We start from the raw sequence: 56685 nt of genomic DNA, 5'->3' as shown, positions 1-56685 counted from the left end.
TGTCGGGGCGCCCCACCTGCCCGCGATACTTGCCTTGGGGAGGGGTGTGTGTTTTCTTCAATCGTCAGCCGCGCCCCGGCCTGATGTCCCATGGGCCTTGCGCCCGGAAAGGTTTCCACCCGGCCATGCGCCTCTCCCGCCTCCTCGACCCCCGCCTTCTCGTCATGGCCGCCCTGGCAGTGGGCCTCAGCGCCTGCGCCACCCGCCCCCCGGCCAACGAGCCTGAGGCGGTGGCCGAGTTCCAGGCGGCCAATGACCCGCTCGAGCCGCTGAACCGGACCATGTACCAGGTGAATGAGGGCCTGGACACGCTGGTGCTGCGGCCCGCGGCCGAGATCTACCGCTTCTTCCTGCCCTACGAGGTGCGGCTCGGCGTTCGCAACGTGCTGACCAACCTGCGCGCGCCCACCGTCCTGGCCAATGACCTGCTGCAGGGCCAGACCCAGCGCGCGGGCCGCACCGCCTCGCGCTTCGTCATCAATTCCACGCTGGGCCTCGGCGGCATCATCGACGTGGCGGACCGTGGCTTCGGCATCCGCGGCCACAACGAGGATTTCGGCCAGACCCTGGCCGCCTGGGGCGTGCAGGGCGGCCCCTACCTCTTCGTCCCCGGCCTCGGCCCCAGCAACCCGCGCGACCTTTTCGGGTTTGGGGTGGATGCGGTGGCCAGCCCCTGGTTCTGGGTGGGGCAGGGCGCCGCCGTGGAGGCGCTGCGGTACTCGCGCACCGGCGCCACCATCGTGGACACGCGCGAAGGGGTGATCGATACCTTGGACGACATCAACCGCACCTCCCTCGACCCCTACACGACCATTCGCAGCGGCTATCGCCAGCGGCGTGAGGCCGAGATCCGCAACGAACTCGTGCCGGCCGGCCGCCGCACCGGGCTGACGCCGTGAGTGCCGTGACGCGCCGCCTGGCGCTCGGCCTGCTGGCGCTGCCGGCCCTGGCCCCGCTCACCTTCCCCGCCCAGGGCCAGACCATGGACCCCGGCCGCGCCGCGGGCTTCATCACCACCACCGGCGAGGAGCTGGTGGCCGTGCTGAACAGCGACGCCCCCGTGGAGCAGCGCCGCGAGCGCGTGGCCACCATCCTGCGCCGCGCGGTGGACATCGAGGGCACGGGCCGCTTCATCCTGGGCCGCTGGTGGCGCGTGGCGACGCCCGAGGAGCAGCGTGAATACCTGCGCCTCTTCGAGGAGACGCTGATCCGCAACCTGGCCTCCCGCTTTGGCGAGTTCCAGGGCGTGCGCTTCAACGTGGGCCGCAGCCAGACCCGCAGCGAGGAGGACGTGCTGGTCACGACCGTGGTCGAGCGCCCCAATGCCCCGGGCGTGACGCTGGACTGGCGCGTGGGCGAAGTGGGCGGGCAACCGCGCATCGTGGACCTGGTGGCCGAGGGTGCCTCCCTGCGCCTGACGCAGCGCAGCGAATACAGCGCGGTCATCACCCGCAGCGGCAACCGCGTCGCCGCCCTGCTGGACGCCATGCGCGGCCAGATCGAACGGATGGGCTGACCGCCCACCCGGCCGCGCCGCGCCCATGGAGGTCGTGCAGCTCGTCCTGGCCCTGATGGGGGCTTGCGTGCTGCTCGCCCTGCTGGCGCGGCGGCTGCAACTTCCCTACGCGGTGGTGCTGATCCTGGCCGGCATGGTGCTGGCCTTCATCCCCGGCGTGCCGGTCGTGACGCTGGACCCCGCCCTGGCGCTGGCCTTCTTCCTGCCGCCGCTGCTGCAAGGCAGCGCCTATCGCACCGACTGGAAGGCCTTCCGCCGCGACCTGCGGCCCATCCTGCTGCTGGCGGTGGGCGCGGTGATCTTCACGGCCTTCCTGATGGGCGCGCTGGCCCGGGTGCTGGTGCCCGAGATGCCCTGGGCGGCCGCCCTCGCCCTGGGGGCCATCCTGGCCCCGCCCGATGCCGTGGCCGCGGCCGCCGTGCTGCAACGCCTCAACCTGCCCCGCCGCCTCGTCACCCTGCTGGAGGGCGAGAGCCTGATGAACGACGCCACGGCGCTGGTGCTCTACCGCTTCGCCATCGCGGCCGCGGCGGTGGGCACCCTGGCGCCACACATGGCCGCGGCCAGCTTCCTGGCGGTGGCGGCGGGCGGCGTGGTGGTGGGTTGGCTGGTGGCTCGCGCCACGCTCTGGGCGCTGGCGCGGCTGAACGACACGCTGCTGGAGACGGCGCTGTCCTTCCTGGCCTGCTATGGTGCCTTCCTGGCGGCGGAGGCGCTCAGCGTCTCGGGCGTGCTGGCGGTGGTGACCACGGGCATCATGCTCTCCCGCGCGCAGTATCGGGTGCTGTCGGCGCGCACACGCATCGAGACGCGGGTGGTGTGGCAATTCGTCGAATTCGTCCTCACCTCGCTGGTGTTCATCCTGATCGGGCTGCAGTTGCGCGCCGTGCTGGAGGGGCTGGCCGGGCGCGGTGTGGGCGAGTTGGCCTGGCTTGCCTTCGCGGTCTCGGCCGGCCTCATCGCCTCGCGCTTCCTCTGGGTCTTCGTGGCGGGGGGCGCGCAGGCGCTGCTGGGCGACCGGATGCCCGTGGCACAACTCACCGTTCTGTCCTGGGCGGGGATGCGCGGCGTGGTGTCGCTGGCCGCCGCCATTGCCCTGCCGCTCGACTTTCCGGAGCGGGAGCTGATCGTCTTCCTCGCCTTCTGCGCCATCCTCGCCACGCTGGTGGTGCAGGGCACGACGCTGGGCTGGCTGATCCGCCGCCTGGGCCTGGTGCAGCCGCCGCACCGGGACGGCATCAACCTCCAGGAGGCCGCGCTGCGCCACCAGGCGGCCCGCGCCATGCTGGGCGCCATCGAGACGCGCGCCACGGACGTGCTCTATGGCCCCATGGCGCAGGACCTGCTGGCCGAGCACCGGGACCGCGCGGCCCATCTGGAGCGCGTCTCGCGCGGTGGCGGCGCCGCGTCGGCCGAGCGCGCGGCCCGCCGCGCGCTGCGCCTGGAGGGGCTGGAGGCGGCCCGCGCCGTGCTGCGCGAACACCATGCCCGCGGCGACGTGCCGGAGGACATCCTGACCAAGCTCGCCGAGGAGCTGGACTATGAGGAGAATCGGCTGCGGCGCGCCCTGGGCTGACCCTATATCGGCGGCATGACCCTTGCCGCCACGCTCCAGGATGCCCGCCGCGCCCTGCTCGACCTCTCCACCCGCAACCGCCTGCTGGCCTTGCCCGCCACATCCCGCGCGCGCGGGGTGCTGCGCATCGAGGGCGAGCGCGCCGCCTTCGTGGTGGAGCGGCTGGCCGCCGGCCGCGCCTTCGGCTTCGAGGCCACCGAGGCGAGCCAAGCCCGCGGCCGCCGCAAGTCGGAGGGCGTGCGCGCCGCCAGCGCCAGCGCGACCGAGGCCGAATGGCAGGCCGATGACCACCTGCGCGTGGCGGCCCCCCCGGAGGACCTGGCCCGCCGCCTGCGCGACATCCTGACCGATGCCCGCACCACGCGGGAGGAAAGCGGCGTGCCGAGCCTGTTCCTGGCGGTGGGCGGGCTGCATTGGCGCGACCCGGGCACGCCGGCCACGCCGCGCCTGGCCCCTTTGGCGCTGATTCCGGCCACGCTGGAGCGGGAAGGGGCCACCAGCCGCTTCCGCCTGCGCGCGAACCCGGAGGAGGTGGTGGAGAACCTCTCCCTGCGCGAGAAGCTCGCCGCCGAGTTCCAGATCACCCTGCCGGAATTTTCCGAATATGACCCGGAAGCCTGGGCCGCCGCCGTCGCCACCGCCGCCACCGGGCGCGAGGGCTGGTCGGTGGAGGCGGATGCCATGGCGCTTGGCCTCTTCGCCTTCACGAAGTTCCTGATGTGGCGGGACCTGGACCCGGAGATCCATCCCGGCCTGCTGACCCACCCGCTGATGCGCCGCCTGCTGGACCCCGTCCCGCCGCCGCCCGAGCCCGTGCCCTTCGCGGACGACGCGGATGTGGACGCGGAAATCCCCGTCGAGAAGCTGGACCATGTGCAGGAGATGGATGGCAGCCAGGCGCTGGCGGCCGAGGCGGTGCGGCGCGGCCATTCCCTGGTGGTCCAGGGCCCGCCCGGCACGGGCAAGAGCCAGACCATCGTGAACATCCTGGCCCAGGCGGTGCTGGACGGGCGCAGCGTGCTCTTCGTGGCGGAGAAGGCGGCGGCGCTGGAGGTGGTGAAGCGCCGCATGGACAGCATGGGGCTGGGTGCCGCGGTGCTGGAGCTGCACAGCGGCAAGCCCAGCAAGCGCGCCGTGCTGGACGAGTTGCGCGCGACCCTGGCCCTGCCCCCCGTGCCGCCCTGCGCGCGCGAGGAGGCGATCCAGCGCCTGGGCGAGCTGCGCGGAAGGCTGAACCGCCACGCGGCGTCCATGCGCGCCCCGGTGGGGCAGAGCGGGCTGACGGTTCAGGAGGTGATCGCGCGGCTGGCCGCCCTGCGCGCGCGCGGCGCCACCCCGCCTGGCTTCACGCTGGACGCCTCGGGCTGGCAGGCCGCGCGCATCACCGCCCTGCGCGGCGTGGTGGCGGAGCTGGCGGCACGGCTGTCCGGGGCCCGCAGCCCCTGGCGCGGGGTGCGGCCCGAATTCGACAGCCTGGCCGCCGAACGCCTGCTGGGTGACCTGCCGCGCCTGCTGCGCGCCTTCGCCGCCTGCCCGGGCGGCGTGGCCGAGGCGCGGGCGGCCGTGGAGGCCGAGGCGCTGCGTGCCCAGGCCCCCATGCCACTGGAGACACTCCCCGCCGCCCGCGCGCGTCTCGCGGACCTGCAATTGCTGGACGCGGCGGGGCGCGACCCGCGCTTCCTCTCGGGCGCGCTGGGGGCCACGGGGCTGGAGGCGGCGCGCGCCCTCCTGGCCCAGCCCGCGGGGCTGTTGGGCTTCCTGAACAGCGCACGGCGCGAGGCCAGGGCGCTTCTCGCCGCGGCCCTGCGCGACCCGGAAGATGGCGTCGCACTTGAGGCGCTGCTGGCCGCGCAGGCAGCGGCCCTGCGGCTGCGCCATGGCCCCGAATCCGCCGGCCTCGCCGCCGCCGCGCTGGCGCGCGAGATCGGGTGGGTGGAGGGCCACGCCCAGCGCCTGCGCCTGCCCGGCCCCACGCCGGCCCAGCGCGCGGCGCTGGAGGAATGGGAGGGGCTGCACGCCGCCACAGGCCTGGACGCGCCGCCCAGCTTCGCGGCCCTGGCCGAGACGCTCGCCCTCTGGGCCGCCGAGCCCGAGGGGCTGGCCGCCTGGCAGGGCTGGGCGCGGGCGGTGGCGGCGGCGCCGGAACTGGCGGCGCTGGCGGCCGCGCTGGAGGGCGGCTCCCTCGCCCCCGAGGCGGCGGGCGACGCCTTCGAATTCGCCCTGCTGGAATCCCTGCGCGGGGTGGCCTTGCGCCAGCACCCGGCGCTGGCCGGTTTCGACGGCGAGGGCGCGGATCGGCTGGTGGAAGGTTTCCGCCATGCCGACGCGGCGCGCGTGCGCCTGGCGCGCCACGAGGCCGCCTCCGTCCATGCCGCCCGCGTGGCCGAGCTGCGGCAGGGCGCGCACCCCGCCGCACTCGCCTTCCTGCGCGGCGAGTTCGAGCGCAAGCGCGGCCATGCGCCGGTGCGCGTGCTGCTGGCCCGCGCGGCACCGCTGATCCGCCAGGCCAAGCCCATTTTGATGATGAGCCCGCTCTCGGTCGCGCAATTCCTGGGCAACCCGCACCACGCGACGCTGCCGGGCTTCCCCGAATTCGACCTGCTGGTGATGGACGAGGCCAGCCAGATCGAGCCCGTGGACGCGCTGGGCGCCATCGCCCGCGCGCGCCAGGTGGTGGTGGTGGGCGATGACCGGCAGATGCCGCCCACCCGCTTCTTCCAGCGCATGACCGAGGACGACGCCGAGGCGCCGCTTGACGAGGACGCCGCGCTGGCGGCGCGCGATGTCGAGAGCATCCTGGGCCTCGCCAATGCCCGCGGCGTCCCGCGCATGATGCTGCGCTGGCACTACCGCAGCCGGCACGAGAGCCTGATCGCCACCTCCAACGCGGAGTTCTACGAGAACCGGCTGCTGGTGCTGCCCTCGCCGCGGCCGCGCAGCGCCGCACTTGGCCTGTCGCTGGTGCGGGTGGAGGGGCGCTTCGTGGCCAGCGGCAATGCCGCCGAGGCGGAGGCCGTGGCGCAAGCCGTGATGCGCCACGCGCGCGAGACGCCAGGCGACACGCTGGGCGTCGCCGCCTTCTCGGTCACCCAGCGCGACGCGATCATGGACGCGGTGGAGAAGCTGCGGCGCGAGAGCCCCGAGACCGAGGCCTTCTTCAACGCCCACCCCGACGAGCCCTTCTTCATCAAGAACCTGGAGAACGTGCAGGGCGATGAGCGCGACGCCATCCTGATCAGTGTCGGCTATGGCCGCGACGCCAATGGCAGGCTCGCCATGCGCTTCGGGCCTTTGTCCAATGACGGCGGCGAGCGGCGGCTGAACGTGCTCATCACGCGGGCCAAGAAGCGCTGCATCGTCTTCTCCGGCATCGGCGCGGAAGAGGTGGACACGGAGCGCGCCAAGGGCCGTGGCGTGGCCGCACTCAAGACCTTCCTGGGCTTCGCGGCCAATGGCGGGGTGCGCGAGGTGGTGTCGGGCGAGGCCTCGCCCATCGCGGCCCTTATCGGCCAGGTGATGGCGGAGGCCGGGCAGGAGGCGGTGCCGCGCGTGGGGCTGTCCGGCCTGTTCCTGGATGTGGCGGGGCGCGGGCCGGAGGGGTTCGAGCTGGGCGTGGAACTGGATGCCGCCGATTGGGCCGGGCTGCGCTGCGCGCGTGACCGTGATCGCGGCCGGCAGATGGCGCTGGGGATGATGGGCTGGCGGCTGGCGCGCGCGTGGTCGCTCGACTGGCTGAACCAGCCCGAGGCGGCGCGGGCGCGGATGCGCGCGGCGCTGGGGCTGGAGGCGCCGGCCGCGGCCGCCCCTGTCGCGCCCGTGGGGGCCGCCCCCGCGGACGTGGTCTTGGCCGAACCCTATCGCGAGGCGGTGCTGGAGCGCGCGCCCGCCAACCGCGCGGAACTGACCGACCTGGTGGTGGCCATCCTCCGGATCGAGGCGCCGCTGCACCGCGACGCGCTGCTGGAACGCGCCCGCCTGCTGCTGGGCGATGGCTTCGACGCGCGAGAGACGGCCGCCGCGCTGCGCGAGGCCGAATTGCTGCACGGCGCCCGCGAATCGGGCGGCTTCTACGTGCTGGAGGACACGCCGCCCGCCACCCCGCGCGACCGCCGCGCCGCCGGCGCCCATCTGCGCCGCGCGGCCATGATCCCGCCCGCCGAGATCGAGGCCGCTTCCCGCCTGCTGCTGGAACTGCAGCCCCGCGCGACCGAGGCGGAACTGGCCGCAGGCGTGGCGCGGATGCTGGGGCTGGAGGCGGCGGCCAGCACCGCCTTGCTCGCGCGCATCGCCCTGCTTTCCGCCTCGGGCAAGCTCGTGGCAGGATCGGGGGCATGACACGCCCCGATCTCGCCCAGCAGGTGACCTTCCTCTATGCCGAGGACACCGAAGCCTCCTGGCGCTTCTACGAAAAGACCCTGGAACTGCCCTTGGTGCAGGACCAGGGCACCTGCCGCATCTATGCCGCCGCCCCGGGCGATCGTGCCTTCCTGGGCGTGTGCCGCGCCCGCGCGCCCCGCGCCTCGGACAATCCGCGGGTGGTGGGGGGCGTGGTCTTCACCTTCGTGACCCCGGATGTGGAGGGTTGGCACGAATTCCTGAAGGCGCGCGGCGTCGCCTTGCCGCCCAAGCCGGAATATTCAGAGACCTATCGCGTCACGCATTTCTTCGTGACCGATCCGGCCGGCTACACCATCGAATTCCAGCGTTTCGAGCGCGAGGACTGGCCGGAGGTCTGAGGCTGTCTGGCGCCGTGATTCACGCCTTCGGGTTGCCCTCCGGCGATCACGGATGCTGGCGCCTGATCGGGTTCGGATGCGCCGACGCCGTGAACCGGCCGCTCAACCATCTCGAAAGCATGATCGGCGAAACTTGATCATGCGGTAGCGCCCGCGCGCGGTTTGCGGCACACCCATGCCGCACCGCAACATGACGGTGTTGAGGAAGAGGTAAAGCATGGCGGAACCGCAGATCTGGGTCGTGTGGGGCGGCGTCTTCACCGACATGACCTTCACCACGCTGGAAGCAGGCAAGGAGGAATTCTACGGCCCCTTCCATGACGAGGAATCGGCCATCCGCCGCTGGCGCGAGGGCATGGCCCGCTTCGTGGACATCGCGAGCCACCGGCTGTTCGTGCTCCGCGCGCGGCAGGGCTAATCCCCAGCCGAGCGGCTGATTCACGCCTTCGGTGATTCCCCCGAAGACGATCAGGCGCTAATCCGCGAAGTCCGGCTGTTCCTTCAGCAGGATGCGCTTGACGCTCTCCAGGTGCAGGCGGGCGCTTTCGCGGTCGCCCTCGCGCATCTGGGCATAGGTGGCCTGGGCCAGCTCGGGCGAGACGGGCTTCAGCGTGCGGCCGGTCGCCATGGCCAGGCGCTGCACCTCGGCCGCGCGTTCGAGGTAGTAGAGGTCGTCCCACGCCTCGGCGATGCTGGGGCCCACCACCATCACGCCGTGGTTCTTCATGAAGACGATGTCGGCGTCACCCAGCGACGCCGCGATGCGGTCGCCCTCGGCCTCGTCGAGCGCGAGGCCATTGTAGTCCTCGTCCACCAGGGTGCGGCCGTAGAATTTCAGCGCGGTCTGCCCGGCCCAGACCAGGGGTGGGCCTTCCAGCATGGAGAGTGCCGTGGCGTTGGGCATGTGGGTGTGGAAGGCGGCCTTGGCGCGCGGGTGCTTCATGTGCAGGCGGGCGTGGATGTAGAAGGCCGTCGCCTCCGGCACGCCCTGGCCCGCCACCACGCGGCCCTGGAAGTCGCAGATGACGAGGTTGGAGGCGGTGACCTCCGCAAACGCGTAGCCATACGGGTTCACCAGCATCAGGTCGTCGCGGCCGGGCACGACGAAGCTGAAGTGATTGCAGATGCCCTCGCTGAGACCCAGCTTCGCCGCCATCCGGAAGCAGGCGGCGAGATCAAGGCGCGCCTGGCGCACCTCCGGGCGGTCGAGGTCGCTGTTGCGGAGCAGGGCGGGGGCGGTGTTCAGCGCATGGGCCATGGGCGCAGCATGGCGCCTCGCGCCGCCCCTGCCAATCATCGCCCAACCCCTTATGTTGCCGCGCAGGAACAGCAAGGGGACCGCGGCCCATGACCACCAACCAGCGCATTGACGGCAAGCGGCTGTGGGACAGCCTGATGGCCATGGCCGAGATCGGCGCCACGCCCAAGGGCGGCGTGAAGCGCCTGACGCTGACCGAGGTGGACCGCCAGGGCCGCGCCCGCTTCACCGAATGGTGCGAGGCGCAGGGCCTCGCCGTCCGCGTGGACGCCATCGGCAACATGTTCGCCCGGCGCGAGGGGCGCGACCCGTCCCGCCCACCCGTGCTGCTGGGCAGCCACCTCGACAGCCAGCCCACGGGCGGCAAGTTCGACGGGGCGCTGGGCGTCATCGCCGGCCTGGAGGTGATCCGCACGCTGAACGACCTCGGCATCGAGACCGAGGCCCCCATCGAGCTGGTCAACTGGACCGATGAGGAAGGCAGCCGCTTCGGCCATTCGCTGATGGGCAGCGGCGTGTGGTCGGGCGTCTATGAGCTGGAGAAGGCCGAGGCCCTGCGCGACCTGGACGGCGTGACCGTGGGCGAGGCGCTGGACGCCATCGGCGCCCGTGGCCCGCACCCCGCCAGGCCCTTCCCCGCCGATGCCTATTTCGAGCTGCACATCGAGCAGGGCCCCATCCTGGAGGCCGAGGGGAAGATGATCGGCGTCGTCACCGGCGCCCAGGCCCAGGTGTGGTATGACGCCGTCATCACCGGCCAGGACAGCCATGCCGGCACCACGCCGCCCGCCAACCGGCGCGATGCGCTGGTGGCGGCCGCCCGCGTCATCACCCATGTGGACGCCACCATGCGCGCGCGCGGCGCCGATGGCCGCGGCACGGTGGGTCAGCTCACCGTGCTGCCGAACAGCCGCAACGTGGTGCCGGGCGAGGTGCGATTCTCGGTCGAGTTCCGCCACCCGCGCACGGAGGAGATGGAGGCCATCGCCGCCCGCTTTCCGGCCGAAGCCGCCGCGCTGGTCGCCGAAACCGGCTGTCGTCTCGAACTGAGCGAACTCTTCCGCATCCCGCACCAGCCCTTCGACCCGGACTGCGTGGCGCTGGTGCGCGAGGCCGCCCAACGCCTCGGCTACAGCGCACGCGACATGGTCTCGGGCGCGGGGCATGACGCCGTCTATGCCGCCCGACGCATCCCGGCCGCCATGATCTTCACCCCCTGCAAGGATGGCCTGAGCCACAACGAAGCGGAAAGCATCCTCCCCGAAGAGGCCGAAGCCGGCTGCCAGGTGCTGTTCGAGGCGGTGCTGGCCCGGGCCAACCGGCGGCCCTGAGGCCGCGATGGGGCAGGGGGTGCGTCCCGCGGAGGGCGCTGCCCTCCCCGAACCCCTCCCGCCGAGGGCCTTGGCCCTCGGAACCCGTGACTCAATGGGGATTCAGAGGGAGGGGCGTCGCAGGCGCGCCTGTCATCACGGGCGGGCCATGCCCCTCCCTCTGAATCCCCACCTGAATCTCAAGGGGTCAGGGGCCCATGGCCCCTGGCGGGGGTGGTCTGGCGGGGGCGGCAGCCCCTGCCAGGGCGCACCCTCGCCCTATTGCGGCGCCAGGGCCACTTCGGTCAGGCCGCGGGCCAGGCGGGCGCGCTGACGGTTCAGGTCGGTGCGGGCGGTCTGGTATTGCAGCAGGGCGCGACCGGCCAGGGCGGGCGGGGCGGGCAGGCGGCTGGTGGCGGGGTTCACCGCCTGGCCGTTCACGTGCAGTTCGTAGTGCAGATGGGGGCCGGTGGACATGCCGGTAGAGCCCACGCGGCCGATGGTCTGTCCCTGGCGGACGCGGGTGCCGGCCGCCATGCCCGGCGCGAAGCGCGAGAGGTGGGCGTAAAGGGTCATGGTGTTGCCCGCGTGGCGGACGCGGATGACGTTGCCATAGCCGCGCTCGCGCCGCACCGACAGCACCACGCCGTCGGACGCCGCGTAGATGGGCGTGCCGGTGGGGGCCGCGAAGTCCACGCCGCGGTGCATGCGGTTGTAGCCCAGGATGGGGTGCCGCCGCGGGCCGAAGCCCGAGGACATGCGCGCGCCGTTCAGCGGCGTGCGCAGGAAGCCGCCGGCGAGCGGCCGCCCGGCCGCGTCATACCAGCCCACCTCGCCATCCGGGCCTTCGTGGCGCCAGATTTCCTGGGTCTGGCCCGACAGGGTGAGGGCGGCGTAGAGCACGCGCCCATGGCGCAGCAGCGTGCCATCCTCGCTGCGCATGCGCTCGAAGGCCACGGCCACGCGGTCGCCCGCGCGCAGGTCGCGCTGGAAGTCCACCCGGTGCGAATAGGCGCGCACGATGGAATAGGCGAGGTTGGCCGGAAGGCCCGCATTCACCAGCGCCGGGAAGACGCCGCCCGTCACCACAGCCTCCACCTGGGCGAGGTGCGGGTGCTCGGGCAGGCGTGCCTCGTCGGCCTGCCAGCCTTCGCCTTGCCGTTCCACCGCAACCGTGTGGCCGGGTCCGGGGTTGATCTCCAGCGCCATGAGGCGCGTCTCGTCCTCGGCGTCGAAGCGCAGCAGCAATTCCTGTCCGGGGCGGAGGCGGTTGGCCGGGAAGAGAGGCAGCAGCTCGGCCAGTGCCGCATGGGCGTCGGCGCCCGGCACGCCGGCCTCGGTGAGCAGGCCGAGCAGCGTGTCGCCGGAAGCGACCGTCACGGTCTGCTCCGTGAAGGCGGGCTCGGGCTCCGGGTCCGGGGTGCCGGGGGGCGCATAGGGCACGGCCTCGACCAGCGCGGCTTCGGGCGCGTCGAGGGTGAGGGGGGCTTCGGCCCGCTCCTCGATGGCCGGTTCCTCCAGGAAGGCGGAGGGGGCCACCGGGGCGGGGGCCAGAGCCGCGTCGGGTAAGGCCGCGGCTTCCACGTTCACCTGCTCCGCTGTCGGCCATGCGAAATGCACGGCGGGCAGCAACAGGAGGGCGGGCAGCAGCAAGTGTGTCGCGCGGCGCAACTTCATCATGCGGTGTGTATTTTCCCCACGGCCTTCCGACGGGCCATGGGCCCCTTGCCTAACCATCACGGCCCGGCGCCGCAAGGCGAAATTGCAACCTATGTCATGGAACAACCAAGGATTTCCGGTTACATTCCGGCGCCCACGCGCGTCGTTTGCGCTGGGGCCGGCAGCAGCAGGGGCGGCGGCAGCGAAGCCAGGAAGGCCTCCACCGGCATCGGTCGCGCAATCAGCCAACCCTGGATGACATGGCAACCGGCCTCGTGCAGGGACGTGGCCTGGGCCTCGGTCTCCACCCCTTCTCCCACCACCTCGATTCCCATCCCGCGCGCCAGCGCCATGGTCGCGCGCAGCACGGCCATGGCCTTCGCGTCCTCGGGCAGTTGCGCGACGATGGAGCGGTCGAGCTTGAGGCGCTGCACCGGCAGCCGCACCACATGGGGCAGGCCCGAGTGTCCGCTGCCGAAATCATCGAGGGCGAGCGTCACTCCCACCTCGCGCAGGGCCGTCAGTGTCTGATGGACGGCGGGCAGGTCGCGCACCGCCAGGTCTTCGGGGATTTCGATCTCGAGCCGTCCCGGCGCCACCCTGGCGGCGTGCAGCGCGTCCCGGACTTCCTCCGCGAAGCGCTGGTCGTGCAGGGTGCTGACGGAGATGTTGATGGCGAGGCAGGGCGGCGGGCCGGGCCAGCCGGCCAGCAGCTGGACGGCACGGCGCAGCACCTGGCGGTCCAGCCGGCCCACCAGCCCCAGCTCGGCCGCCGCGGAGAGGATTTCGGCGGGCGCGACCCAGCGGCCCAGGCGCGGGCTGTTCCAGCGCAGCAACGCCTCCACCCCGGCGAGGCTGCCGTTCTCCAGGTTCCGCTGCGGCTGGAGGTGCAGTTCCAGCTCCTCCGCCTCCAGCGCGGCCGCCAGCGCCTCGCGCAGTCGCGCGCGCTGCTCGTCCCTTTCGCGCAGGGCGTGGGTGAAGAGGCTGACGGTGTCGCCGCCCATCTCCTTGGCCTCGATGACGGCGAGGCCCGCGGCGCGCAGCAGCGTGGCCGGGTCGCCGCCATGCTGGGGCGCCACCGCGAGGCCGATGGAGGCGGTGACCGGCACCTCCCTTCCCTCGGCCCGCAGCGGCGTGCGCAGCGCGGCTCGCACCCGCCCAGCGAGCGCCGGCGCCGCATGGGCCCCGGCCTCGAAGGCCAGCACCGCGAATTCGTCGCCGCGCGTCCGGCACACCAGGTCCGAGGGGCAGAGGGCGCCGCGCAGCCGGTGCGCCGCCTCGCGCAGCAGCGCATCGCCCACCGCATGGCCGTGGCGGTCATTGTGCTGGGCGAAGGCGTCGAGATCCACCAGCATCACCACCCCACCTTTCGGGTCCTCGGCCATGGCGGCGAGGGCGGCCTGGAAGGTCGCGCGGTTGGCGAGGCCCGTCAGCGGGTCATGTTCCGAAAGATGGGCAAGGCGCGCCTGGGCATGGCGCAGCGCGCCGAGGTCGAGCACGGAGAGCAGCCGCCCCTGTGGCGCCCCGCCGGGCGGGTCCCAGGGGACGACGCCCAGCAGCACCGGGCGTTCGGTGCCGTCAGGCAGGGGCAGCACGGTCTCGATGCCCTCGGTGGGGGTCGGCTGGGGCAGGGTGTCGCGGGGGAAGCGGGACGGCACCTCGCCCTGGAAGAGGCGACGCAGCCTGGCGTTGGCGAAGAGCGTGCGGCCGTGGGCGTCCAGCTTCCACAGCCCGACCGGGGCGTGTTCCAGCAGGGCGAGCAGCCGCGCCTCCGAACCGGCGAGGGATTGCTCGCGCTGCCGCGTCTCCGTGATCTCGGCCGAGAAGCACACGGTGCCCCCGCCGGGCAGGCGGAATTGCCGCCGCTCGAACCAGCGCCCCTGGGCGTCCTGCACGCACTGCGGCGTGCCGTCGGCGCGCAGATGGGCGTCGAGGCCGGCATTGACCATGGCCTCCCGCGCATGGGGCGGCAGGTGGCCATGGGCGGTCCTGAGGCGATCCTCCTCGCGTCCGGCGGCCTCCGCCGCGGTGAAGCTCGGGCCGCTGCCCGCCTGCCAGAGCGGCCGGCGGTCCGGCCGCATCACCAAGGCATGGCAGGGCATGACGCGCAGCACGGCCAGGGCGTCGCGCAGGGCGATCTCGCGCAGGGCGACCCAGGTGAGGAGGCTGCCCAGCAGCCCCGACGCCACCGCCCCCCGCCAGGGCCAGCCCATCAGCGCACCGAGCAGCAGCCCCGCCAGGAATCCCGCCGGCAGGAGAGGCGCCAGCCGGCCGCGCGGCGCGGGCCGCGCCGGGAGAGGGGCCGAAATGACATCAGGGAAAGGCCAGGGCAGCGTGACAGGGCGGCGGCGGCGAGGGCGCATGAGGGTCTCCACCCCTCATGATGGGCGGCCGAAGCTTAACGAAGCCTGACCACGCTCAGGCCAGCATGCTGGCCAGCAGCGCGGCGAGCGCGCCCGCGACACCCAGCGCCAGCGCGCGCGCCGCACCCCCCGCGCGCACCTGGCCCTTCGCCGCGGCCAGGCCCCAGCCCGCGCCCAGCATGACCACGGCACCCAGCGCCACGGGTCCCGGCCAGCCCAGTTCGGGTGCGAGCCAGAGCGGCAGCAGCGTCAGCAGCCCGCCGCCCACGAAGCCCAGCACCAGCAGCAGCGCCTCGCGCGCCGCATGGGCGGGCTGGGGCTCGATGAGGTCCAGTTCGAAGCGCATCATGAAGTCCACCCAGCGGCGGCGGTCGGCGGCGATGCCCTCCACCGCGCGGGCCAGGGTGTCGCCGCGCAGCCCGTAGCGGTGGAGGATGGCCGCCACTTCCCAGCGTTCGCGCTCTGGGTAGAGGTGGGTTTCCTCCTCCTCGCGGCGGCGTTCGGCGGCGTAGCGTTCGGCCGCGCCCAGCACCGCGAAATAGCGGCCGAGCCCGGCCAGGATGGCGCCGGCGGCGAGGGCCGCGAACCCGCCCGCCAGCGCCGCCGTGGCGGTGGTCCCGGCCGCCAGCAGCGCCACCACCAGCGCCACCGGCAGCAGCGGGCCCTGGGCCAGGCCCGCCAGCAGCGGCACCTGGGCGGCGCGCAGCAGGGCGTGCTGCTCGCCCTCGGGCGGGCCGGGCGGGGCGGGCGGCAATCCGTCGCGATACGGGTGGGGGGCGGGCTGGTCCATGGCGCGCAGCATAGCGAATTCGCGCCGATTGCGCGCTATGCGCCTGGCGGTTCATCCTCACGCCGCGCCTGGTCGAGCAGGGTGCGGCGGCGGGCTTCCTCCGCGGCATCGCGCGCCTTCTGCCCCTTGGTGCGGCCGAAGGCGACACGGTTGGCGGCGGCCTGGACCTCGGCCTCCGTCTTCGCCTTGGCGGCGCGCCACTTTCGCAGGTTCACGACCTCGGCCATGCTGCGAAGCTACAGGAAACGCCCGCGACCCGTCCAGGAAAGGCCCTGCCCATGAACATCGCGCTCACCGCCGCCGACGGCCACCGCCTCGCCGCCTACAAGGCCGGCCCCGAGGATGCGACCCGCGCTCTGGTCATCGTGCAGGAGATTTTCGGCGTGAACCGCCACATGCGCCGCGTGGCCGACAGCTTCGCGGCCGAGGGCTATGCGGTGGTGGTGCCCGCCCTGTTCGACCGCACCGAGCGCGGCGTGGAGCTGGGCTACACCGGCGACGACGTGACGCGCGGGCGTGCCCTGCGCGGCGAGATCAACGAGCACAAGACGCTGCTGGACATCCTGGCCGCGGCCGGCGCCCTGCCCGCCGGCGCCGCGCGCGGCATCGTGGGCTATTGCTGGGGCGGCACGGTCGCCTGGCATGGTGCCACGCGCAGCAGCGCCTTCCAGGCTTCGGTGGGCTGGTATGGCGGCGGCATCGCGGCCGCCAAGGACGAGGCCCCGCGCTGCCCGGTGCAGCTGCATTTCGGGGAGGTGGACGCCTCCATTCCGCTCACCGATGTCCATGCCATCGAGCAGGCGCGGCCGGAGGTGGAGGTCTTCATCTACAAGGGCGCCGGTCACGGCTTCGGCTGCGAGGAACGCGGCAGCTATGTGGAGGGCGATGCCGAGGTGGCGCAGCGCCGCACCCTGGAATTCTTCGCGCGGCATCTGGGGGGGTGAGGTCCCCCCCAGGGGAATGTTCAGAGACCTTTCAGCTTCCGCTCCACCACCGCGGCCAGCACGCCCGCGCCATAGGGGATGGCTTCGTCGTTGAAGTCGAAGCGGGGGTTGTGGACCTCCGCGCTGTCGCCATTGCCGCAGACGATATAGGCGCCGGGGCAGGCCTCCAGCATGTAGGCGAAATCCTCGCCGCCCATCACGGCGGGGAATTCGCGCTTCAGCCGGCCCTCGCCCACCAGTTCGGCGGCGGCGTCGCCCAGCGCCTCGGCCTCGGCCGCGTCGTTCACCAGCGGCGTGGTGATGACACGGAAATCCAGCACGGCCGAACCGCCCAGGCCCGCCGCCACGCCTTCGCCGATGGCGCGCATGCGGCTTTCCACCAGCGCCATGATCTCGTTGGAGAAGGCGCGGACGGTGCCGCCCAGGCGCACCTCGTTCGGGATCACGTTGTAGGCCTGGCCGGCGTCGAAGCGGGTGACGGAGAGGACGGCGCGCTCGGCCGCCGGCACGTTGCGCGCGACGACGGATTGCAGCGCCTGCACCACGGCCGCGCCCATCACCACGGGGTCGTGCGTGGTCTCGGGGCGCGCGCCATGGCCGCCCTTGCCGGTGATGACCATGTCGTAGAAGGCCACACCCGCCATCATCGGCCCCGCGCGCAGGCCGAATTCGCCGAGCGGCATGCCGGGCCTGTTGTGGATGCCGTAGACGGCATCGCAGGGGAAGCGGGTGAAGAGGCCGTCCTCCAGCATGGCCAGCGCGCCGCCGGCGCCCTCCTCGCCGGGCTGGAAGATCAGGTTCACGGTGCCGTTGAAGTTCTTCGTCGCGGCCAGGTATTTGGCGGCGGCCAGCAGCATGGTCGTGTGGCCGTCATGGCCGCAGGCATGCATGCGGCCCGGGATGGTGCTGGCGTGCGGGAAGTCATTGGCCTCGGTCATGGCCAGCGCGTCCATATCCGCGCGCAGGCCGACGGCGAGGCCGTTGCCGTTGCGGATCACGCCGACCACGCCGGTCTGGCCCACCCCCTCATGCACCTCGATGCCCCATTCGCGCAGCTTGGCGGCGACCAGGGCGGCGGTGCGGTGTTCCTCCAGCCCGAGTTCCGGGTGGGCGTGGATGTCGCGGCGGATGGCGGTGAACTCATCCTGCCAGGTGGCGATCTGTTCGACTGGGGTGCTCATGCCCCAGATTTGCGCCCCTGCGTGGCGAGCGCAACACCCCCGCCCGCCAGCGCGACACCCCCGCGCGCCAGCGCAACACCCCCGCGCGCCAGCGCGACACGTCCGCGCGCTAGCGCGACCGCCTCCCGCAGCACTTCCGCATCGCCGATGTGGTTGGCCAGGATCAGCACCAGCTTCGCGTCCAGCCGGCGCGAGGCGGCGTCGTCCAGCCCGCGATGCGCCTCCATCAACAGGGCGTAGAGCGCGTCGGGGTCGGCCACGCGCGGTTCGGTGCGCAGATGCGTCATCGGCCGAGCGCCCTGTCATGCGCGGCGAGGATGGGCGCGGCCACTGTCGCCGGCAGGCGGGCGGCGAGCACCTGGTCGGGCCGGAACAGCGCGGCCTCGCCGGGCGCCAGGCCCAGGCGCGCGGCGGCCAGGCCGGAATGGTCCAGCAGCGCGTCCGACCGCGGCGCATCGGCCAGCAGGATGGTCGTGATGCCGGGGAGGGCGGGCGGCACGGCGTCGCGCGCCACGAGCGTGAAGCGGCCATCGGTGCCGATATGGCGCAGCAGCCAGTCGGGGGTGTTGTCGCGCAGCACCGGCGCATCCGCCGCCACCTCCTGCCCGGACCAGGGGCGGGAGAGGCGGCCGGAATTCACGAAGGGACGGGCAAAGGCTTGGTCCTCGGCCAGTTCCAGCACGGCATCCCTGTAGGCCGCCGCGGCGGCGTTCTTGGGCGTGATGAAGTCGGTGGCGCGGGTGGAGTGGAGGATGTTCTCCTCCGCCGCCGGGATGCGCTCGGCGTCATAGCCATCGAGCAGCGCCTCGGGCGCCTCGCCCGCCAGCACGGCGGCCAGGCGCCAGCAGAGGTTGTCCGCATCCTGCACCCCGCCATTGCCGCCGCGCGCGCCGAAGGGCGAGACCTGGTGCGCCGCATCGCCCAGGAAGATCGTGCGGCCATGGCGGAAGCGTTCCAGGCGCCGGCAGCGGAAGGTGTAGATGCTGATCCAGGCGATCTCGAACGCCACCTCCGGCCCCAGCATGGCGGCGACGCGGGCGCGCACGCGTTCGGGGTCGCGCTCCGCCTCCGGGTCCGCGTCCCAGCCGAGCTGGAAATCGATCCGCCACACATCATCCGGCTGGCGGTGCAGCAGCACGGATTGCCCGGGGTGGAAGGGTGGGTCGAACCAGAACCAGCGTTCGGTGGGAAATTCCGCTTTCGTGGTGACGTCGGCGATGAGGAAGCGGTCGCGGAAGACCTGCCCCTCGAAGGGCAGGCCCAGCGCGCGGCGGATGAAGCTGCGGGCGCCGTCGCAGGCCAGCAGCCATCGGGCATGCAGCGTGTAGTTCCCTCCGGGGGTCTCGATGGCGAGGCGCGCACCGTCCGGGCGGTTCTCCACGGCCACCACCCGGTGGCGCCAGCGCAGATCAACAAGGCCCGTGGCAGCGCAGGCCTCCACCAACCATTGCTCCGCGTAATACTGCTGCAGGTTCACGAAGGCGGGGTATTCGTGACCCTGCTCAGGCAGCAGGTCGAAGCTGTAGGCCTCGCGGTCCTGGCGGAAGACGCGGCCGCGATTCCAGGTGATGCCCTTGTCCAGAAACCGCTGGCCGAGGCCGAGGCGGCCATAGATCTCCAGCGTGCGCTTGGCGAAGCAGATGGCGCGGCTGCCCTCGCTCACCTGGTCGTCCTCATCCAGCAGAACGACGCGCAGGCCGCGCCGGGCGAGGTCCAGCGCCGCCGTCAGCCCCACCAGGCCCCCGCCCGCCACCACCACCGGGGCGGTTTCACCGGGCGGGCCGGGGGGTGCTGCGGGGAAGCGCATGTCAGGGCGCGTCGGCCGGCTTGGGGGGCGCGTCCTGTTCGAGCGCCCGCCACATCTCGAGGTCGCGCTCGGCCGTCCAGATGCGCGGCTTCACGATGCCGTTCGCCTCGTCATAGGCGCGGGAGACGTTGAAGGGCATGCAGTGGTCGAAGATCACCCAATGGCCGTAGCGCGGGCGCATCCGGTCCATGGCGTCATCGTAGAACTGCTTGAGCGACCAGCCCTTCTCCACCGCGGCCAGGGCCATGGCGAAGAGCGTCTCCACATAGGTGGCCGTCTCGTGCAGGGCCTGCTCGCAATCGGCCCTCGTGGTCAGGGCGGGGCCGCGGCCGGGGACGAGCTTCTCGGGGCGCAGGCGGCGGAGGGCGGCGATGGTGGCCGACCAGTCGTTGAACCAGGCGTCGCCGCAATAGGGGGTCGCCCCGGACTCCACCGTGTCGCCGGCGAAGAGCACCTTCTCCTTCGGCAGCCAGACCACCGTGTCGCCGGAAGTGTGGCTGCGGCCGATCTGGATGATCTGCACCTCGCGCTTGGCCTGCCACAGCGACATGCGGGCGCGGAAGGTCTCGGTGGGCCAGGTGAGGCCCGGCACCTCCTCCCGCCCGCGGAAGAGGCGGGGGAAGCGGCCGATCTCGCTGTCCATGTCCTGCTGGCCGCGTTCCTTGATCAGGTCGCGCGTGGCATCGGAGGCGATGATCGCGGCCCCGTCATAGGCGGATGCGCCCAGCACGCGCACCGCATGGTAATGCGTGAGCACCACCTTCTGGACGGGCAGGGAGGTGACGCCCGCGATCCGCGACTGGACCTCGCGCGCCAGCAGAGGCGTGGCCTGGGCGTCCACCACCAGGACGCCCTTGTCGCCCACGACGACGCCGGAATTCGGGTCGCCCTCGGCGGTGTAGGCGTAGAGGCCCGAGCCCAGCTCGTCGAAGGAGATGCGCTTCTCGCCGAGATCCTGGCTGGAGGCGAAGCCCGCGGCCCGCGGGGCGGGCGAGGGCGCGGGGGCGGGGGCCGGCGGGGCGTCAGTGGATGTCACGGCCGCGGCCCCCATGGAGGCGGGCTGCGGCGCGGGCTTGGCGGGCACGATCCGGCTGTTGCGGGACCGGCTGCGTCGCTTCGTGGCCATGGGCTTTCCTCCAATTTACTGTGCGGCATCATAGCCCAGTCCCCATCGTTGGACAGCAACGGTCCCGGGCCCTCATCGGGGCTGGGGCTTCACGCCCCAGGAATAGGCATAATCCTCCCATTCCACCTGGCGCGCGGCCTCGCCCATGTCCAGTGCGTCGCGCGTGTCGAGCATCACGGCATATTCGTCGGTCGCGGGCTTCTTTGGCGTGAAGGCGTTGCCCAGCGCCTTGGGGTGGGGGCCATGGGTGAAGCCGCAGGGGTGCAGCGTCATCATGCCGGCATGGATGTTGTCGCGGCTGAAGAAGTCGCCCGCGTGGTAGAACAGCACCTCGTCGTAGTCGTCATTGTTGTGGAAGAAGGGGACCTTCAGCGCACCCGGGTCCGTCTCGAAGGGGCGGGGCGTGAAGGTGCAGACCACGAAGCGGTTGGCCACGAAGGTGGTCTGGGCGCTGGGCGGCAGGTGGTAGCGGTGGGACATCAGCGGTCGGATGTCCTCCACGTTGAGCTTCACGGGTGCCAGGTCCCCATGCCAGCCCACCGCGTCCAGCGGGTTGAACGGATAGGTGACGGTGGAGAGCGCGTCGCGCCGCTTAATGACCACGCGCGTCTCCCGCGCGCCCTGCTGCGCCCGGAAGGCGTCGTCTATCGCCGGCGTGGCCAGCACCGCCGGGTCGAACTGCGCGTGCTTGCCCAGGATGCCGCGGTCGGGCAGCTGGTAGGTGCTGCCGGTGGCCTCGATCAGCAGGGCGGCCACGGGCGCGTCGCACTCGATGCGCCACATGGTGCTGCGCGGCAGCAGGATGTAGTCGCCGGCGCGGAAGGGCATGTGGCCGTAGTCGCAGAACAGGCGGCCGGATCCGGTGTGGATGAACAGCAGCTCGTCGCCATCGGCGTTGCGCGCCAGGTGGTCCATGGCGGCCGGCGCCCGCCAGAAGCGCAGGCGGCAATGGGCGTTGTGCAGGATGTCGGCGGCGTCCCAGGGGCTGGGCTGCTCGGCGTTGATGCGTGCCAGGTCGAAGGCGCGGGGGCGCAGCGGGCCCTCCCAGCGCGTCCAGCCGGTGGGCGGGTTGGCGTGGTACATGTGGGTGGCGGGGCCGAAGAAACCTTCCTTGCCCATCTCACGCTCATAGGTGCCCTGGGGCAGGTCGGCATGGGCCTGGCGCGAGGACAGGCCCTCGCTGCGCGGGAAGGCGATGTATTGTTTGCTGGCCATGGACGCTTTTCCCTGCCTTTTTTCCCGCCTTGCGGTCGCCTCCGAGGTAGTTTCAAATGCAACTGATGTCAAGCGAAGCGCCCGATTTCCGCCTGGAGGACTTCCTGCCCTACCGGCTTTCGGTGGCGGCCAATCGCGTCTCGCGCCGCTTCGCGGACCGCTATGGCGCGGCCTTCGGGCTCTCGATTCCGGAATGGCGGGTGATGGCGGTGCTGGGTCGCTTCGGCCGGCTGCCCGCGCGTGAGATCGCGGCGCGCACCGCCATGGACAAGGTGAAGGTCAGCCGCGCGGTGCGGCAGCTTCAGGCGCGCGGCTTCCTGGAGCGCGCGGCCGATGCGGCGGATGCGCGGCTGCACTGGTTGGCATTGTCCAAGGCCGGGCAGGGGGTGCATGCCGCCATCGTGCCCATGGCGCGGGAGATGGAGGCGGAGGTGGTGCAGGGCCTGACCACCGAGGAACTCGCGGTGCTGAACGTGGCGCTGGGACGGATCGCGGAGAGGTTTCCTGGGGAGGGGGTGGATTAGGCCCTTCGGTAGCGCGCCGCCGTCACCGCATCCTCCCGCAGCGCGGCCGCCACATCCCCATGCGGGTCCAGCGCCAGCACACGGTCGAACCAGGGCACGGTGCCGCGCACGCGCCCCTGGAAGAGCATGTCCAGCGCCTTGGCCGCCTCGCCCCGGCCCAGGCAGCAGCCGCAGGCGGCGGCGTGGGGGGCCTCGCCGGGCTTGAACTCGGTGATGGCCACCGCGCCATCGGGCGCGGCCTCTCCCCCCGCCGTCAGCACGGCGGCGGGTTTCCCGCGCGAGAGGGCCAGCGCGAGGTTGTCCTCGTTCGCCAGCAGGTGGACCGGGATTCGGGCGTCAATGGACCACGTCATGCGCTGGACATAAGGATATGTTTATGCCATTTGCAAGCCCATGGAAGACCTCCTCACGCAATTGCGCGCCGCGGCCGAGCCGACGCGCCTGAGGCTGCTGGCCCTCTGCGCCCGGGGGGCCTTCAACGTGTCCGAGCTTTGCGCCGTGCTGGGCCAGTCCCAGCCGCGCCTCTCCCGCCACCTGAAGCTGCTGGCCGAGGCGAATCTGCTGGAACGCCTGCCCGAGGGGCCGCATGTCTATTTCCAGCTTCCCGCCGGCGCCGACCTCGCGCGGCTGATCCTGGCGCGCCTGCCGGAAGACGAGCCCGTGCTCCAGGCCGACCGCCGCCAGGCCGCGCGCATCGCGGCCGAGCGGGCCCGTGCCGCCTCCGAAGCCTTCCGCCGCGACGGCATGGACTGGGATGAAATCCGCGCCCTCGGCCTCGATGCCGGCGCCATCGAGGCGGCGCTGCTGGATGCTTTGCCGCCTGGCGTGGAACATCTGCTCGACATCGGCACCGGCACAGGCCGGCTGCTGGAACTGCTGGCCGACCGCGTGCGCCGGGCGCTCGGCGTGGATGCCAGCCGCGAGATGCTGGCGCTGGCCCGCGCGCGGCTGTCCGAACGCGGCCTCGCGGAGCGCTGCTCCGTGCGGCTGGCGGACATGTATCGCCTGCCGCTCGCGGATGCGCGCTTCGACGTGGTGACGATGCAGATGGTGCTGCACTACGCCGAGGACCCGGCGGCCGCGCTGGCCGAGGCCGCGCGGGTGCTGCAGCCGGGGGGCAGCCTGCTGGTGCTGGACCTCGCCGCGCATGGCCGCACCGAGGTGCTGTCCCGCTTCGCCCATCGCTGGCCGGGCTTCGACGATGCCGCCATGGCCGGCTGGCTGGGCGGGGCGGGTTGCGCGCTGGCCGGCACCGCCCAACTCCCGGGTCCGCTCGAGGTGCGGCTGTGGTGCGCGACGCGCCTGCCGGCCCATGCCCTCGCCGTTGCCTGAATCTTCACACCGACACCCAGAGAACACCGACACATGGCCTCCAGACCGCACCTCCTCGATGCCCTGCGTGACCGCGTCCTGCTCTGCGATGGCGGGATGGGCAGCCGCGTCCAGGCGCTGACGCTCGATATCGTCAAGGATTTCTGGGACAAGGAGAACTGCACGGAGGTGCTCTCCCTCTCGCGCCCGGAGCTGATCCGCGAGATCCACCGCGGCTACTACGAGGCCGGCGCCGACATGGTGCTGACCAACACCTTCGGCGGCAGCCCCATCACGCTGGAGGAGTTCGAGCTCGGCGACCGGGCCTTCGAGATCAACAAGATCGGCGTGGAGCTGGCGCGCGAGGCGGCGGAGAGCTTCGCCGATGGCCGCCACCGCTGGGTGGTGGGCGATATCGGGCCCGGCACGAAGCTGCCGAGCCTGGGGCACGTCACCTATGACGCGCTGGAGGCGGCGCTGACCGAACAATGCCTCGGCCTCATCGCCGGCGGGGCGGACGCGATCCTGACCGAGACGAACCAGGACACGCTCTACATCAAGGCCGCCGTGAACGCGGCCAAGATCGCGAAGGCCAAGACGAAGTCCGACATCCCCATCTTCGTGCAGGTGACGGTGGAGACGACGGGCACGCTGCTGGTGGGCCCCGACATCGCGGCCGCCGCGGCCGTGGTGCATTCGCTGGACGTGCCGCTGATCGGGCTGAACTGCGCCTCGGGCCCGCAGGAGATGGCGGAGCACCTGAAGTGGCTCAGCCAGAACTGGCCCGGCCTGCTCAGCGTGCAGCCCAATGCCGGCCTGCCCGAACTGGTGGATGGCAAGACGCACTACCCGCTGGGCGCCGAGGAGATGGCCACCTGGATGGAGCGTTTCGTCGTCGAGGACGGCTTCAACCTCATCGGCGGCTGCTGCGGCACCTCCACGCCCCATATCGCGGCGCAGGATGCGATGCTGCGCCGCCTGGGCGGGGACAAGCACCGCCCCGCGCCCGTGAAGCGCAAGTATCACTGGGTGCCGAGTGTCGCCTCGCTCTACTCGGCCGTCTCGCTGCGGCAGGAGAATTCCTACTTCTCGATCGGCGAGCGCTGCAACGCCAACGGTTCCAAGGCCTGGCGCGAGCGGCAGGCGGCGCATGACTGGGACGGGTGCCTGGCCATCGGGCGCGAACAGGTGGGCGAGGGCTCCAACAGCCTCGACATCTGCACCGCCTTCGTGGGCCGCGACGAGATGATGGAGATGAGCGAGGTCATCACCCGCTTCACCTCCAGCGTGAACGCGCCGCTGGTGATCGACAGCACCGAGACCAACGTCATCGAGGCCTCGCTGAAGCTGCATGGCGGCAAGCCCATCATCAACTCGATCAATTTCGAGGAAGGCGAGGGTGCCGCGCATGACCGCATGAAGCTCGCGAAGAAGTTCGGCGCGGCCGTCATCGCGCTCACCATCGACGAGGTGGGCATGGCCAAGACGGCCGAGGACAAGCTGCGCATCGCCGAGCGCCTGGTGGACTTCGCCTGCACGCACTATGGCCTGCCGCAATCCGACCTGATGATCGACCCGCTGACCTTCACCGTCGCCACCGGCAACGAGGATGACCGCAAGCTGGGCGTCTGGACGCTGGATGGCATCCGGATGATCCGGGAGAAGTTCCCCGAGATCCAGATCATCCTGGGCCTGTCCAACATCTCCTTCGGCCTGAACCCGGCCGCGCGCCACGTGCTGAACAGCGTCTTCCTGGACCATGCGGTGAAGGCCGGCATGACGGGCGCCATCGTGCACGTCTCCAAGATCAAGCCGCTGCACCAGATCCCGCCGGAGGAGGTGCAGGTGATGGAGGATTTGATCTACGACCGCCGCACGGAGGGCTATGACCCCCTGCAGAAGGTCCTGGAGATGTTCTCCGGCCGCAAGGCCGCGGACAATGTGGCCAAGGTGAAGGCGGCCACCGTGCAGGGTCGCCTTAAGGACCGCATCGTGGATGGCGACCGCAAGGGGCTGGAGACGGAGCTGGCCGACGCCATGGCGGAGGGCATGACGCCGCTCGCCATCATCAACGACGTGCTGCTGGACGGCATGAAGGTGGTGGGCGAGCTGTTCGGCGCCGGCAAGATGCAGCTGCCCTTCGTGCTCCAGAGTGCCGAGACCATGAAGGCGGCCGTCGCCTACCTGGAGCCGCACATGGAGCGCGTGGAGGGCCAGGAGAAGGGCATCATCGTGCTCGGCACCGTGCGCGGCGACGTGCACGACATCGGCAAGAACCTGGTGGACATCATCCTCACCAACAACGGCTACAAGGTGGTGAACCTCGGCATCAAGGTGCCCTTGCAGCAGATCGTGGACGCGGCGCGCGAGCACAAGGCGCATGCCATCGGCATGTCCGGCCTGCTGGTGAAGTCCACCGTCGTGATGCGCGAGAACCTGGAGGAGATGTCCCGCCAGGGCGTGGACATCCCCGTGCTGCTGGGCGGCGCGGCACTCACGCGCAACTATGTGGAGGAGGATTGCGTGCAGGCCTATGCCAGCGGCCGCGTGGTCTATGCGCGCGACGCCTTCGACGGCCTGCACCTGATGGACAAGGTGATGGGCAACGACTTCGAGGGCTATCTGGGCACCATCCAGCAGAAGCGCTCGGGCAAGTCGAAAAGCGAGAAGCGCCAGCTTGGCACCGCCGACCCGCGCGGCTTCGCCCCCGTGGACCTGGCCTATGCCCAGACCCGCCGCCGGCGCGAGACGAAGGACCTGCCCGTGCCCACGCCGCCCTTCTGGGGCGCGCGCCTCATGGAGGCGGACCCCAAGGCGCTGGTGCCCTTCATCAATGAGCGCAGCCTGTATCAATTCCAGTGGGGCTTCCGGAAGGCCGGCCGCAGCCTCGACGATTTCCTGGGCTGGGCGAAGCAGGAGCTGCGCCCGGTGCTCAAGCGCATGCTGGCGCTGGCGCAGGAGCAGGAGATCCTCAAGCCCCAGGCCATCTACGGCTACTGGAAATGCGCGGGCCAGGGCAACGAACTGATCCTCTTCGAGGAGGACGGCACCACCGAGGCCGCCCGCTTCCACCTGCCGCGCCAACCGAAGGATGACGGCGACTGCATCGCCGACTTCGTGCGCGACGTGGACGATGCCGAGCGCGACGTGATCGGGCTGCAGGTCGTGACGGTGGGCCAGAAGGCCTCCGACATGGCGCGGGAGTGGTTCGACGGGAACCGCTACCAGGACTATCTCTATCTCCACGGTCTCTCGGTCGAGATGGCCGAGGCGCTGGCGGAATACGTCCACAAGCGCATCCGCGCCGAGCTGGGCTTCGCCGGCGAGGATGCGCGCGACATGGAGAAGATGCTGAGCCAAGGCTATCGCGGCGGGCGCTATTCCTTCGGCTACCCGGCCTGCCCGCGACTGGAGGACCAGGTGCCGCTCCTGAAACTTCTCCAGGCGGAGCGCATCGGCGTCGAGATCAGCGACGAATGGCAGCTTCACCCCGAGCAGAGCACCAGCGCCATTGTGCTGCACCACCCGCGGGCCAAGTACTTCACGGTGTGATGGTGCCCCATGCCGGGGGGCCATCATGCCCCTTGGCCCGGAACCCCCAGCTGGGGCATTGTCGCGCGGTTGCACCGCGCCCTTTCCGGCGTGCAGAAATGTAACCTGGGGTTGCGGGCGTGCGATGAGAGAGGGTGGTCGAATGGGGCGACGGATGCGAATGGCGGCCCTGGCGGTCCTGGTTTCGCTGGGTTTCGCCATGATCGCCGCCGCCTCGCCCGCTGCAGCGCAGCCTGCCGGCACGGCGGCCACGCCAGGCACCTTGCACCTGCGCGTGGTGGGTGGGCTGGCCAGCATCAGCCAGTATGTTCGCTTCGAGAAACCCTTCTGGGAACAGCGCATCCAGGCGCTGTCGGGCGGGCGGATCACCGCGCAGATCGCCCCCTTCGACGAGAGCGGGCTGCGCGCGCCCGAGTTGCTGGCCATGCTGCGCCTCGGCGTCGTGCCCTTCGGCACCGTGTTGCTGGGCGCGGCCGCGGCGGATGAGCCCGAGTTCAACGTGCTGGACCTGCCGGCGCTGAGCCCCGACTTCGCCACGCTGCGCCGCAACGTGGCGCGGGTGCGGCCCTATGTGGAATCCCTCCTGCGCGACCGGCACAATGTCGAGGTCCTGGGCCTCTACACCTATCCCGCCCAGGTCCTGTTCTGCCGCCGGCCCTTCAACGGGCTGGGCGATCTGCGGGGACGGCGTATCCGCACCTCGGGCGTCGCGCAGTCGGAACTGGTGGAGGCGCTGGGCGCCACGCCCGTCGTGATCCCCTTCGCCGAGATCGTCCCCGCGGTCCGCAACAATCTCGTGGAATGCGCCATCACGGGCACGCTTTCGGGCAATGCCATCGGGCTGCACGAGGTGACGGGGCATGTCCATGCCATGGCCATCTCCTGGGGGCTCTCGGCCTTCGGCGCCTCGCGCGGGGCCTGGGCCGCCCTGCCGCCCGACATCCAGGCGCTGCTGCGCGAGGCGGTGGCGGGGTTGGAGCGCGACATCTGGGACGGCGCCGACCGCGAGACGGGCGAGGGCCTGGCCTGCAATGCCGGCCGGCCGGGCTGCGAGCGCGGGTCGCCCGGCCGCATGCAGATCGTCCCCGTCTCGCCCGCGGACACGGCGCTGCGCGACCGGCTGCTGCGCGAGACGGTGGTGCCGCGCTGGGTCAGCCGTTGCGGCGATGACTGCGCCGAGGTCTGGAACCGCCATCTCGCACCCGTGACCGGCTTCCGCGCCGTGGTTGAGTGAATGCAGACCGGCCGCCTTCTGCGCGCCGCGGTGGTCGCGGCGGGCCTCATCATCCTGCTGGCCCAGATCGCGGCCAACCTGCTGCTGACCGAGCGTGCGCATCGCAGCGCGCTCGACACCGCCGAGGAGACCGTGACCCGCGTGGCGCGCTCGGTCGAGGCGACGATGAACCGCACCTTCCTGCAGGTGGACAGCCTCCTGCTCGGCCTGCCCACGCTGCTCAGCCCCTTTGAGGGCTGGGGGCCCGGGGGCAGCTTCGACCGCGCCGCGGCGGGGCGGCTGCTGCGGGAGCTGAACAACCAGAACCTGACCGTCCGCGACATCCTGCTGGTGGGGCCAGGCGGGCCGGAGGTCTCGGGCCTGACCGTCTCGCGCCGCCGCGCCCTGCCCATAGACCTGGCGCGGGACCTTCGCCCCGCGGGGCTTCCGGGGGCGGGGCTGCAACTGGCCGGGCCGGTGCGGAACCCGGGCACGGGCGAATGGTCGCTCTTCTTCGCCCGGAACGTCAGCATCCAGGGCCTGGGGGCGATGATGGCCGTGGCCGAGATGCCGGTCGCCGTCGTCACCGGCCTGCTGGGCGCGGGCGGGGAGCCCGAGGGGCTGCGCGTCAGCCTCGAGATGCGCGACGGCACCTTGCTGGCCACCCTGCCGCCCGATGAGGCGCGCATGGGCCAGCGCCTGGACCGCGCCGTGGGGCAGGGGCTGGTCAGCGTCTCGCGCTTCGACGGCACTTCGGTGATCGGGGTCGAACGGCCCACGCTCTACCCCTCGCTCGCCATCAGCGTCTCGCTCGACCGCGACGTGGCGCTCGCCGCGTGGCGGGTCCAGCGCGACCGCGCGGCGGTGGTCGCGACGGCGTTGACGCTGCTGGTGCTGGCGGTGGTGGCCGCCATGCTGGTGGCGCTGCGCCAGCGCGCGCGCGTGGACGAGGAGCGCCTGCGCTGGCGCCGCACGCTGGAGAACGCGCTGGAGAGCATGACTGACGGCTTCGTCATGTTCGACGCCGAGGACCGTCTGGTCATCTGCAACCAGCGCTACCGTGAATTCTACGCCGAGAGCGCGCCCTTCATCGAGGAGGGCGCCTTCTTCGACGACATCATCCGCGGCGGCGTCGCCAACGGGCAATACCCGCAGTTCGAAGGCGATGTGGACGGCTTCATCGCCGAGCTGAAGGTCTGGCGCCGCTCCGGCGGCGCGCCGATCGAGCGGCTGCTGCCCGATGGCCGCTGGATCCTGATCACGGAACGCCCCACCCCCGATGGCGGCACGGTGGGCATCCGCACCGACATCACCGCGCTGAAGGAGGCCGTGCGCGAGGTCGAGGCCGCGGCCGAGGCCAAGAGCATGTTCCTGGCCCGCATGTCGCATGAGCTGCGCACGCCGCTGAACGCCATCCTGGGCTTCGCCGGGCTGTTGCTGTCAGACCGCAGCATGACGCCCGCCCACTACGAGCAGCTGCGCCTGCTGCACGAGGCGGGGTCCCATGTGCGGGAACTGGTGAACGGGCTGCTGGACCTCGCCAAGATCAATGCCGGCAAGCTGGAGCTGGAGCAGGCGCCGCTCGCGCTCACGCCGCTGCTGGAGGGTTGCCTGGGTTTCCTCAGCCCGGATGCGCGGCGCAAGCAGATCACGCTGCGCATGGTGGCCGACCCGGACCTGCCGGCCGGCGTGCTGGGCGACGCGACCCGGCTGCGGCAGATGATCCTGAACCTGTTGTCCAACGCGGTGAAGTTCACCCCCGTGGGCGGGCGGGTGGAGCTGCGGGTGCGCCCCATCTCGGGCGGCATCCGCGTCGAGGTCCAGGACAGCGGGCCGGGTGTGCCGCGTGAGAAGCGCCACCTGCTGTTCCAGGATTTCACCCAGCTGGGCGAGCTGGGCGACCCCGAGAGCCCGGGAACGGGCCTCGGCCTTGCCATCACCGCGCGGCTGGTGGCGCTCATGCAGGGGAGGATCGGCGTGGAGAGTGAACCCGGCCAGGGGGCGATGTTCTGGGTGGAGGTGCCGCTCGCCGAGGCGACCCCCCCGCGCGAGCCCGCGCAGCCCGGCATGGCCGGCGGCTCCGTGCGGCCGCTGCGCCTCCTGGTGGCGGACGACATCGCGCCCAACCGCCTGCTGATGCGCGCCCTGCTCGGCGCGGCCGGCCATGAGGTGACGGTAGTGACGGATGGCGCCGAGGCGCTGGCCGCCGTCCAGTCCCAGCCTTTCGACGCGGTGCTGATGGATGTCCGCATGCCGGGCATGGACGGGCTGGAGGCGACGCGACGCCTGCGCGCCCTGCCGGGGCCCGAGGCCCGCCTGCCCGTGATCGCGGTCACGGCCTCGGCCTTGCCGGAGGAAATCACGGAATGCCGCGCGGCGGGCATGGACACGCATGTGGCCAAGCCCGTGGACCGGGCGGTGCTGCTGGGGTTGCTCGCGCGCATCACCGCCGGGCCCGAGGCCCCGCCCGCCGAGGCCGTTCCGCCCGACCCCGTGGCCGCGCTGCGCGCCGAGCTGGGCGAGGCGGCGCTTCCCCTGTTGCACGGCTTCATGGACGAACTGGACGAGGTGGCGGCCGCGCTGGAGGTGCCGGGCGTGTCGGGCCAGATCCTGAACGCGCTCATCCATCGCGGCCAGGGCGCCGCCGCCAGCCTGGGCGACCGGCCCGTGATCGCGGCGCTGGAGGCCGCCCATCGCCGCCTGCGCGAGGGCGAGGCCGCCCCCGCCGTCCTGGCCGGGCTGCGTCCCGCCCTGCGCACCGAGTTGCCGCGGCTGCGCGCCGCGCTGGAGAAGGCGCTGGGGCCTTCCGCGGTGGCGAAATAGGGCGGGCCGGGCGCTCGAGCATGCTGCGTTCAGATGCGTTCACACAGCCTGCTCGAGCCCTCGCTGAGAGCGGGATTCAGCGTTTTCGGTGATTCCACCTCAACGCATCCCGCTCTACCGGTCCACCTCCTCCACGCTCAGCCCGAAGGCGGCCACGCCCTCGGCCAGCAGGTCGCCCAGGCCTTCCATCCCGGCCAGGTAGGCGCTGGCCGGGCCGGCGGCATTGCGCTCGGTGGCGAGCTTCAGCGCCTCGGCCCATTCCTCCGGCTCATGGTCGCCGCGGCCCACCCAGGCGAGCGCGATCAGCACCACCTGCTGTTCCTCGTTCAGCTCGTCGAGGTAGTCGGTCAGCATTTCCTCGGTGATCTCGTCCTCGAGGTCGTCGTCCAGCTCCTCGTCGTCATCGGCGCGGCCGGCCTCGGCCTCCTCGGCTTCCTGGACGGCGCGGGCCAGGTCCACCACCGTGGCCACCACCTCAAGGCTGATGCCCAGGTCCACCTCGCCGTCTTCGTTCTCTTCGACTGCCATGCTAAGTCTTCCTCGTCCGCGTTACGGGCTTCTTTCGCGCCCGGTGTGCCACCCATGGGGCCACGCATCCGGTTGCCCCGGGGAGGGGGCGTGCATGTCCGCCACCCCTGGCCCCGAAATTCCGGCGCATGTCGTCGTCTGGGCCTACCGCCTTATTCTAGGCCGCGATGCCGAGAGCAAGGAAGTCATTCGGCAATGGCAGTCGCTGGGCGATGCGCCGGCGCTGGTGCGCCATTTCATGGGCAGCGCCGAATTCCGCCAGACCCGTGCCGGCCGCGGCCTGTCGCCCGAAAGCCTGGTGCCGGCGGATGCGGACGCGCTCGATGCCTGGCACTGGCTGCGCCATGGGCGGCCGGCGCCCGGGGAGACGGGGCCCGTGCCCCCCTTCCTCACCCTGCGCGAGGCGCTGCTGCATGGCTGGGACACCCTGCCGGACGTCCCCCCCGATGCGGTCCTGGTGGAGGTGGATGGCAGGCCGCATTGGGTGCGCGGCATCGCGGGCGATCCCTATCTGCGAAACGCGCCGAACGAGGCGGCCATGCTGCAGCGCCTTGTCCGGCTCACGCGCGCCCTGCTGCCCGATGGCGGCGAGGGCGCGGTGCTGCTCGATGGCGGGGCGAATCTGGGGCTGAGCGCGCTGGCCATGGCGGCCGGCGCGCCGCGCCATGCGCGGCTGCTCGCCATGGAGCCCAATCCACGGCTGGGTGCCCTTCTGCGGGACAACCTGGCCCGGAACGGGCTGGCGCACGCCGAGATCCATCAGGCCGCGCTGGTGGCCACCCCCGGCGAGGTGCTGCTGCACGACCCCGCGAGTGCGTCGGTGGCCTTCGTGACGGCGGCCGAGAATGGCGTGGGCAGCGGCGCGCGCCATGCCGTTCCGGGGGTGACGCTGGACGAGCTCGCGCGGCCGCTTGCGCGCCTCGACCTCGTGAAGCTGGACATCGAGGGCTCGGAGACACAGGCCATCAAAGGTGGCCTCCGGAGCCTGCGGCGCCTGCGCACGGCCGTCTATGCGGAGCTGAACATCTGGACGCAGCTGCGCTTCGCCGGTGCCAACCCGCTGCGCGTGATCGAGACATGGGCGAAGTGGTTCCCGCATGTCGTGCACTTCACCGAGGCCGGCCCGCGCCCCGTCGAGGGCGTGCATGCGCGGAGCAAGATGGTGCACGACATCCTGATGTCGCCGGGCCGGCATGACGACATCGTGCTGTGCTTCGACCTCGACTGGGTGAAGCGCTGGGTCTGAGGCCTCAGGCCGCCCAGTCGGGCGCGAAGTCGGGGTCCACGAGGCGCCGCCCCTTGGGCAGGGCGTCCAGCGCCGCGATGTCGGCCGCCGTGAGCGTCACGTCCAGCGCGCCCAGGTTCTCCTTCTGGCGCGTGGGGCTGGCCGCCTTGGGAATGGCCGAGACATCGCCCTTGGCGAGAAGATAGGCCAGCGCCACCTGCGCGGGCGTCACCCCATGCCGTGCGGCGATGGACGCGATCTCGGGCCCTTCCGCGGCCTTTCCCTTGCCGAGGGGGGTGTAGCTGGTCAGCACCATGCCGGCCGGCCCCGTGATGGACAGCAGCGCCGACTGGTCCAGCAGGACATGGTGTTCCACCTGCAGGCAGGCCAGCGGCGTGATCTTGAGGTTCAGCGCCTGGCGCAGCAGGCCCGGCGGGAAGTTGGAGACGCCCACCGCGCGCGCCTGCCCGCCCTGGCGCAGCGCCTCCAGCGCCTCCAGGACCGAGGGGAGGTCCAGCTGCGGCGAGGGCCAATGCACCAGCAGCAGGTCCACATAGGGGGTGGCGAGGCGGTCGAGGCAGGCCAGCGCGGCGGCGCGGAAGCGCGGCCCGTCGGGCTTGTCGAACCAGACCTTGGTGGTGAGGAAGATGTCCCCGCGCGCGACGCCGCTGGCGCGGATCGCGGCCCCCACCTCCACCTCATTGCCATACATCTCGGCCGTGTCCACGTGGCGGTAGCCGAGGCCGAGGGCGGATTCCACCGCCGCCTGGCCTTCGGCGCCCTTCAACGGCCAGGTGCCGAGGCCCAGGCGCGGCATGGACATGTGCGGGGTGGTGATGACGGGGCTCTGGCCCATGCGGCGTGTCCTGCTGATGGAGCGTGATCGCCGAAGGGCGGAAGGCCCGAAGGCGTGAATCACGCGAGGAGACAACGGTGAAGCGTGATCGCCGGGGGGCGTGAATCACGCGAGGAAGGCGAAGTTCAACGCTTCGACAGGTCAATCAGGCCGGCGAAACCCGTCTCCGTGCCGAAGGCGAGGTGGGTCCCGCTGGCGTTCCAGGCCAATGCCGAGACGCCGCCATGCCCGGGCGGGGCCAGCGGCAGCACCCGGCCCGAACCGACCTCGGCCAGCAGCACCAGCCCGTCCTCGAAGCCCGCCGCCACCATCTCGTGCTGCGGGTGGCAGGCCACGCGGGTGCACATCACCTGGTCGCCGCCGGCGAGTTCGGTGGGCGCCTTGCCCATGGGCCCGCCGCCGAAGAAGGGCCAGAGCACCACGGCCTCGGCCCCGCTGGTGGCGAGCCACTTGCCCTTGGCGCTGAAGCTCAGGCTGTGCGTCTTGGTGGGGTAGCCCGACATCCGCATGTGCTGGCCGTCCGCGAGGCGCCAGCCATGCAGCGACATCTCCTGCATGGCGGTGACCACATGCGTGCCGTCCGGGCTGAAGGCGATGGCGTGGTGGCTGCCCTTCCACTCCAGGACCCGCGGCTTGTCCTCCTTCGCGTTCACGAACCAGAGGGATGCCCCGTTATAGTGGCTGGCGGCGATGCGCTTGCCCTTGGCGTCGAAGCACAGCCCGCCCACGGTGGAGGGGTGGGCCAGCGACTTCACCGCCTCGCCCTTCGCGTCCAGCACATGAACGGCCTTGGCGACGGAGGCGGCGCGGAAGCCGCCCTCATGGGCCGCCACATGCTCCACCCACTTCCGGCCGAAGCGGGCGAGTTCGGTGGCGGTGCCGTCGGGGGCGACCTGCATCAGCCGCCCATCGTCGCCGCCGGTCAGGACGCCCTCGCGGATGTCGGCGCAGAGGTCGAGGCAGGCGCCGTCATGCACCTCGACGCGCCGCCATTCGGCTCCGGCCGCGGTGGTGAGATGCACGCTGCCATCGCCCAGGCCGAAGCCGAGGCTGCGCCCGTCGCGGCCGAAGGCGATGCCGACCACCCAGGCGCCGAGGTCGCGCGAGACGCCGCGGCTGTCGAGCAGATAGGCGATGTCGTCTTCCGCCTGCATCAGGCCGGCACCTGGCAGGCCTCGAAGCCGCGGCGCAGCTGGGGCCGGTTCAGGTCGCGCCCGATGAAGACGATCTTGGAACGGCGGGCATCACCCTCCTTCCAGGGCGAGATGTAGTCGCCATCCGCGATCATGTGGACGGCCTGGAAGGCGAAGCGACGGTCCTCGCCGGGATAGGCCAGGATGCCCTTGGTCCGCAGCAGGTCCTGGCCCTTGGCGGCGAGCAGGTCCGTCATCCAGCTGTTGAACTTCTCGGGGTCTATGGCGCGCTCCACCTCGAAGCTGACGGAGTTCACTTCGCTGTCATGCTCGTGGTCGTCCTCGCCCGAGAGGAAATCGGGTTCGCGGGCCAGGATGCGCTCCAGGTTGAAGGCGTCGCGGCCGATGACGCTGTCGATGGCCACGTTGGACTTGGTGCTGCGGACCAGCTCGGCCATCGGGTTGATGGCGCGGATCTTCGCCTCGACGGCCTGCGCCTCCTCCTCCGACACGAGGTCCATCTTGTTCAGCAGGATGAGGTCGGCGAAGGCGATCTGCTCCTCCGCTTCCTTGCTGTCGTTCAGGCGGGCGGAGAGGTGCTTCGCGTCCACGACGGTCACGATGCTGTCCAGGCGCGTGGCCTTCTTCACGTCCTCGTCCACGAAGAAGGTCTGGGCGACGGGGGCGGGGTCGGCCAGGCCCGTGGTCTCGAGGATGATGCCGTCGAACCTGTCGCGCCGCTTCATCAGGCCCGAGAGGATGCGGATCATGTCGCCGCGGACGGTGCAGCAGATGCAGCCATTGTTCATCTCGAACACTTCCTCGTCGGCATCCACGACGAGGTCATTGTCCACCCCCAGCTCCCCGAACTCATTGATGATAACGGCGAATTTCTTGCCGTGGTTCTCGGTGAGGATGCGGTTCAGCAGGGTGGTCTTGCCCGCACCCAGGTAGCCGGTCAGCACGGTGACGGGGACGGGCGCGCGGGTGGTGTCGCTCATGGGGGTCCTCCAGGGACGGAATTCATCGCCCCAAGAGATGGACCGGGCGGGGGGCGGTGAAAACCCCCCGGCCGCGCCCGCGTCAGTTGATCTGGAAGCGGCGGCGGATGGAAAGGCCGGCGAGGAAGGCGAGGATCAGCGCCAGCAGGGATTGCAGGGAGCCCAGGCCGCGGATGGCGAGGGAGAACAACGCATCCGTGGGGCCTTGCAGCAGCGACTGCACTGGGCTCTGCGCGATCTGGGCGGGGGTGAGCGTCCAGGGGCCGAAGGGCAGGACGCGCTGGGCCGAGTGGCTGAGGCATTCGACGAGGACGACGCGGGGCGTCGGCCCCGCCAGCGCCTCACCCCGCCCCCCGTAGAGCAGCCCCGCATAGGCGGCCGCGAAGGCCGGGACCAGGAGCACCAGCCACAGCAGCGGGCGGCCGATGGAGCGGCCGTAGTCGGCCACGGCACCATAGGCGTGGGAGATCAGGCGCTCCCACCAGGGGATTGCCCGCTGGTGGCGGCGCGCCATGAGTTCGAAGGCGTAGAACATTTGCTCCCGTGCCTTGTTGGAGGATTTCTCCATGGCCTGCTTCAGGACGCGGCAGCCGCCCTCCAGGTGCCGCAGCGCGGCTTCGCGCTCGGCGTAAGCCTCTGCCTCCTTGCGCTCGGTGTGGAAAGTGGCGTTGGCGGTGGGTTCGTCCGCATCATCGAGCTGTAACCCGCCTTGCAGCACCACTCCGTCGAAAGCCGCGAAACGGCGGACGCCGGCGCCTTGGAAGCTGGCGAGGTCCTTGAACACGGCCTGGCTGAACATCCCCTGCGCGTCAGCCAAGCACTTGGGCCAAGTCAATTGCTGGAAGGACGCGAGCCGCGCGAAGATGGAGGCGGTGAACTCCACGCGCCGCTCGAAGCGGGCGTGATCGAACTCCGTAACGCCGCCAAAGTGCCAGTCGCGGAAGCGAATGGACCGGGCGTCGTTTGGCGGGCTCGGAAACAGGAACCCAGCATGCTGGAACGAGACGCGCGCGGCGAATTCGCCCCCGTCGAAGCTTGCGTTTCCGGAGAAGGTCACACGGTCGAAACTTGCGTTTCCGGAGAAGGTCGCGCTGTCGAAGCGGGCGTCGGCGGAGAAGGTGGCGCTGTTGAAGTTGATTTCTCCGGAGAAGATCGCGCAGCCGAAGCTTGCGTTTCCGGAGAAGGTCACACGGTCGAAACTTGCGTTTCCGGAGAAGGTCGCGCTGTCGAGGCGGGCGTCGGCGGAGAAGGTGGCGCTGTTGAAGTTGATTTCTCCGGAGAAGGTCGCGCTGCCGAAGTGGGTGTTTCCGGAGAAGGTCGCGTTGTCGAAGTTAGCGTTTCCGAAGAAGGTCGCGCTGTTCAAGCCAGTTTCTCCGGCGAAGGTCGCGCTTTTGAAGCTGGTGTTTCCGGAGAAGGTCACGCTGTAGAAGCTGGTTTCCCCGGAGAAAGTCGCGCTGTCTAAGCGGACGTCTCCGGAGAAGATCGCGCTGTGGAAGCCGGCTTCCCCGGAGAAAGTCGCTCTGTCGAAGCGGGTGTTTCCGGAGAAGGTAGTGCTGTAGAAGTGGGCGTCTCCGGAGAAGGTCGCGCTGTGGAAGCCGGCGTCTTTGGAGAAATTTGCGCTTTGGAAGCCGGCGTCTTTAGAGAAGGTCGCACTCTCGAAGAAGGCGCGTCCGGAGAAGGTAGCTCTGTCGAAGAAGGCGTATCCGGAGAAGGTCGCGCTGGTAAAGCTGGCGTCTCCGGACAAGGTCGCGCTGGAGAAGTGGGCGGCTCCAGAGAAGGTCGCGCTATAGAAAATAGCGCCTCCGGAGAAGGTTGAGCTGTTGAAGCTGGCCTCTCCGGAGAAGGTCGCTCTGAAGAAGTGGGCGACTCCGGAGAAGATCGCGCCGTTGAAGCTGGCGTCTGCGGAGAAGGTCGCGCGACGAAACAGCGCACCGTCGAAAAAATTTGCGTACTCGCAACGAAAGCCCGCGCCGAGCATCGGCGTGTCCTCCCACTCCCGCGGGAGCATGGCCCAATCGCACACGGCGTGCAGCACCCGCGCCGGGTCGGTGGGAGCCCGCAGCAGCACCGTGCCCCAGAGCTGCGCCCTTCCGTCCGGTGCCGTGGCAATGCAGAAACGGTCCGTGGCCGTCTCCGAGGCAGCGGCTACCCGGTGCCCGATCACTGCCGCCAGGCAGTCGCGCTCCGCCTCGGGCCATCCGTCCTTGGCGGCCGACCCGTCCGACCACCGCAACGGCACATGCGCGATGTGCCAGTCCCGGCCATCCGGCCCGCGCACCAACTCCCCTACCGCGCGCAGCGTCGCGTCGTCGCGAAGCAAGCCCGTCGCGGGGTCGCGCCGCCACCACGCCTGCAGGTCCTGCTCGCCGTGCGCCCCCCCATGGAGCACGTCTCCGTATTGGCCCACGGGCTTCCCCGCGAGCCCGGCCCAGGAGAAGTCGTGTATCCACCACGCCGCCCACCAGTCGGCCTGAAGCTCCGCCGTGCTCTTCGCCATGCCCTGCCCGTCGCTATGCCGCGGGCCATGCTATGTCAGGTTGCGGAGCAGGTCAGTAATACTTCAAATCCTGCGCCTTCCCGCCGAACACCCGCCACACATAGAAGGTGTAGAGGAAGATCATCGGCAGCACCGCCGCCGCGCCGAACAGGATGATCAGCAGCGATTCCGGCGCCGAGGCCGCCTCGAAGATCGTCACCTGCTCGGGCACCACATAGGGCCAGAAGGAATAGGCCAGCCCCTGGAAGCACAGCACGAAGATGGCGGCGGTGGCGGCGAAGGGCACCCAGTCCAGGCTGTGGTCCACGCGGGGGAAGCGGCGCAGGAAGATGTGCAGCACCAGGAACAGCGCGCCGGTGGCCAGCGGGATGGGCGCCAGCATCAGCGCCTCGGGCATGGAGAACCAGCGCTCGAAGATGCGGGGGGAGGCCAGGGGTGTTGCGGCACTCACCACCAGCACGCCCGCCCAGGTGGCATAGAGCGCCCCCCGGGCCCATCGGGCGGCGCGCAGCTGCAACTCGCCCTCGGCCCGCCAGACCAGCCAGCAGGCGCCGACCAGCGTGTAGCCGGCCACCGTGAAGACCCCCACCAGCAGGGAGAAGGCGAAGGCGGGCCAGGAGGGGTCGAAGCCCAGGATGTAGCTGCCCAGCATCCAGCCCTGGCTGAAGGCGGCGAGGATGGAGCCCATCTGGAAGGCCACATCCCATTTGGGCTTTTGCGGCTCGGGCGCCTTGGCGCGGAACTCGAAGGCCACGCCGCGCAGGACGAGGCCGGCCAGCATGAGCGCCACGGGGATGTAGAGCGCCGTCAGGATCATGCCATGGGCCACGGGGAAGGCCACCAGCAGCAGCCCCACCCCCAGCACCAGCCAGGTCTCGTTCGCGTCCCAGAAGGGGCCGATGGAGGCGATCATCCGGTCGCGCTGCGCCTCCTCGCCGGTGGCGCGCAGCAGCACGCCCACGCCGAGGTCATAGCCGTCCAGGATGGCGTAGAGCAGCATCGCGACGGCCAGCAGCACCGCGAAGGTGATGGGCAGCCAGGCGCCGTCGGGGAGGGTTTCCATGGGCGTCACTCCGCGGGGACGATGGGGCGAAGGGGGTCGCGTCGGCCCAGCTCCTCGGGCTCCGGCGCGGTGGGGCGGCGGGCCAGGTGCATCAGCGTGCCGATATAGGCGGCCAGCAGCGCCACGTAGATCAGCAGGTACATGAGCAGCGAGCCCATGATGGTGGTGGCCGCGACCGGCCCCGCCGCCTCGCCCGTGCGCAGGATGCCGGTGACGAGCCAGGGCTGGCGGCCGATTTCCGTCACATACCAGCCGGCCAGCGTGGCCACCCAGCCCGAGAAGGTCATGCCCACCAGGGCGCGGGCCAGCCAGGGGGTGACGCCGCGGCGCCACAGCACCCAGGCCCCCCACCAGGAGACCAGCAGCATCAGCATGCCGATGCCCACCATCACGCGGAAGGCGTAGAAGACCGGCGCCACGGGCGGGTGCTCGCCCACGAACTCGTTCAGGCCGCGGATCTCGCCATCCATCCGGTGCGTCAGGATGAGCGAGGCGAGGTAGGGGATGTTCACCTCGAAGCGGTTGGTGCGGTTGGCCTCGTCGGGGATGGCGAAGAGGCGCAGCGCCGCCCCCCGCTCGGTCTCCCAGATGCCCTCCATGGCGGCCACCTTCTGCGGCTGGTGCTGCAGGGTGTTCAGCCCGTGCAGGTCACCCGCCAGGATCTGCGCGGGGATCAGCACCGCGCCCATCACCACGCCCGTCCGCAGCGCCTTGAGCACGCCCGGCGCGCGGTCGCCACGCAGCCAGCGCCAGGCGGAGAGGCCGGCCACCAGGAAGGCCACCGTCAGCCCCGAGGCCAGCAGCATGTGCGCCAGGCGATAGGGCATGGAGGGGTTGAACACGATGGCCCACCAGTCGGCCGCATAGACCACGCCGTCGCGGATCTCATGCCCCGCCGGCGTGTGCATCCAGGAATTCAGCACCAGGATCCAGAAGGCGGACAGCGTGGTGCCGCCCGCCACCAGCACGGTGGCGAGCGTATGGATGCGGTTGGACACCCGCCCATAGCCGAACAGCATGATGGCGAGGAAGCTCGCTTCCAGGAAGAAGGCCGTGATGACCTCATAGGCCAGCAGCGGCCCGGCCACATTGCCCACGCGCTCCATGAAGCCCGGCCAGTTGGTGCCGAACTGGAAGGACATGACCACGCCCGACACCACGCCGAGCGCGAAGCTCAGCGCGAAGACCTTCACCCAGAATTTATAGGCGTCCATCCAGGCCACATCGCCCGTCGCGTTGAAGCGCAGCTTGAAGAACAGCAGCACCCAGCCCAGCGCGATGGTGATGGTGGGGAACAGGATGTGGAAGGAGATGTTCGCCGCGAACTGGATGCGGGCGAGGAGGATCGGGTCCAGGTCCATGGCGGGTCAGCCTTCCTGTGCCTTCCGGCGGGGCTTGCGGGTCACGATTTCGTGGAAGCGGTCGGTGGCCTCCAGCACGCGGGCCACGCGCCCGCCGAGCTTGAGCAGCGCCACCAGCCGTTCGTCGGGCAGCTTCTGCACGTCATCCATCCAGCCGGTGAGCAGGGAGATGACCTCGTGCAGGCTCTCCATGCGCTTGTGCGCGTGGCGCTCGGCGTCGCTGCGGGGCGTCTGCATCAGCGTGTCGCGCAGCAGGGTCAGCGTGGGGTCCACCTCGCGCTTGCGGCGCTCCTCGGCCAGCGTGCGGACGATGGCCCAGACGTCGTCGGGCGTCGTGAAATGCTCGCGCCGGTCGCCGGGCAGGTGCTGCAGCTTGATGAGGCGCCAGTTCTCCAGCTCCTTCAGCCCCATGGAGACGTTGGAGCGGGAGAAGCCGAGCGATTGCGCGATCTCATCCGCCGGCAACGGCCGGTCGGACAGGAACAGCAGGGCATAGATCTGCCCCACCGTGCGGTTGATGCCCCAGCGCGAGCCCATCTCGCCGAAGTGGAGGACGAAGGCGGCGGTGGAGGGGGGCAGGTCCATGGAGGACGATATGTTCAGGAATTTCTGAAATGACAAGCGTGTCAGGTTAGGATTTTTGCCGGCCCCGCGGGTCTACCCGCGCCCTGGCCTCCCATAGGGCCGCACCATCCCCCGCAGCACCGCCTGCAACAGCGCCTGGTCCCGTGTGCGGGCCCCCAGCTTGGTGCGGGCCGACCGCAGGTGCAGCTCCACCGTCACGGGGGTGATGGCCATCCGGTGCGCGATCTCCTTCGTGCGCAGCCCCTCTGCCAGCCACTCCAGGACCTCCGCCTCCCGTGCCGTGAGGGGCGGCGGGGCATCCAGGCGCATCTGCAGCAGGCGCAGCGCCAGCGGCAGGCTTTCGCCCAGGGCGAGGCGCAGCCGCGCCAAGGCCTCCGGTTGCAGGCCGGAGCCGATGTTCCACGCCACGCCCGGCTGCCCCGGCAGCATGAGGGAGAAGCCCGAATGGAAGCCGGCCTCCCCCGCCTCCTCGATCAGCCGCTGCTGCCTGGGGTCGAGGTGGCGCAATGCCGCCAGATGCGCCGCCCCGGTCGGCATGGAGCGGCCGGGCGTCATGCAATGCTCGTAGAACGGATCAATGCGCGCATAGCCCTGCGCCATGTAGTGCGCCACCCAGTCATGGCCCATGTTCGTCCTGATCTTCGGTGATGCGCCCCGCACATCGTAAAGAATGAGACGATCCACTCCAAAATGCGCCATGTATTCGCTGAAGCGCATCCAGGACGTGTCCGCATCCGCCGGCGCCAGCACTTCCAGAAGATGGGCAAGATCAAGCATTCCAGAACAAGACTACGGTTTTCCATAGATTGTCACCCTGCAATCGGGGTGCGACGAGCGATGGCCCCTCTGCTGGCCCCCTCTTACGGAGCGTGTCGCTTGAAACCCCATGCCCTGTTCCTCGGCGCCGCCATGGCGCTCGGTGCTTCTCCCGCGGCCATGGCCGAGCGCGTGGGCGTGCTGGTCTTCGACGCCTCCGGCTCGATGTGGAACCGGGTCGAGGGCAACCGCACCCGCATCGAGGTGGCGCGCGATGTGGTGGGCGACTATTTCACCCGGCGTGACCAGTCGGTGCCGCTCGCCGTCATCGCCTATGGGCACAACCGGCGTGGAGATTGCCGCGACATCGAGGTGATCGCGCCCATGGGCCGCGCCGCAGGCGGCACGCTGGCGCAACGGCTGCGCGCCCTGACGCCGCGCGGCATGACGCCGCTGACCGACAGCCTGCGCCAGGCCCGCGCGCAAATCCCGGCCACGGCGGAAAGCGCCGACATCATCCTGGTCACCGACGGGCTTGAGACCTGCCAGGGCGACCCCTGCGCCCTGGCCGCCGAATTCGCCGCCGAGGGCATCAACATCCGCGCCCATGTCGTGGGCTTCGGGTTGAGCCGGACGGAGGTGCAGGCGCTCTCCTGCATCACGGAGCAGACCGGCGGGCGGCTGTTCGAGACCAATTCCGGCGCGGAGCTGGCCGAGGCGCTGCGCGAGGTGAGCGCCGCCGTGCCGCCCCCCGCCGTGGCGCCCCCCGTCGTGGCACCGACACCGCCCCCGCCGGAGCGCGAGGCGGCCTTCGACCTCGATGCCCGCGCCGAGGCCGGCTTCACCTACAGCATCCGCTGGCGGGGCGAGGCGCGCAATGTGGACTATATGGGCTTCGTGCAGCGCGGTGCCGATCGCGCGCCATCGAGCGCCGGCTTCAACGTGATCGGCGGCACTTCGGCGCGACCGAACAACCCCGCCCGCCGTCGGGCGCCGGAGCAGCCGGGTGAGTATGACCTCATCATCCGCGGCGCTCACGGCGTCATCATCGCCCGCCAGGCGGTGGAGGTGGTGGCGCCCAGCATGGGGTTCGATCCGGTGGGCTCCGTGGCGCCGGGCAGCAGCTTCGTCTTCGTCTATCGTGGTCCCGACCAGGCCAGTGAGCGGATCGTCATCGCCCGCCCGGGTGATCCGCCGGCCCAATACGGCCCGAACTGGAACTTCGCCCTGTCCACCCGTGGGCGGGCCAGGCTGCGCGTCCCTACCGAGCCGGGCGAGTATGAGGTGCGCTACCTGAATGCCAGCCGCACCGAGGTGATGTTCGCCCGCCGCTTCGGCGTGGGCGTGCCCTTCGAGGATGCCGACACGACCAATGTGGCGGCCCTCGCCGCGCAGGCGGCCGCCGCCACCCGCGCCGCCCCCGAGCAGGACAACCTGCCCGAGGTGGAGGCCCGCTTCCGCCTGCCGGATGGCGTGCCGCCCGGCCCCGTCACCTGGTCGGCCGTGCCGCTCGACCCCGACCTGCCGCCCGAGGCCTGGGCGCCGCAGGAGGCCAGCGTGGTGGGCGAGGGCCGCTTCGCCCCCGGCCGCTACCGCGTGACGGCCATCGCCCCCGGCGAGGTGGAGTTCACCGCCGATGTCGAAATCCTGCCCGGGCAGGAGAATGTCTTCACGGTGCAAATGGTGCCGGTGCCGGAGGAGGTGCGGCATGAATCGCCGCTGAACGGCCAGTGGCGCCTCTTCATGATCCCGCCGCACACCAACCCGACGCCGCCGATCCCGATGCTGGATGTCCAGATGCGGCGAGAAGGAATGGACGGGCCGATCACGGGCCGCTTCGAGCTGCTGCCGGCGCTGGGCGGGACGCAGTTGGCCGGCACGACCGGCCCGCTGGGCGAGCCGAGCCAGGATTCCCATGGGCTTCTGCGCTTCAACATCTGCCCCTGCGAGGGAGTGCCGGGGCAGTTCAGGGTCAGCATGCGGCCCTATGGCGTGGGCTTCGCCGGCTCGCTTTCGGCCGGGAGGCGGGGCTTCCGCGCGGCGCTGTGGCCCGCGGACCTGCCCTTGCCGGATCTCGACCCGCTGAAGGAGGCGCTGCACGGGCCGCGCCCCTAGATCCCGAGCCGGGCGGGCGGGCTGGCGAAGACGCCGCCTCCCGCCGCTCCAGCCAGCCACGACAGCAGAGGGAGGCCAACCCATGGCCAGGCATTTGCGCGCGCCCGATCTCTACCGCGGCGACATCATCCTGACTTCCATGCGCACCCGGCTCGGCCCGACGACGTCGGTCACAACGGCACTGATCCCCGTCGTCGAGAACAACTTCATCAATGTTGCGACGGTGTCGGCCTACTCCCACGCGATCCTGGTTGCCGAGCCCGGCCGGATCATCGAGTTCCGCAAGACGATGAAGGAGAAATCCCTCCGCGATTCATTGACGGATGGAGGACGGGATGTGCCGGCGGTGGCGCATGTCTTTCGCCGGCGCGGCTCCAATGGCCACAACCGGCCACAGGTGCTCATCAATGCGCGAAAGATGGTGCATGGGTTTCGAGCCGTGGATCCGCAGTATGTCCTCTCGGTCTGGATGGGGCTCAACCGGCTCAATTCGGGCCTCCGGCAGGAGGACGTGCAAGGAATGCTCGTGTGCAGCTCCTTCTGCGCCGCGGCCTGGGCTTCCGTCGGCCTGCCGCTCAGCCCCGATGACCCGCACAACATGTCGCCCGGCGATATCGCCCTTTGCGCGGACCCCGCGACCATGAAGTCCGTGGCGAGGGCGCAGGATCTCTGGGCCCTGGCCGTGACCGCCGCGCGCCAGCGGCCCGCGTCCCTTCTCTCCAGCCGGCACATCACGCTTGATCTCGTGGGCATGATGGACCCGGCTGAATATTCGTGAGGCAGGGGTGCGCCCCGGGCCGATGCGGCGGCGATGCGGCTCGGCTAGTGTGCGCGACCCATGGCCCTCCCGCCCTCCTTCCTGGACGAACTCCGTGCCCGCACCCCCATGCCCTCGCTGGTGGGGCGGCGGGTGCGGCTGTCCAAGTCGGGCCGCAACTGGAAGGGCCTGTGCCCCTTTCATAACGAAAAATCCCCGTCCTTCTATGTCTATGAGGACAGTTTCCATTGCTTCGGCTGCGGGGCGCATGGCGATGCCTTCGCCTATGTCATGCGGGCCGAGGGAATGGGCTTCATGGAGGCGGTGGAACGCCTCTCGGGCGAGGCCGGCCTCGATGTCCCCAAGGCCACCCCCGAGGCCGCGGCGCGCGAGGCCCGGGCGCGCGACCTGCACGGCGTGCTGGAAGCGGCCGAGGCCGCCTATCGCCGGCGCCTGCGCAGCGCCGAGGGCGCGGACGGCCTGGCCTATCTGCGAAAGCGCGGCCTGACCGACGAGACCATCGCCCGCTTCGGCCTGGGCTGGTCGGGCGGGGGGCGCGGGGTGCTGGCGGCGGAATTGCGGGAGCTGGGCATCACGCCCGCGCAGCTCATCGAGGCCGGGCTGATGCAGCCGCGCGAGGAGGGCGGCGCCAGTGACCTCTTCTTCAACCGCGTCATGTTCCCCATCCGCGACCGGCGCGGCCGCACCATCAGCTTCGGTGGCCGCATGCTGGGGGAGGGCCAGCCCAAATATGTGAACGGGCCCGAGACGGCGCTGTTTTCCAAGCGCCGCAACCTCTACGGCCTGGACCTGGCGCGGGAGGGCGTGTTCCGCGGTGCCACCCTGATCGTGGCCGAGGGCTATATGGACGTGATCGCGCTGCACCAGGCGGGCTTCACGGGTGCGGTGGCGCCACTCGGCACCGCGCTGACGCCCGAACAGCTGGAAGCCCTGTGGCGCGTCAGCCCCGAGCCCGTGCTCTGCTTCGACGGGGACGCCGCCGGCAGCCGCGCCGCCGGCCGCGCGGCCGAGGTGGCGCTGCCCCTGCTGACGCCGGAGCGCACGCTGCGCTTCGCCACCCTGCCGGCGGGCGATGACCCGGACACGCTGATCCGAAAATCCGGCGCGCAGGGCATGCAATCCCTGCTGGACAAGGCCCAGCCCCTGGCCGACGCCCTGTTCGGCTTGATCGCGGGGGCGAAGCTGCCCGAGGGGCCGGAGGCGCGCGCCGCCATCCGCAACCGCCTCGCCGCCGCCGCGGCCGCCATTCCGGACAAGGCCTTGGCCGCCGAATTCCGGGGGGCGCTGTTCAACCGCTTCTTCGCGCAATCCCGCCGGCCCGGCGCGCGCGCGGCCCCGCGCCACCCCCGCCCGGTGCCCGATGCGACGGCCATCCAGGCGCAGCGGGCGCGGCTGCTGCTGGCGATATGCCTCCACCATCCGGACCTGCTACGCGAGGTTGAGGAGCCGCTGGCACTGCTCGATCTGCCCGAGGGGCCGGCCAAGCAGGTCAGGGATGCCCTCCTTGCCTGGATTCCCCGGGCCGAACGCCTTGACTCCGTGGAGTTGATCGCCCACCTCGAAAAGAGTCCCGTCTCGGCCGCCAGCGCCTGGGTGCTCCGCCCCGCGGGGCTGCCCATGGAAGCCCGTTCCGGGGCCCAACCGAAGGAGGCGCTGGACGCCTTCTGGCAGATATTCGGCTTTCTCCGCGGCGAGGCGGAGCTGGCGGAGGATGCGCGGGCGGCGGAGGCCGCCTTCGCGGGGTCGAACGACCCGGCCGCACAGGCGCGGTTGATCCGTCTCCGCGCCGCGCTGGATGCGCTGCGCCGGGGTGAGGTCGAGGATGAATTCTCCCCCGCCTGAGGGCGGTGGCATAGGGTAGGGGGTTTTTTCCCCCGCAAGCATGGAGTGAGGCATGGCGAGCAAAACGGCAGCGGCGGGCGAGACGGCCGAGGCACGCGAGGAAGCGGTCGAGGGCGCGTTGCTCGACATCACGTCGGCGGCCGTGAAGAAGCTCATCGCCCGCGGCAAGGAGCGTGGCTACGTCACCTTCGACGAGGTGAACTCCGCCATGCCCGAGGGCCAGGTCTCCCCTGAATTCATGGAGGACACCCTCTCCTCCCTCTCCGAGGCCGGCATCAACGTGGTCGAGGCCGAGGAGACCGAGGAGGACGGCGCCCCCAAGCCCGCCAAGGCCGAGGGCGAGGAGGACGAGGAGGAGAGCGGCGGCAATGTGGACGAGGAAAGCCTCGGCCGCACCGACGACCCCGTCCGGATGTATCTGCGCGAGATGGGCAGCGTGGAGCTGCTCTCGCGCGAGGGCGAGATCGCGATCGCCAAGCGCATCGAGGCCGGCCGGGACATGATGATCGGCGGGCTATGCGAAAGCCCGCTGACCTTCAAGGCCATCGTCGCCTGGCATGACGCGGTGCGCGAAGGCCGCATGCTGCTGCGCGACGTGATCGACCTCGAGGCCACCAACAACGCCGACAACCCCGATGGCGCGCCCGCCGAGCCCGAGGAATTCGAGGAGGGCGAGGAAGGCGAGGGTGCCGGCCTGTCGCTCTCCGCGCTGGAAGAGAAGCTGAAGCCCGAGGTCCTGGCCAATTTCGAGGCCATCGAGGGCATCTATTCCAAGCTGAACAAGATCTCGTCCAAGCGGATGGACGCCTACACCTCGGGCGGCGATTTCGCGGGCCGCAGCGAGAAGAGCTACGAGAAGCAGCGCCAGGAGCTGGTGGCGCTGGTGGAGAAGGTGCACCTCCACAACAACCGCATCGAGGAGCTGGTGGACCAGCTCAAGCAGCTCAGCCGCAAGCTGAACGCGCTGGACGGCCAGGTGCTGCGCCTCGCGGAAAGCCACAAGGTGCGGCGCGAGGACTTCCTGCCGCTGTGGAAGGGGTCCGAGCTGGACCAGGCCTTCATGGACCGCGCCGCCCAGATGAAGGGCAAGGCCTGGATGAACTTCTCGTCCAAGTCGCGCGAGGACCTGGAGCGCATCCGCGTCGAGATTTCGGCCGTCGCCGGCGCCACCGGCCTGCCGGTGAGCGAGTTCCGCCGCGTCTATGCCACGGTGAGCCGCGGCGAGCGCGACATGAACCAGGCGAAGAAGGAGATGATCGAGGCGAACCTGCGCCTCGTGATCTCCATCGCCAAGAAATACACCAACCGCGGGCTGCAGTTCCTGGATTTGATCCAGGAGGGCAACATCGGCCTGATGAAGGCGGTGGACAAGTTCGAGTATCGCCGCGGCTACAAGTTCAGCACCTATGCCACCTGGTGGATCCGCCAGGCCATCACGCGCAGCATCGCGGACCAGGCGCGGACCATCCGCATCCCGGTCCACATGATCGAGACCATCAACAAGCTGGTCCGCACCAGCCGCCAGATGCTGCACGAGATCGGCCGCGAGCCGCAGCCCGAGGAGCTGGCCGAGAAGCTCGGCATGCCCTTGGAAAAGGTGCGGAAGGTGCTGAAGATCGCGAAGGAGCCGATCTCCCTCGAAACGCCCATCGGCGATGAGGAGGACAGCCACCTCGGCGACTTCATCGAGGACAAGAACGCCATTATCCCGCTGGACGCGGCCATCCAGTCCAACCTGCGCGAGGCCACGACGCGGGTGCTGGGTTCGCTCACCCCGCGCGAGGAGCGCGTGCTGCGGATGCGCTTCGGCATCGGCATGAACACCGACCACACCCTGGAAGAGGTCGGCCAGCAGTTCAACGTGACGCGCGAGCGCATCCGGCAGATCGAGGCGAAGGCGCTGCGCAAGCTCAAGCACCCCAGCCGGTCGCGCAAGCTGCGCAGCTTCCTCGAAACCTGACGAGCGCGCGATGTGGACGACGGAGCCATCCACCCAGGTCACGGTGGATGTCACCTTCCTGCGAATGGACCGCGCGCCCGCGGAGCCCGGCCCCGCCCTGCCGGCTTCGCTGGCCGTCGAAAGGCTGCGGCCGCGCTGCGAGGTGGCGCAGTATCGCCGCCTCTATGACGGCGTGGGCCATGACTATCTGTGGTGGCTGCGCCGCACGCTCTCCGATGCCGAGCTGGACGCGGTGCTGGGGGACCGCGCCATCAGCGTCCACCTGCTGCATGACCGCGGCGAGGAGCTTGGCTTCTACGAGCTGGACCGGCGCAACTGGCCGCACATCAACCTCGCCTATTTCGGGCTGATGCCGGCGGCGATCGGGCGCGGGGTGGGCATTGCCTTCCTGCACCATGCCATCCGCACCGCCTGGGCGGAGGGTTGCAGCGCGCTGACGGTCAACACCTGCACGGCGGACCATCCGCGCGCCCTGCCCAACTATGTGAAGGCGGGCTTCCGGGTGCTGCGGACGCTGCGCGAGGAATGGCCCATCCCCGACCGCTTGGGCCTGCCCATTCCGGAGCGGGTGCGGGGCTGATCAGCTCCGGTTCAGGAAGGGCCGGGCCGCGTTCAGCGCCGGGCCGCAGCTGGATGCCGCCTCGCGCAGGGTGGCCTCGGCCGGCAGGCGGCCGATCCAGACGCCGATGCCGGTGCTGATGGCCCACCAGGGGTCCTGCGCGGCGCGTGCCAGCAGGGCAGGTGTGGCCTGGGTGACGCAGGCCGTGACGTCGCTCACCACCTGGCGCGGCGCGTCCTGGAGGCGCGAGGCGAATTCCGATTGCAGCGGCGCAATGAGGAAGGTGCTGAGCAGGAAGGCCAGCAGGTCGTTCAGCATGGGGCGGCCTCGCGCGGGCGCGGGGCGATGATGTTCGGTGTCATGTCGGTTCCCTCATTCCGTGACGGAGGGTTCGACATCGCGCCGGCCCCCGTGAAGGAGACATCGGCGCCAGAGGGGCCCGAACCACGGCATCAGGAATGGTCCCGCCACGGGCGCGCTTCAAGGGGTTTCAGCCCTCCGCGAAGGCACGACGCCGCCATTTGGCGCCGGGCGTCACGAAGACCGGGTGGCCGCCGGCGCGTAGCCGGCCCTGGCGAGGTGGCGATCCAGCGTGTCATCGGGCGCAAGGGCGAGGGCCGCGAGCGTCTCGTAAGGATCACCCTCCAGGCCAAGCACCTGGGCGAAGGCGGGCTCCGTCTTCGCGCCGGACCGGCGCCGCGCCATCACGGCCTCGCGCAGGGCGGGGGTGCCGCGTGCCAGCAGGCGCCGCTCGACGGCGAAATGTCGCCAGCCCATCTGCTGCTCCACGGGGAGGGCCTGCCCGAACACCTCGAACTCCCACCCATGGGCGTGGAAGCGCGCGACGACCGGCCGCCCCGCGCCTGTCCACTGGTGGAGGGAGAAGCCTGGGGCGTCTCTCCATTCGCGCCACAGGATGGCGGCGAAGCGGATGGGGTCCGGGGCGTGGCACAGGACATCGATGTCGCTCCCCGGGAGGTCGAGGTTGAGCGGGGGGGTGCCCGCGAGGCGCGCGTCGAACTCCCGCAGGACATGCAGGATGCCGATCGCCCGCACGGCGGCGCCGTGATGCATCTTCATGCCGTGGCCCCGGCGGCGGTCAGCCAGGCGAGGCGATGGCCCCCGGCGTCGCGCGGCCCGTCCCCTGGCTGATCGCCTCCCGCAGCATTCCCTCCGTCAGGATTTGCGGCAGGATCAGGGGCGCGCCGCCGCCGGCGGGATAAAGCAGGTAGAGCGGCACGCCGTCGCGCCCATGTGCGCGCAGCAGCGCGGTGATGGCGGTATCGCCGCGCGTCCAGTCGCCGGTGAGCTGCACCATGCCCGCCTCGCCCATCGCGCGCTGCGTCGCCTCCGTGTGGATGGCGATGCGCTCATTCACCTTGCAGGAGATGCACCACGCCGCCGTCAGGTTCACGAAGATGGGGCGGCCCTCGGCGCGCAGCTCCGCGACGCGCGCGGCGGACCAGGGCTCTGCGTTCCCGGAGACGGCGGCGCTGGCCGTGGGCGCGGTCGAGAGCAGGGGCAGCAGGGCGAGGGCTGCGATCACCGCGACCGCAGCGGTGGTCCGGCCCAGCCGGCCCGTGCCGCCGCTGGCCTGCGCCGTGCCGAAGGCCCAGGCGGCGAGGCCCACCAGCACGCCGCCCACCAGCACCATCAGCACGCCATCGGGCCCCGCCTGCTGGGCCAGCACCCAGACCAGCCACGCGGCCGCGCCATACATGGGGAAGGCCAGGAATTGCCGCAGCCGCTCCATCCAGGCGCCGGGGCGTGGCAGGGCGCGGGCCAGGCCGGGGAAGACCCCCAGCAGCGCATAGGGCAGGGCCAGCCCCAGGCCGAGTGCGGCGAAGACGCCCAGGGTGGCCGGCGCGGGCAGGGTGAGCGAGGCGCCGATGGCCGTCGCCATGAAGGGCGCCGTGCAGGGGGTGGCCACCAGCACGGCCAGCACGCCCGTGCCGAAGCTGCCGCCCGCATGGCCCGACAGCACCGGCCCCCGCACGGCGAAGACGCCCGAAAGGTTCAGCCCCACCGCCAGCATCAGCCAGGCCATGCCGGCCACGAAGGGCGCCCAGGTGAATTGGAAGCCCCAGCCGGCGGCGAGCCCGGCCCCGCGCAGCCCCAGCATCAGCCCGCCGATGGCGAGGAACGCCACCAGCACGCCGGCCGTATAGCCCGCGGCCTCGGCCCGGATGGCGCCGCGGGCCGCGCCGCCCAGCCGCGCCAGCGCCATGGCCTTCATGGCCAGCACGGGGAAGACGCAGGGCATCAGGTTCAGGATCAGCCCGCCCAGCAAAGCGAGGCCCAGCACCTGCCACAGCGGCAGGCCCAGGGCAGGCAGGGCGCCGCCGGGCTCGGCGGAGATGAGGTAGGCGCCGCGCACGCCGGCCGCATCGGTCAGGGCTAGCACGCCGTCCAACCGCGTGGGCCAGGGGGCTTCGGCGGAGGGCAGCGCCAGGGTCAGGGCGCCCTCGCGCACCGCCAGCGGCTGGGCGGGGGCGTTCTCGATCAGGTTCTGGGCGAAGGGGAAGAAGACGGCCTCGCGCAGGCTCGTGGGGTTCAGCCCCTCGCCCTCCACGGTCAGCGCGGCGCGGCCGCCCTCGCGGGCGAAGCGGGCGGTGAAGGGGGCGGGGCGGGGCAGGGCGGCCTCGGCCGCGAGGAAGAGGGGCAGGTTGGCCGGGCGGGGGCTCGCCTCCACGGGCAGGGTGAGGCGGAAGGCGCCATCCTCCGGGATGCAGACATCGGCGCAGGCGAGCCAGGTGCCGGTGGCGTCCAGGGTGACGGTGTCGCCGGGGCGCAGGGTGGTGGGCGCGGTGAGGGTGAAGGGGAAGGCGGCCTCGCCCAGATAGCCGAAATTCATCAGCGGGCCGAAGGGGATGCGGCTGGGGGCGGGGAATTGCAGCGGCCCGGACTGCCAGCCCTCCGGAAGGGCCAGGTCGAGTTCGGGCGGCGCGCCGGCATCGCCCGCATTGGACCAGTAGGTGTGCCAGCCTGGTGCGAGGCGGATGCGAAGCAGCGCGCGGAATTCCTCCCCCGGGGCGATGGCGGCGCGGTCGGCGTGGAGGGTGACGGTGGCGCGGGGTGACACGACGGGCACGGAATCGGCGGCCCGTGCCGGCAGGGCGAAGAATGTCAGCAGCAGAACGAAGAACAGGCGGGCCATGCGGGGATAAAAGGCCCCAAACCGTCCGCGCGACAAGGGCAAAGCGTGCATGGAAGGGTGGCCCCCCGGTGCCCTGCCGTGGCTTTGCCACGGCAGGCGGTGCCCACCCGAGAGGATGGGCACCAAACCGGGGCCCCCATGAAGCGCAGCTTCATGGGGATTGATCGGGGCCCCCACGAAAGCGCCAAAGGCGATTTCGTGGGGAATGAGTTATGCCGCCAGGATCGCCAGAAGCAGAAGTGCGACGATGTTGGTGATCTTGATCATCGGATTCACGGCCGGCCCGGAGGTGTCCTTGTAAGGGTCGCCCACCGTGTCGCCCGTCACGGCGGCCTTATGGGCATCGCTGCCCTTGCCGCCGTAATGGCCCTCCTCGATGTACTTCTTGGCATTGTCCCAGGCGCCGCCGCCCGTGGTCATGGAGACGGCCACGAAGAAGCCCGTGACGATGACACCGAGCAGCATCGCCCCCAGCGCGGAGAAGGCCGCGGCCTTGCCCGCGATCATCAGCACCACGAAGTAGCAGACCACGGGGCTGAGCACCGGCAGCAGCGAGGGCAGGATCATTTCCCGGATGGCGGACTTGGTCAGCATGTCCACCGCCCGGCCGTAATCGGGCTTCTCGGTGCCGGCCATGATGCCGGGCTTCTCGCGGAACTGGCGGCGGACCTCCTCGACGACGGATTGCGCCGCGCGCCCCACCGCCGTCATCGCCATGCCGCCGAACAGGTAGGGCAGCAGGCCGCCGAACAGCAGGCCCACCACGACATAGGGGTTGGCCAGGCTGAAATCGATCGCCCCCAGGCCCGCGAAGTATGGGTAGGCCTCGGGCCGGGCGATGAAGTAGTTCAGGTCCTGCGTGTAGGCCGCGAACAGCACCAGGGCACCCAGGCCGGCCGAGCCGATGGCATAGCCCTTCGTCACGGCCTTGGTGGTGTTGCCCACCGCGTCCAGCGCGTCGGTGGTCACGCGCGTCTCGGCCGGCAGGCCCGCCATTTCCGCGATGCCGCCGGCATTGTCGGTGACGGGGCCGAAGGCGTCGAGGGCCACGATCATGCCGGCCAGCGCCAGCATGGTGGTGGTGGCGATGGCGATGCCGTAGAGGCCGGCCAGCGCATGGGTGGAGATGACCCCCGCGATGATGATGAGCGCGGGAAGCGCCGTGCTCTCCATGCTGACCGCGAGGCCACGGATCACGTTGGTGCCATGGCCGGTCTGCGAGGCCTCGGCGATGGAGCGCACCGGGCGGAAGCCCGTGCCCGTGTAGTATTCCGTCACCCAGACGATGGCGGCGGTGACGGCCAGCCCCACGGCCGCGCAGAGCCAAAGCCCAAAGGCGCCGACGGTGCGGCCCCCGGCCTCCACCCCCGAGAAGCCGAAGAAGATGAAGGCGAGCGGCAGGATCGCGACCAGCGACAGCGCCCCCGTCACCATCAGGCCGCGATACATGGCCCCCATGATGGAGTTGTTGGCCGGCAGCTTCACATAATAGGTGCCGACGATGGAGGTGATGACGCAGACCGCGCCGATGGCCAGCGGGAACAGCATGCCCGAGGCGCGGCCGACATCGGTGAAGCTGATGGCGGCCAGCACCATGGTGGCGACCGCGGTCACGGCATAGGTCTCGAAGAGGTCGGCGGCCATGCCCGCGCAGTCGCCCACGTTGTCGCCCACGTTGTCGGCGATGGTGGCGGGGTTGCGGGGGTCGTCCTCGGGGATGCCGGCTTCCACCTTGCCCACCATGTCGCCGCCCACATCGGCGCCCTTGGTGAAGATGCCGCCGCCCAGTCGCGCGAAGATGGAGATGAGGCTGGCGCCGAAGCCCAGCGCCACCAGGCTGTCGATCACGAGGCGGGAATTGATGGCGTGCCCGCCGATGACGACCAGGATGAAGAAATAGCCCGCGACCCCCATCAGGGCGAGGCCCGCCACCAGCATGCCGGTGATGGCGCCCGACTTGAAGGCGAGGTCGAGCCCCGCCGCCAGGCCCAGCCGGCTCGCTTCCGCCGTGCGGACATTGGCGCGCACCGAGACGTTCATCCCGATGAAGCCCGCGGCCCCCGACAGCACCGCGCCGATCAGGAAGCCGATGGCGACGGGCCCGCCCAGCAGCACCCACACCAGGGCCATGAGCACCACGCCCACGCCCCCGATGGTGATGTATTGCCGGCGAAGATAGGCGGAGGCGCCTTCCTGGATGGCGCGGGCGATTTCCTGCATGCGGGCATCGCCCGCCGGTTTCGCCATGATTTCCTTGGTCGTGATCCAGCCATAGGCGATGGAAGTCGCGCCCAGCAGGAGGACCAGCAGCAACGTCGCTGTGATCACTTTGCTCTCCCATGTTTATTGTTGCGTCGCGGTAATCGGCGATCGTTTTGAAAGCCTAGAACTATCGCACGGCCAGCGTCCACGGCCCTGCAAGCCCCCCCGGGCGGGTTTTTGCGGTATTTTCCCGGGGGATGGAGGCAGGCCATGCGCATCCCCCCTCGCGCCGGCACGGATTTTGTGGTGGAAAGCCGGGCCTTCCCAAACCGGAGCCCAGAGCCCATGCGTATCGACGCCATCCCCATCGGCAAGAACCCGCCCGAGGACCTGAACGTCATCATCGAGGTGGGCGTGGGCGGGGAGCCGGTGAAGTACGAGCTGGACAAGGATGCCGGCACGCTCTTCGTGGACCGCTTCCTCTACACCCCCATGCGCTACCCCGGGAATTACGGCTTCGTGCCCCACACCCTGTGCGGCGACGGGGACCCGCTGGACGTGCTGGTGGCCAACACCCGCCCCATCGCGCCCGGCGCCGTCATCAATGTGCGCCCGGTGGGCGTGCTGAAGATGGAGGATGACGGCGGCATGGACGAGAAGATCATCGCCGTGCCCTCGCCCAAGCTGACCAAGCGCTACGAGAACGTGTTCAACTACACGGACCTGCCCCAGATCACGCTCGACCAGATCCGCCACTTCTTCGAGCACTACAAGGACCTGGAGCCCGGCAAGTGGGTGAAGATCGCCGGCTGGGGCGATGCGGACGAGGCGAAGCGCTACATCCTGGAATCCATCGAGCGCGGCAAGGAAGCCTCCTGGCCCATGCACGAGCGGCGCAAGCCGACGGAGTAAGCGCCCCCTGGACGGGGCGCGCGGGTCTTTGCATCCTCGCGCCCCCATGCGCCCGTAGCTCAATTGGTTAGAGCGGGCCGCTCATAACGGCTTGGTTGCGGGTTCAAGTCCTGCCGGGCGCAAGTCCATTTCCTTGGCGGCTGCTTCACGCCTTTGGCGGAATCGCCGAGGCGTGAAGCAGCCGCTCTGCAAAACCAACGGCGTGATCAACGAATGGTGATCACGCCGTTGGGCGGCAGCACATGCGGCAGGCCGCGCGCCGCCGCCGCCACCCGCCCGCGCAGCCAGCGATGGGCGGGGGCACCCCCCAGAACCTCGGGCCAGATCGCGGTGGTGGTGAAGCCGGGAAGGGGCAGCGGCGCCTCGCGCACCTCCAGCCCCAGCGCCGGTCCATGTTCCAGGGCGAGGCTGCGCGGCAGGGTCACGGCCATCCGCGTCTGCGCCACCATGCGAAGGGCGGCGTGGAAATGCGGCAGCCAGAGCGCCACGCGCCGCCGCATGCCCATTCCCGCCAGCGCGTCATCCACCGCCCCCGTCCCGCGCCCGGTGATGGAGACCAGGATGTGGTCCAGCGCGCAAAACCCCTCCAGCGACCAGTCTTCCAGCGCGGGATGGCCCGCGCGCAGCACCGTCACCAGCCGGTCCTTGTAGAGGGGTGACTGCCGCAGGCTGGCCGGCAGCGGCGCCCCCATCACCGAAAAGGCGAGGTCGAGCCGCCCCGCCGCCAATTCCTCCACCGTGCTGCCCGTGATGGGCAGCACGCGCAGCGCGAGGCCCGGCGCCTCGGCGGCCAGAAGCGGCACCAGGCGGGGCAGCAGCATCAGCGTGTCATGGTCGGTGGCGGCGAGGCGCATCACGCTTTGCAGCCGCGCTGGGTCGAAGCCCTCGCGGGAGATGAGGTCCGCCGTCTCGGCCAGCAGCGATGCGAGGCGCGGGGCCAGGGCCTGGGCGCGCGGGGTGGGGATCAGGGCGCCGGTCGGGCCGCGCACCAGCAGCGCATCGCCCAGCATGCCGCGCAGCCGGCCCAGCGCGCGCGAGACGGCGGGCTGGCTCATGCCCAGCTCCTCGGCCGCGCGGGTGACGGAGGCGTGGCGCAGCAGGGCGCCCAGCACCGTCAGCAGGTTGAGATCCATGCCGCGCAGTTTCACTTCGTGCATGTGCCAATTAACGAACATGCATTGGGAACATGTCCAGCCTTCCGGCATTCCTGTCGCCACCACAGGAGAACCAAAGCCATGTTCCTCATCGCCG

General features: G+C 70.9%; 46 protein-coding genes and 1 tRNA gene (1 of these 47 running past the window's edge). 22 read left to right on the top strand and 25 right to left on the bottom strand.

Annotation, left to right across the window (positions count from 1 at the left end):
- Nucleotides 1-125: 125 nt before the first annotated feature.
- The 6 genes from GGQ83_RS08855 (at nucleotide 126) to GGQ83_RS08830 (ending at nucleotide 8246) form a co-directional block, all read left to right on the top strand.
- The gene (locus GGQ83_RS08855) at nucleotides 126-899 is read left to right on the top strand and encodes an MlaA family lipoprotein (protein ID WP_184383406.1); all 774 of its coding nucleotides are present in this window, start codon (nucleotides 126-128) and stop codon (nucleotides 897-899) included.
- Nucleotides 900-904: 5 nt separating this feature from the next.
- Entirely contained in the window at nucleotides 905-1516 is a 612-nt protein-coding gene (locus tag GGQ83_RS08850; protein WP_311727678.1) for an MlaC/ttg2D family ABC transporter substrate-binding protein, read from the top strand.
- 34 nt (nucleotides 1517-1550) lie between these two features.
- Nucleotides 1551-3092 carry a Na+/H+ antiporter gene (locus GGQ83_RS08845; RefSeq protein WP_184383405.1) on the top strand — a complete coding sequence of 514 codons (1542 nt, stop codon included), beginning with the start codon at nucleotides 1551-1553 and terminating at the stop codon, nucleotides 3090-3092.
- Nucleotides 3093-3107: 15 nt separating this feature from the next.
- Nucleotides 3108-7427, top strand: coding sequence for a DUF4011 domain-containing protein (locus tag GGQ83_RS08840; protein WP_184383404.1), 4320 nt, complete (start codon nucleotides 3108-3110; stop codon nucleotides 7425-7427).
- Nucleotides 7424-7828 (top strand): VOC family protein, encoded by a 405-nt coding sequence (locus tag GGQ83_RS08835; RefSeq protein ID WP_184383403.1) that lies wholly within the window; start codon nucleotides 7424-7426, stop codon nucleotides 7826-7828. The genes GGQ83_RS08840 and GGQ83_RS08835 overlap by 4 nt, the downstream gene beginning before the upstream one ends.
- Nucleotides 7829-8045: 217 nt before the next feature.
- On the top strand, nucleotides 8046-8246 hold the full coding sequence (locus GGQ83_RS08830; protein WP_184383402.1) for a DUF4170 domain-containing protein: 201 nt from the start codon (nucleotides 8046-8048) through the stop codon (nucleotides 8244-8246).
- 57 nt (nucleotides 8247-8303) lie between these two features.
- On the opposite strand, the gene GGQ83_RS08825 is transcribed toward GGQ83_RS08830, so the two are convergent.
- Nucleotides 8304-9086, bottom strand: coding sequence for an aldolase (locus GGQ83_RS08825; protein WP_184383401.1), 783 nt, complete (start codon nucleotides 9084-9086; stop codon nucleotides 8304-8306).
- A gap of 89 nt (nucleotides 9087-9175) precedes the next feature.
- Here GGQ83_RS08825 and GGQ83_RS08820 point away from each other — a divergent pair, with 89 nt between their 5' ends.
- On the top strand, nucleotides 9176-10417 hold the full coding sequence (locus GGQ83_RS08820; protein WP_184383400.1) for a Zn-dependent hydrolase: 1242 nt from the start codon (nucleotides 9176-9178) through the stop codon (nucleotides 10415-10417).
- Nucleotides 10418-10675: 258 nt separating this feature from the next.
- On the opposite strand, the gene GGQ83_RS08815 is transcribed toward GGQ83_RS08820, so the two are convergent.
- The 4 genes from GGQ83_RS08815 to GGQ83_RS08800 form a co-directional block, all read right to left on the bottom strand.
- On the bottom strand, nucleotides 10676-12049 hold the full coding sequence (locus tag GGQ83_RS08815) for a M23 family metallopeptidase (protein ID WP_184383399.1): 1374 nt from the start codon (nucleotides 12047-12049) through the stop codon (nucleotides 10676-10678).
- A gap of 146 nt (nucleotides 12050-12195) precedes the next feature.
- On the bottom strand, nucleotides 12196-14418 hold the full coding sequence (locus GGQ83_RS08810) for a putative bifunctional diguanylate cyclase/phosphodiesterase (RefSeq protein WP_184383398.1): 2223 nt from the start codon (nucleotides 14416-14418) through the stop codon (nucleotides 12196-12198).
- A gap of 55 nt (nucleotides 14419-14473) precedes the next feature.
- Complete coding sequence (locus tag GGQ83_RS08805) at nucleotides 14474-15208, bottom strand: VIT1/CCC1 transporter family protein (RefSeq protein WP_184383397.1); 735 nt, start codon at nucleotides 15206-15208, stop codon at nucleotides 14474-14476.
- A gap of 35 nt (nucleotides 15209-15243) precedes the next feature.
- A complete protein-coding gene (locus tag GGQ83_RS08800) occupies nucleotides 15244-15435 on the bottom strand; it encodes a DUF4169 family protein (protein ID WP_184383396.1) in 192 nt (63 codons plus the stop codon).
- A gap of 51 nt (nucleotides 15436-15486) precedes the next feature.
- On the opposite strand from GGQ83_RS08800, the gene GGQ83_RS08795 reads away from it, so the two are divergent.
- Nucleotides 15487-16152, top strand: coding sequence for a dienelactone hydrolase family protein (locus GGQ83_RS08795; protein ID WP_184383395.1), 666 nt, complete (start codon nucleotides 15487-15489; stop codon nucleotides 16150-16152).
- A gap of 20 nt (nucleotides 16153-16172) precedes the next feature.
- On the opposite strand, the gene GGQ83_RS08790 is transcribed toward GGQ83_RS08795, so the two are convergent.
- From GGQ83_RS08790 to GGQ83_RS08770, 5 genes are all read right to left on the bottom strand, one after another.
- A complete protein-coding gene (locus GGQ83_RS08790; RefSeq protein ID WP_184383394.1) occupies nucleotides 16173-17333 on the bottom strand; it encodes a M20 aminoacylase family protein in 1161 nt (386 codons plus the stop codon).
- Complete coding sequence (locus GGQ83_RS20305) at nucleotides 17330-17620, bottom strand: DUF2783 domain-containing protein (protein ID WP_184383393.1); 291 nt, start codon at nucleotides 17618-17620, stop codon at nucleotides 17330-17332. Before GGQ83_RS20305 ends, GGQ83_RS08790 begins: the two co-directional genes overlap by 4 nt.
- Nucleotides 17617-19140, bottom strand: a complete 1524-nt coding sequence (locus GGQ83_RS08780) for an FAD-dependent oxidoreductase (RefSeq protein ID WP_184383392.1) — start codon at nucleotides 19138-19140, stop codon at nucleotides 17617-17619. Before GGQ83_RS08780 ends, GGQ83_RS20305 begins: the two co-directional genes overlap by 4 nt.
- Before the next feature lies 1 nt (nucleotide 19141).
- The gene (locus tag GGQ83_RS08775; protein WP_242534910.1) at nucleotides 19142-20266 is read right to left on the bottom strand and encodes an MBL fold metallo-hydrolase; all 1125 of its coding nucleotides are present in this window, start codon (nucleotides 20264-20266) and stop codon (nucleotides 19142-19144) included.
- A 72-nt stretch (nucleotides 20267-20338) separates the two neighbouring features.
- A complete protein-coding gene (locus tag GGQ83_RS08770; RefSeq protein ID WP_184383391.1) occupies nucleotides 20339-21481 on the bottom strand; it encodes a homogentisate 1,2-dioxygenase in 1143 nt (380 codons plus the stop codon).
- Nucleotides 21482-21546: 65 nt separating this feature from the next.
- On the opposite strand from GGQ83_RS08770, the gene GGQ83_RS08765 reads away from it, so the two are divergent.
- Nucleotides 21547-22005, top strand: a complete 459-nt coding sequence (locus GGQ83_RS08765) for a MarR family winged helix-turn-helix transcriptional regulator (RefSeq protein ID WP_184383390.1) — start codon at nucleotides 21547-21549, stop codon at nucleotides 22003-22005.
- Here GGQ83_RS08765 and GGQ83_RS08760 read toward each other — a convergent pair.
- Entirely contained in the window at nucleotides 22002-22358 is a 357-nt protein-coding gene (locus GGQ83_RS08760) for a hypothetical protein (RefSeq protein WP_184383389.1), read from the bottom strand. The two genes, GGQ83_RS08765 and GGQ83_RS08760, sit on opposite strands and share 4 nt — an antisense overlap.
- 40 nt (nucleotides 22359-22398) lie before the next feature.
- On the opposite strand from GGQ83_RS08760, the gene GGQ83_RS08755 reads away from it, so the two are divergent.
- From GGQ83_RS08755 to GGQ83_RS08740, 4 genes are all read left to right on the top strand, one after another.
- Nucleotides 22399-23337, top strand: coding sequence for an ArsR/SmtB family transcription factor (locus GGQ83_RS08755; RefSeq protein WP_184383388.1), 939 nt, complete (start codon nucleotides 22399-22401; stop codon nucleotides 23335-23337).
- A gap of 33 nt (nucleotides 23338-23370) precedes the next feature.
- Nucleotides 23371-26868 carry a methionine synthase gene (gene metH / locus GGQ83_RS08750; RefSeq protein ID WP_184383387.1) on the top strand — a complete coding sequence of 1166 codons (3498 nt, stop codon included), beginning with the start codon at nucleotides 23371-23373 and terminating at the stop codon, nucleotides 26866-26868.
- Between the two features lie 160 nt (nucleotides 26869-27028).
- Nucleotides 27029-28102 (top strand): TRAP transporter substrate-binding protein, encoded by a 1074-nt coding sequence (locus GGQ83_RS08745; RefSeq protein ID WP_184383386.1) that lies wholly within the window; start codon nucleotides 27029-27031, stop codon nucleotides 28100-28102.
- Nucleotides 28103-30904 carry a hybrid sensor histidine kinase/response regulator gene (locus GGQ83_RS08740; protein WP_184383385.1) on the top strand — a complete coding sequence of 934 codons (2802 nt, stop codon included), beginning with the start codon at nucleotides 28103-28105 and terminating at the stop codon, nucleotides 30902-30904.
- A gap of 114 nt (nucleotides 30905-31018) precedes the next feature.
- Here GGQ83_RS08740 and GGQ83_RS08735 read toward each other — a convergent pair whose 3' ends face one another.
- Nucleotides 31019-31432 (bottom strand): DUF3775 domain-containing protein, encoded by a 414-nt coding sequence (locus tag GGQ83_RS08735; protein ID WP_184383384.1) that lies wholly within the window; start codon nucleotides 31430-31432, stop codon nucleotides 31019-31021.
- Between the two features lie 94 nt (nucleotides 31433-31526).
- Between GGQ83_RS08735 and GGQ83_RS08730 the strand changes: the two genes are divergently transcribed.
- Complete coding sequence (locus GGQ83_RS08730; protein WP_184383383.1) at nucleotides 31527-32678, top strand: FkbM family methyltransferase; 1152 nt, start codon at nucleotides 31527-31529, stop codon at nucleotides 32676-32678.
- Between the two features lie 4 nt (nucleotides 32679-32682).
- Here the strand turns inward: GGQ83_RS08730 and GGQ83_RS08725 are convergent, their stop codons facing one another.
- The 8 genes from GGQ83_RS08725 to GGQ83_RS08690 all read right to left on the bottom strand — a co-directional run bounded on the left by GGQ83_RS08725 (nucleotide 32683) and on the right by GGQ83_RS08690 (nucleotide 41870).
- Complete coding sequence (locus GGQ83_RS08725; RefSeq protein WP_184383382.1) at nucleotides 32683-33513, bottom strand: aldo/keto reductase; 831 nt, start codon at nucleotides 33511-33513, stop codon at nucleotides 32683-32685.
- A 125-nt stretch (nucleotides 33514-33638) separates the two neighbouring features.
- Complete coding sequence (locus GGQ83_RS08720) at nucleotides 33639-34667, bottom strand: WD40 repeat domain-containing protein (protein ID WP_184383381.1); 1029 nt, start codon at nucleotides 34665-34667, stop codon at nucleotides 33639-33641.
- Nucleotides 34667-35647: a CobW family GTP-binding protein gene (locus GGQ83_RS08715; protein ID WP_184383380.1), complete on the bottom strand. Its 981-nt coding sequence runs from the start codon at nucleotides 35645-35647 to the stop codon at nucleotides 34667-34669. Before GGQ83_RS08715 ends, GGQ83_RS08720 begins: the two co-directional genes overlap by 1 nt.
- 82 nt (nucleotides 35648-35729) lie before the next feature.
- Complete coding sequence (locus GGQ83_RS08710; protein ID WP_184383379.1) at nucleotides 35730-38144, bottom strand: pentapeptide repeat-containing protein; 2415 nt, start codon at nucleotides 38142-38144, stop codon at nucleotides 35730-35732.
- 52 nt (nucleotides 38145-38196) lie between these two features.
- Nucleotides 38197-39207 carry a cytochrome d ubiquinol oxidase subunit II gene (locus GGQ83_RS08705; protein WP_184383378.1) on the bottom strand — a complete coding sequence of 337 codons (1011 nt, stop codon included), beginning with the start codon at nucleotides 39205-39207 and terminating at the stop codon, nucleotides 38197-38199.
- 5 nt (nucleotides 39208-39212) lie between these two features.
- Nucleotides 39213-40568: a cytochrome ubiquinol oxidase subunit I gene (locus GGQ83_RS08700; protein ID WP_184383377.1), complete on the bottom strand. Its 1356-nt coding sequence runs from the start codon at nucleotides 40566-40568 to the stop codon at nucleotides 39213-39215.
- 6 nt (nucleotides 40569-40574) lie between these two features.
- Nucleotides 40575-41153: a GbsR/MarR family transcriptional regulator gene (locus GGQ83_RS08695; RefSeq protein WP_184383376.1), complete on the bottom strand. Its 579-nt coding sequence runs from the start codon at nucleotides 41151-41153 to the stop codon at nucleotides 40575-40577.
- A gap of 72 nt (nucleotides 41154-41225) precedes the next feature.
- Nucleotides 41226-41870, bottom strand: coding sequence for a helix-turn-helix transcriptional regulator (locus GGQ83_RS08690; RefSeq protein ID WP_260170555.1), 645 nt, complete (start codon nucleotides 41868-41870; stop codon nucleotides 41226-41228).
- Nucleotides 41871-42029: 159 nt separating this feature from the next.
- Here GGQ83_RS08690 and GGQ83_RS08685 point away from each other — a divergent pair, with 159 nt between their 5' ends.
- From GGQ83_RS08685 to GGQ83_RS08665, 5 genes are all read left to right on the top strand, one after another.
- The gene (locus GGQ83_RS08685; protein WP_207017959.1) at nucleotides 42030-44024 is read left to right on the top strand and encodes a vWA domain-containing protein; all 1995 of its coding nucleotides are present in this window, start codon (nucleotides 42030-42032) and stop codon (nucleotides 44022-44024) included.
- Between the two features lie 82 nt (nucleotides 44025-44106).
- On the top strand, nucleotides 44107-44802 hold the full coding sequence (locus GGQ83_RS08680) for a C40 family peptidase (protein ID WP_184383374.1): 696 nt from the start codon (nucleotides 44107-44109) through the stop codon (nucleotides 44800-44802).
- A gap of 60 nt (nucleotides 44803-44862) precedes the next feature.
- A complete protein-coding gene (gene dnaG / locus GGQ83_RS08675; RefSeq protein WP_184383373.1) occupies nucleotides 44863-46644 on the top strand; it encodes a DNA primase in 1782 nt (593 codons plus the stop codon).
- A gap of 52 nt (nucleotides 46645-46696) precedes the next feature.
- On the top strand, nucleotides 46697-48604 hold the full coding sequence (gene rpoD, locus GGQ83_RS08670; protein ID WP_184383372.1) for an RNA polymerase sigma factor RpoD: 1908 nt from the start codon (nucleotides 46697-46699) through the stop codon (nucleotides 48602-48604).
- A 10-nt stretch (nucleotides 48605-48614) separates the two neighbouring features.
- Nucleotides 48615-49184, top strand: a complete 570-nt coding sequence (locus GGQ83_RS08665; RefSeq protein ID WP_184383371.1) for a GNAT family N-acetyltransferase — start codon at nucleotides 48615-48617, stop codon at nucleotides 49182-49184.
- On the opposite strand, the gene GGQ83_RS08660 is transcribed toward GGQ83_RS08665, so the two are convergent.
- The 4 genes from GGQ83_RS08660 to GGQ83_RS08645 all read right to left on the bottom strand — a co-directional run bounded on the left by GGQ83_RS08660 (nucleotide 49185) and on the right by GGQ83_RS08645 (nucleotide 54648).
- Nucleotides 49185-49481 (bottom strand): hypothetical protein, encoded by a 297-nt coding sequence (locus GGQ83_RS08660; RefSeq protein ID WP_184383370.1) that lies wholly within the window; start codon nucleotides 49479-49481, stop codon nucleotides 49185-49187. It abuts the gene before it with no gap.
- Between the two features lie 216 nt (nucleotides 49482-49697).
- Entirely contained in the window at nucleotides 49698-50243 is a 546-nt protein-coding gene (locus GGQ83_RS08655; protein WP_184383369.1) for a DUF4269 domain-containing protein, read from the bottom strand.
- 19 nt (nucleotides 50244-50262) lie between these two features.
- Nucleotides 50263-52320, bottom strand: coding sequence for a protein-disulfide reductase DsbD family protein (locus GGQ83_RS08650; protein WP_242534911.1), 2058 nt, complete (start codon nucleotides 52318-52320; stop codon nucleotides 50263-50265).
- Between the two features lie 210 nt (nucleotides 52321-52530).
- Nucleotides 52531-54648, bottom strand: coding sequence for a sodium-translocating pyrophosphatase (locus tag GGQ83_RS08645; RefSeq protein ID WP_184383367.1), 2118 nt, complete (start codon nucleotides 54646-54648; stop codon nucleotides 52531-52533).
- Nucleotides 54649-54867: 219 nt separating this feature from the next.
- Here GGQ83_RS08645 and ppa point away from each other — a divergent pair, with 219 nt between their 5' ends.
- Both ppa and GGQ83_RS08635 read left to right on the top strand, forming a co-directional pair.
- Complete coding sequence (ppa, locus tag GGQ83_RS08640) at nucleotides 54868-55434, top strand: inorganic diphosphatase (RefSeq protein ID WP_184383366.1); 567 nt, start codon at nucleotides 54868-54870, stop codon at nucleotides 55432-55434.
- Between the two features lie 48 nt (nucleotides 55435-55482).
- Nucleotides 55483-55556 (top strand) — tRNA-Ile (locus GGQ83_RS08635).
- 84 nt (nucleotides 55557-55640) lie between these two features.
- Here the strand turns inward: GGQ83_RS08635 and GGQ83_RS08630 are convergent.
- Nucleotides 55641-56591 (bottom strand): LysR family transcriptional regulator, encoded by a 951-nt coding sequence (locus GGQ83_RS08630; protein WP_184383365.1) that lies wholly within the window; start codon nucleotides 56589-56591, stop codon nucleotides 55641-55643.
- Between the two features lie 78 nt (nucleotides 56592-56669).
- Between GGQ83_RS08630 and GGQ83_RS08625 the strand changes: the two genes are divergently transcribed.
- Nucleotides 56670-56685: the 5' end (the start) of an NAD(P)H-binding protein gene (locus GGQ83_RS08625; protein WP_184383364.1), read on the top strand. 842 nt of this gene lie beyond the right edge of the window; the window shows 16 of its 858 coding nt (coding positions 1-16); it begins with the start codon at nucleotides 56670-56672; its stop codon lies beyond the right edge, outside the window.

It is taken from the genome of Roseococcus suduntuyensis, assembly GCF_014196305.1.
Taxonomy (GTDB): Bacteria; Pseudomonadota; Alphaproteobacteria; order Acetobacterales; family Acetobacteraceae; genus Roseococcus; species Roseococcus suduntuyensis.
The sequence above is the reverse complement of the archived record's forward strand: the minus strand, read 5'-3'. Positions and strand labels throughout refer to the sequence as shown.

Excerpts from the sequence above, each read along its gene's own strand:
- GGQ83_RS08855 (WP_184383406.1), top strand. The coding sequence starts at position 126 with ATGCGCCTCTCCCGCCTCCTCGACCCCCGCCTTCTCGTCATGGCCGCC.
- GGQ83_RS08840 (WP_184383404.1), top strand. The coding sequence starts at position 3,108 with ATGACCCTTGCCGCCACGCTCCAGGATGCCCGCCGCGCCCTGCTCGAC.
- GGQ83_RS08835 (WP_184383403.1), top strand. The coding sequence starts at position 7,424 with ATGACACGCCCCGATCTCGCCCAGCAGGTGACCTTCCTCTATGCCGAG.
- GGQ83_RS08830 (WP_184383402.1), top strand. The coding sequence starts at position 8,046 with ATGGCGGAACCGCAGATCTGGGTCGTGTGGGGCGGCGTCTTCACCGAC.
- GGQ83_RS08825 (WP_184383401.1), bottom strand. The coding sequence starts at position 9,086 with ATGGCCCATGCGCTGAACACCGCCCCCGCCCTGCTCCGCAACAGCGAC.
- GGQ83_RS08820 (WP_184383400.1), top strand. The coding sequence starts at position 9,176 with ATGACCACCAACCAGCGCATTGACGGCAAGCGGCTGTGGGACAGCCTG.
- GGQ83_RS08810 (WP_184383398.1), bottom strand. The coding sequence starts at position 14,418 with ATGCGCCCTCGCCGCCGCCGCCCTGTCACGCTGCCCTGGCCTTTCCCT.
- GGQ83_RS08805 (WP_184383397.1), bottom strand. The coding sequence starts at position 15,208 with ATGGACCAGCCCGCCCCCCACCCGTATCGCGACGGATTGCCGCCCGCC.
- GGQ83_RS08800 (WP_184383396.1), bottom strand. The coding sequence starts at position 15,435 with ATGGCCGAGGTCGTGAACCTGCGAAAGTGGCGCGCCGCCAAGGCGAAG.
- GGQ83_RS08795 (WP_184383395.1), top strand. The coding sequence starts at position 15,487 with ATGAACATCGCGCTCACCGCCGCCGACGGCCACCGCCTCGCCGCCTAC.
- GGQ83_RS08790 (WP_184383394.1), bottom strand. The coding sequence starts at position 17,333 with ATGAGCACCCCAGTCGAACAGATCGCCACCTGGCAGGATGAGTTCACC.
- GGQ83_RS20305 (WP_184383393.1), bottom strand. The coding sequence starts at position 17,620 with ATGACGCATCTGCGCACCGAACCGCGCGTGGCCGACCCCGACGCGCTC.
- GGQ83_RS08780 (WP_184383392.1), bottom strand. The coding sequence starts at position 19,140 with ATGCGCTTCCCCGCAGCACCCCCCGGCCCGCCCGGTGAAACCGCCCCG.
- GGQ83_RS08775 (WP_242534910.1), bottom strand. The coding sequence starts at position 20,266 with ATGGCCACGAAGCGACGCAGCCGGTCCCGCAACAGCCGGATCGTGCCC.
- GGQ83_RS08770 (WP_184383391.1), bottom strand. The coding sequence starts at position 21,481 with ATGGCCAGCAAACAATACATCGCCTTCCCGCGCAGCGAGGGCCTGTCC.
- GGQ83_RS08765 (WP_184383390.1), top strand. The coding sequence starts at position 21,547 with ATGTCAAGCGAAGCGCCCGATTTCCGCCTGGAGGACTTCCTGCCCTAC.
- GGQ83_RS08760 (WP_184383389.1), bottom strand. The coding sequence starts at position 22,358 with ATGACGTGGTCCATTGACGCCCGAATCCCGGTCCACCTGCTGGCGAAC.
- GGQ83_RS08755 (WP_184383388.1), top strand. The coding sequence starts at position 22,399 with ATGGAAGACCTCCTCACGCAATTGCGCGCCGCGGCCGAGCCGACGCGC.
- metH (WP_184383387.1), top strand. The coding sequence starts at position 23,371 with ATGGCCTCCAGACCGCACCTCCTCGATGCCCTGCGTGACCGCGTCCTG.
- GGQ83_RS08745 (WP_184383386.1), top strand. The coding sequence starts at position 27,029 with ATGGCGGCCCTGGCGGTCCTGGTTTCGCTGGGTTTCGCCATGATCGCC.
- GGQ83_RS08740 (WP_184383385.1), top strand. The coding sequence starts at position 28,103 with ATGCAGACCGGCCGCCTTCTGCGCGCCGCGGTGGTCGCGGCGGGCCTC.
- GGQ83_RS08735 (WP_184383384.1), bottom strand. The coding sequence starts at position 31,432 with ATGGCAGTCGAAGAGAACGAAGACGGCGAGGTGGACCTGGGCATCAGC.
- GGQ83_RS08730 (WP_184383383.1), top strand. The coding sequence starts at position 31,527 with ATGTCCGCCACCCCTGGCCCCGAAATTCCGGCGCATGTCGTCGTCTGG.
- GGQ83_RS08725 (WP_184383382.1), bottom strand. The coding sequence starts at position 33,513 with ATGGGCCAGAGCCCCGTCATCACCACCCCGCACATGTCCATGCCGCGC.
- GGQ83_RS08720 (WP_184383381.1), bottom strand. The coding sequence starts at position 34,667 with ATGCAGGCGGAAGACGACATCGCCTATCTGCTCGACAGCCGCGGCGTC.
- GGQ83_RS08715 (WP_184383380.1), bottom strand. The coding sequence starts at position 35,647 with ATGAGCGACACCACCCGCGCGCCCGTCCCCGTCACCGTGCTGACCGGC.
- GGQ83_RS08710 (WP_184383379.1), bottom strand. The coding sequence starts at position 38,144 with ATGGCGAAGAGCACGGCGGAGCTTCAGGCCGACTGGTGGGCGGCGTGG.
- GGQ83_RS08705 (WP_184383378.1), bottom strand. The coding sequence starts at position 39,207 with ATGGAAACCCTCCCCGACGGCGCCTGGCTGCCCATCACCTTCGCGGTG.
- GGQ83_RS08700 (WP_184383377.1), bottom strand. The coding sequence starts at position 40,568 with ATGGACCTGGACCCGATCCTCCTCGCCCGCATCCAGTTCGCGGCGAAC.
- GGQ83_RS08695 (WP_184383376.1), bottom strand. The coding sequence starts at position 41,153 with ATGGACCTGCCCCCCTCCACCGCCGCCTTCGTCCTCCACTTCGGCGAG.
- GGQ83_RS08690 (WP_260170555.1), bottom strand. The coding sequence starts at position 41,870 with ATGCGCTTCAGCGAATACATGGCGCATTTTGGAGTGGATCGTCTCATT.
- GGQ83_RS08680 (WP_184383374.1), top strand. The coding sequence starts at position 44,107 with ATGGCCAGGCATTTGCGCGCGCCCGATCTCTACCGCGGCGACATCATC.
- dnaG (WP_184383373.1), top strand. The coding sequence starts at position 44,863 with ATGGCCCTCCCGCCCTCCTTCCTGGACGAACTCCGTGCCCGCACCCCC.
- rpoD (WP_184383372.1), top strand. The coding sequence starts at position 46,697 with ATGGCGAGCAAAACGGCAGCGGCGGGCGAGACGGCCGAGGCACGCGAG.
- GGQ83_RS08665 (WP_184383371.1), top strand. The coding sequence starts at position 48,615 with ATGTGGACGACGGAGCCATCCACCCAGGTCACGGTGGATGTCACCTTC.
- GGQ83_RS08660 (WP_184383370.1), bottom strand. The coding sequence starts at position 49,481 with ATGCTGAACGACCTGCTGGCCTTCCTGCTCAGCACCTTCCTCATTGCG.
- GGQ83_RS08655 (WP_184383369.1), bottom strand. The coding sequence starts at position 50,243 with ATGAAGATGCATCACGGCGCCGCCGTGCGGGCGATCGGCATCCTGCAT.
- GGQ83_RS08650 (WP_242534911.1), bottom strand. The coding sequence starts at position 52,320 with ATGGCCCGCCTGTTCTTCGTTCTGCTGCTGACATTCTTCGCCCTGCCG.
- ppa (WP_184383366.1), top strand. The coding sequence starts at position 54,868 with ATGCGTATCGACGCCATCCCCATCGGCAAGAACCCGCCCGAGGACCTG.
- GGQ83_RS08630 (WP_184383365.1), bottom strand. The coding sequence starts at position 56,591 with ATGCACGAAGTGAAACTGCGCGGCATGGATCTCAACCTGCTGACGGTG.